58 protein-coding genes (2 of these 58 cut by a window edge) are annotated in these 57671 nt (G+C 31.6%); 49 read left to right on the top strand and 9 right to left on the bottom strand.

Going from position 1 to position 57671, the window contains the following annotated elements; all coding sequences use genetic code 11:
* The 14 genes from Q385_RS0101615 to Q385_RS0101550 all read left to right on the top strand — a co-directional run.
* On the top strand, positions 1–211 hold the 3' portion of the coding sequence (locus tag Q385_RS0101615) for a cbb3-type cytochrome c oxidase subunit II (RefSeq protein WP_028949988.1). It extends 464 nt beyond the left edge of the window; the window shows 211 of its 675 coding nt (coding positions 465–675); its start codon lies beyond the left edge, outside the window; its stop codon occupies positions 209–211.
* A 59-nt stretch (positions 212–270) separates the two neighbouring features.
* Complete coding sequence (locus tag Q385_RS0101610) at positions 271–558, top strand: hypothetical protein (RefSeq protein WP_028949987.1); 288 nt, start codon at positions 271–273, stop codon at positions 556–558.
* Positions 559–561: 3 nt separating this feature from the next.
* Complete coding sequence (locus Q385_RS0101605; RefSeq protein ID WP_028949986.1) at positions 562–786, top strand: hypothetical protein; 225 nt, start codon at positions 562–564, stop codon at positions 784–786.
* 158 nt (positions 787–944) lie between these two features.
* Entirely contained in the window at positions 945–2156 is a 1212-nt protein-coding gene (locus tag Q385_RS0101600) for a M16 family metallopeptidase (RefSeq protein ID WP_245596345.1), read from the top strand.
* Between the two features lie 14 nt (positions 2157–2170).
* Positions 2171–3001, top strand: coding sequence for a polyamine aminopropyltransferase (speE, locus tag Q385_RS0101595; RefSeq protein ID WP_028949984.1), 831 nt, complete (start codon positions 2171–2173; stop codon positions 2999–3001).
* Between the two features lie 16 nt (positions 3002–3017).
* Entirely contained in the window at positions 3018–4097 is a 1080-nt protein-coding gene (locus Q385_RS0101590; protein WP_028949983.1) for a bis-aminopropyl spermidine synthase family protein, read from the top strand.
* 81 nt (positions 4098–4178) lie between these two features.
* Positions 4179–4520, top strand: coding sequence for a hypothetical protein (locus Q385_RS0101585; RefSeq protein ID WP_028949982.1), 342 nt, complete (start codon positions 4179–4181; stop codon positions 4518–4520).
* Position 4521: 1 nt separating this feature from the next.
* Positions 4522–5760, top strand: coding sequence for a bifunctional 3,4-dihydroxy-2-butanone-4-phosphate synthase/GTP cyclohydrolase II (locus Q385_RS0101580; RefSeq protein WP_028949981.1), 1239 nt, complete (start codon positions 4522–4524; stop codon positions 5758–5760).
* Positions 5748–6656, top strand: coding sequence for a multiheme c-type cytochrome (locus tag Q385_RS0101575; protein WP_028949980.1), 909 nt, complete (start codon positions 5748–5750; stop codon positions 6654–6656). The genes Q385_RS0101580 and Q385_RS0101575 overlap by 13 nt, the downstream gene beginning before the upstream one ends.
* Positions 6646–7065 carry a ribosomal protein S18-alanine N-acetyltransferase gene (gene rimI, locus Q385_RS0101570; protein WP_028949979.1) on the top strand — a complete coding sequence of 140 codons (420 nt, stop codon included), beginning with the start codon at positions 6646–6648 and terminating at the stop codon, positions 7063–7065. Before Q385_RS0101575 ends, rimI begins: the two co-directional genes overlap by 11 nt.
* A 3-nt stretch (positions 7066–7068) precedes the next feature.
* Positions 7069–7596, top strand: coding sequence for a hypoxanthine phosphoribosyltransferase (gene hpt / locus Q385_RS0101565; protein WP_028949978.1), 528 nt, complete (start codon positions 7069–7071; stop codon positions 7594–7596).
* Positions 7597–7608: 12 nt separating this feature from the next.
* Positions 7609–8523: a bifunctional molybdenum cofactor biosynthesis protein MoaC/MoaB gene (moaCB, locus tag Q385_RS0101560; protein WP_028949977.1), complete on the top strand. Its 915-nt coding sequence runs from the start codon at positions 7609–7611 to the stop codon at positions 8521–8523.
* A complete protein-coding gene (locus tag Q385_RS0101555; protein WP_028949976.1) occupies positions 8520–9035 on the top strand; it encodes a DUF4416 family protein in 516 nt (171 codons plus the stop codon). The genes moaCB and Q385_RS0101555 overlap by 4 nt, the downstream gene beginning before the upstream one ends.
* On the top strand, positions 9028–9843 hold the full coding sequence (locus Q385_RS0101550; RefSeq protein WP_028949975.1) for an RluA family pseudouridine synthase: 816 nt from the start codon (positions 9028–9030) through the stop codon (positions 9841–9843). The genes Q385_RS0101555 and Q385_RS0101550 overlap by 8 nt, the downstream gene beginning before the upstream one ends.
* Before the next feature lie 8 nt (positions 9844–9851).
* Here Q385_RS0101550 and Q385_RS0101545 read toward each other — a convergent pair whose 3' ends face one another.
* The 3 genes from Q385_RS0101545 to Q385_RS0101535 are packed head-to-tail and all read right to left on the bottom strand — an operon-like array spanning position 9852 to position 12817.
* The gene (locus Q385_RS0101545; RefSeq protein WP_037919396.1) at positions 9852–11012 is read right to left on the bottom strand and encodes an anthranilate synthase component I family protein; all 1161 of its coding nucleotides are present in this window, start codon (positions 11010–11012) and stop codon (positions 9852–9854) included.
* Between the two features lie 53 nt (positions 11013–11065).
* Positions 11066–11557 (bottom strand): SCP2 sterol-binding domain-containing protein, encoded by a 492-nt coding sequence (locus Q385_RS0101540; RefSeq protein WP_028949973.1) that lies wholly within the window; start codon positions 11555–11557, stop codon positions 11066–11068.
* A gap of 18 nt (positions 11558–11575) precedes the next feature.
* A complete protein-coding gene (locus Q385_RS0101535) occupies positions 11576–12817 on the bottom strand; it encodes an OmpP1/FadL family transporter (protein ID WP_028949972.1) in 1242 nt (413 codons plus the stop codon).
* A gap of 148 nt (positions 12818–12965) precedes the next feature.
* Here Q385_RS0101535 and Q385_RS0101530 point away from each other — a divergent pair, with 148 nt between their 5' ends.
* Entirely contained in the window at positions 12966–14981 is a 2016-nt protein-coding gene (locus tag Q385_RS0101530; protein WP_028949971.1) for an LPS-assembly protein LptD, read from the top strand.
* Here the strand turns inward: Q385_RS0101530 and Q385_RS0101525 are convergent.
* Positions 14978–15409 carry a DUF2203 domain-containing protein gene (locus tag Q385_RS0101525; protein ID WP_028949970.1) on the bottom strand — a complete coding sequence of 144 codons (432 nt, stop codon included), beginning with the start codon at positions 15407–15409 and terminating at the stop codon, positions 14978–14980. The genes Q385_RS0101530 and Q385_RS0101525 overlap by 4 nt on opposite strands.
* A gap of 108 nt (positions 15410–15517) precedes the next feature.
* Here Q385_RS0101525 and dnaN point away from each other — a divergent pair, with 108 nt between their 5' ends.
* From dnaN to murJ, 5 genes are read left to right on the top strand one after another with little or no spacing between them, the layout of a single operon-like run.
* Positions 15518–16606, top strand: coding sequence for a DNA polymerase III subunit beta (gene dnaN / locus Q385_RS0101520; protein WP_028949969.1), 1089 nt, complete (start codon positions 15518–15520; stop codon positions 16604–16606).
* Between the two features lie 15 nt (positions 16607–16621).
* A complete protein-coding gene (gene gyrB, locus Q385_RS0101515) occupies positions 16622–19051 on the top strand; it encodes a DNA topoisomerase (ATP-hydrolyzing) subunit B (protein ID WP_028949968.1) in 2430 nt (809 codons plus the stop codon).
* Positions 19052–19065: 14 nt separating this feature from the next.
* On the top strand, positions 19066–19815 hold the full coding sequence (locus Q385_RS0101510) for a L,D-transpeptidase (protein WP_028949967.1): 750 nt from the start codon (positions 19066–19068) through the stop codon (positions 19813–19815).
* Between the two features lie 15 nt (positions 19816–19830).
* The gene (locus tag Q385_RS0101505) at positions 19831–20295 is read left to right on the top strand and encodes a hypothetical protein (protein ID WP_028949966.1); all 465 of its coding nucleotides are present in this window, start codon (positions 19831–19833) and stop codon (positions 20293–20295) included.
* Positions 20296–21810, top strand: coding sequence for a murein biosynthesis integral membrane protein MurJ (murJ, locus tag Q385_RS0101500; protein WP_028949965.1), 1515 nt, complete (start codon positions 20296–20298; stop codon positions 21808–21810).
* A gap of 2 nt (positions 21811–21812) precedes the next feature.
* Here murJ and Q385_RS0101495 read toward each other — a convergent pair whose 3' ends face one another.
* From Q385_RS0101495 to Q385_RS0101485, 3 genes are read right to left on the bottom strand one after another with little or no spacing between them, the layout of a single operon-like run.
* Positions 21813–24839: an efflux RND transporter permease subunit gene (locus tag Q385_RS0101495; protein WP_028949964.1), complete on the bottom strand. Its 3027-nt coding sequence runs from the start codon at positions 24837–24839 to the stop codon at positions 21813–21815.
* The gene (locus tag Q385_RS0101490) at positions 24839–25879 is read right to left on the bottom strand and encodes an efflux RND transporter periplasmic adaptor subunit (RefSeq protein WP_028949963.1); all 1041 of its coding nucleotides are present in this window, start codon (positions 25877–25879) and stop codon (positions 24839–24841) included. Before Q385_RS0101490 ends, Q385_RS0101495 begins: the two co-directional genes overlap by 1 nt.
* Entirely contained in the window at positions 25879–27078 is a 1200-nt protein-coding gene (locus tag Q385_RS0101485) for a TolC family protein (protein WP_028949962.1), read from the bottom strand. The genes Q385_RS0101490 and Q385_RS0101485 overlap by 1 nt, the downstream gene beginning before the upstream one ends.
* Before the next feature lie 90 nt (positions 27079–27168).
* On the opposite strand from Q385_RS0101485, the gene Q385_RS0101480 reads away from it, so the two are divergent.
* The 29 genes from Q385_RS0101480 (at position 27169) to hypF (ending at position 57094) form a co-directional block, all read left to right on the top strand.
* The gene (locus Q385_RS0101480; protein ID WP_028949961.1) at positions 27169–27837 is read left to right on the top strand and encodes a response regulator transcription factor; all 669 of its coding nucleotides are present in this window, start codon (positions 27169–27171) and stop codon (positions 27835–27837) included.
* Positions 27827–29146 (top strand): sensor histidine kinase, encoded by a 1320-nt coding sequence (locus Q385_RS0101475; protein ID WP_028949960.1) that lies wholly within the window; start codon positions 27827–27829, stop codon positions 29144–29146. Before Q385_RS0101480 ends, Q385_RS0101475 begins: the two co-directional genes overlap by 11 nt.
* A 68-nt stretch (positions 29147–29214) precedes the next feature.
* Positions 29215–29883: an MtnX-like HAD-IB family phosphatase gene (locus Q385_RS0101470; protein ID WP_051524373.1), complete on the top strand. Its 669-nt coding sequence runs from the start codon at positions 29215–29217 to the stop codon at positions 29881–29883.
* Positions 29855–31228: an aspartate aminotransferase family protein gene (locus Q385_RS0101465; RefSeq protein ID WP_028949958.1), complete on the top strand. Its 1374-nt coding sequence runs from the start codon at positions 29855–29857 to the stop codon at positions 31226–31228. The genes Q385_RS0101470 and Q385_RS0101465 overlap by 29 nt, the downstream gene beginning before the upstream one ends.
* Positions 31218–32051, top strand: a complete 834-nt coding sequence (locus Q385_RS08800; RefSeq protein ID WP_051524372.1) for an alpha/beta hydrolase — start codon at positions 31218–31220, stop codon at positions 32049–32051. The genes Q385_RS0101465 and Q385_RS08800 overlap by 11 nt, the downstream gene beginning before the upstream one ends.
* A complete protein-coding gene (locus Q385_RS0101455; protein ID WP_028949957.1) occupies positions 32035–33264 on the top strand; it encodes a TolC family protein in 1230 nt (409 codons plus the stop codon). The genes Q385_RS08800 and Q385_RS0101455 overlap by 17 nt, the downstream gene beginning before the upstream one ends.
* Positions 33261–34268: an efflux RND transporter periplasmic adaptor subunit gene (locus tag Q385_RS0101450; RefSeq protein ID WP_028949956.1), complete on the top strand. Its 1008-nt coding sequence runs from the start codon at positions 33261–33263 to the stop codon at positions 34266–34268. Before Q385_RS0101455 ends, Q385_RS0101450 begins: the two co-directional genes overlap by 4 nt.
* Positions 34265–37303, top strand: a complete 3039-nt coding sequence (locus Q385_RS0101445; RefSeq protein ID WP_028949955.1) for an efflux RND transporter permease subunit — start codon at positions 34265–34267, stop codon at positions 37301–37303. Before Q385_RS0101450 ends, Q385_RS0101445 begins: the two co-directional genes overlap by 4 nt.
* Positions 37304–37469: 166 nt before the next feature.
* Positions 37470–38147 carry a DUF4198 domain-containing protein gene (locus tag Q385_RS0101440; RefSeq protein WP_028949954.1) on the top strand — a complete coding sequence of 226 codons (678 nt, stop codon included), beginning with the start codon at positions 37470–37472 and terminating at the stop codon, positions 38145–38147.
* 1 nt (position 38148) lies between these two features.
* A complete protein-coding gene (locus Q385_RS0101435) occupies positions 38149–38577 on the top strand; it encodes a hypothetical protein (RefSeq protein ID WP_028949953.1) in 429 nt (142 codons plus the stop codon).
* Positions 38574–39611, top strand: coding sequence for a transporter (locus tag Q385_RS0101430; protein WP_028949952.1), 1038 nt, complete (start codon positions 38574–38576; stop codon positions 39609–39611). The genes Q385_RS0101435 and Q385_RS0101430 overlap by 4 nt, the downstream gene beginning before the upstream one ends.
* Before the next feature lie 10 nt (positions 39612–39621).
* Positions 39622–40269, top strand: coding sequence for an energy-coupling factor ABC transporter permease (locus tag Q385_RS0101425; RefSeq protein WP_028949951.1), 648 nt, complete (start codon positions 39622–39624; stop codon positions 40267–40269).
* On the top strand, positions 40262–40813 hold the full coding sequence (locus Q385_RS0101420) for a hypothetical protein (protein ID WP_051524371.1): 552 nt from the start codon (positions 40262–40264) through the stop codon (positions 40811–40813). Before Q385_RS0101425 ends, Q385_RS0101420 begins: the two co-directional genes overlap by 8 nt.
* Positions 40806–41579 (top strand): energy-coupling factor ABC transporter ATP-binding protein, encoded by a 774-nt coding sequence (locus Q385_RS0101415; RefSeq protein ID WP_028949949.1) that lies wholly within the window; start codon positions 40806–40808, stop codon positions 41577–41579. Before Q385_RS0101420 ends, Q385_RS0101415 begins: the two co-directional genes overlap by 8 nt.
* 12 nt (positions 41580–41591) lie before the next feature.
* Positions 41592–42008, top strand: a complete 417-nt coding sequence (gene nikR / locus Q385_RS0101410; protein WP_028949948.1) for a nickel-responsive transcriptional regulator NikR — start codon at positions 41592–41594, stop codon at positions 42006–42008.
* A gap of 16 nt (positions 42009–42024) precedes the next feature.
* Positions 42025–42774 (top strand): hydrogenase nickel incorporation protein HypB, encoded by a 750-nt coding sequence (hypB, locus tag Q385_RS0101405; RefSeq protein WP_028949947.1) that lies wholly within the window; start codon positions 42025–42027, stop codon positions 42772–42774.
* Positions 42775–43374, top strand: coding sequence for a TetR/AcrR family transcriptional regulator (locus Q385_RS0101400; protein ID WP_425427184.1), 600 nt, complete (start codon positions 42775–42777; stop codon positions 43372–43374).
* Positions 43350–44288, top strand: coding sequence for an NADH-quinone oxidoreductase subunit B family protein (locus Q385_RS0101395; protein ID WP_156925192.1), 939 nt, complete (start codon positions 43350–43352; stop codon positions 44286–44288). Before Q385_RS0101400 ends, Q385_RS0101395 begins: the two co-directional genes overlap by 25 nt.
* Before the next feature lies 1 nt (position 44289).
* Complete coding sequence (locus Q385_RS0101390; protein ID WP_028949944.1) at positions 44290–45642, top strand: nickel-dependent hydrogenase large subunit; 1353 nt, start codon at positions 44290–44292, stop codon at positions 45640–45642.
* 64 nt (positions 45643–45706) lie between these two features.
* A complete protein-coding gene (locus Q385_RS0101385) occupies positions 45707–45952 on the top strand; it encodes a HypC/HybG/HupF family hydrogenase formation chaperone (RefSeq protein WP_028949943.1) in 246 nt (81 codons plus the stop codon).
* A gap of 2 nt (positions 45953–45954) precedes the next feature.
* Positions 45955–47073, top strand: a complete 1119-nt coding sequence (gene hypD / locus Q385_RS0101380) for a hydrogenase formation protein HypD (RefSeq protein ID WP_028949942.1) — start codon at positions 45955–45957, stop codon at positions 47071–47073.
* The gene (gene hypE, locus Q385_RS0101375; protein WP_028949941.1) at positions 47070–48068 is read left to right on the top strand and encodes a hydrogenase expression/formation protein HypE; all 999 of its coding nucleotides are present in this window, start codon (positions 47070–47072) and stop codon (positions 48066–48068) included. Before hypD ends, hypE begins: the two co-directional genes overlap by 4 nt.
* Position 48069: 1 nt before the next feature.
* Positions 48070–48414 carry a hydrogenase maturation nickel metallochaperone HypA gene (gene hypA / locus Q385_RS0101370; protein WP_028949940.1) on the top strand — a complete coding sequence of 115 codons (345 nt, stop codon included), beginning with the start codon at positions 48070–48072 and terminating at the stop codon, positions 48412–48414.
* A 171-nt stretch (positions 48415–48585) separates the two neighbouring features.
* Complete coding sequence (locus Q385_RS0101365; protein ID WP_028949939.1) at positions 48586–49836, top strand: hydrogenase small subunit; 1251 nt, start codon at positions 48586–48588, stop codon at positions 49834–49836.
* A gap of 1 nt (position 49837) precedes the next feature.
* Positions 49838–51574, top strand: coding sequence for a nickel-dependent hydrogenase large subunit (locus tag Q385_RS0101360; protein WP_028949938.1), 1737 nt, complete (start codon positions 49838–49840; stop codon positions 51572–51574).
* A complete protein-coding gene (locus Q385_RS0101355) occupies positions 51567–52268 on the top strand; it encodes a cytochrome b/b6 domain-containing protein (RefSeq protein ID WP_028949937.1) in 702 nt (233 codons plus the stop codon). The genes Q385_RS0101360 and Q385_RS0101355 overlap by 8 nt, the downstream gene beginning before the upstream one ends.
* Positions 52269–52335: 67 nt before the next feature.
* Entirely contained in the window at positions 52336–52878 is a 543-nt protein-coding gene (locus tag Q385_RS0101350) for a HyaD/HybD family hydrogenase maturation endopeptidase (protein ID WP_028949936.1), read from the top strand.
* Positions 52879–54852, top strand: coding sequence for an acylphosphatase (locus tag Q385_RS0101345; protein ID WP_028949935.1), 1974 nt, complete (start codon positions 52879–52881; stop codon positions 54850–54852).
* Positions 54845–57094 carry a carbamoyltransferase HypF gene (gene hypF / locus Q385_RS0101340; RefSeq protein ID WP_028949934.1) on the top strand — a complete coding sequence of 750 codons (2250 nt, stop codon included), beginning with the start codon at positions 54845–54847 and terminating at the stop codon, positions 57092–57094. Before Q385_RS0101345 ends, hypF begins: the two co-directional genes overlap by 8 nt.
* On the opposite strand, the gene Q385_RS0101335 is transcribed toward hypF, so the two are convergent.
* Positions 57082–57525, bottom strand: a complete 444-nt coding sequence (locus tag Q385_RS0101335; RefSeq protein WP_028949933.1) for a CvpA family protein — start codon at positions 57523–57525, stop codon at positions 57082–57084. The two genes, hypF and Q385_RS0101335, sit on opposite strands and share 13 nt — an antisense overlap.
* A 15-nt stretch (positions 57526–57540) precedes the next feature.
* Positions 57541–57671 carry the end of a GatB/YqeY domain-containing protein gene (locus tag Q385_RS0101330; RefSeq protein WP_028949932.1) on the bottom strand. 316 nt of this gene lie beyond the right edge of the window, so the window shows 131 of its 447 coding nt (coding positions 317–447); the start codon falls outside the window, past its right edge; it ends in the stop codon at positions 57541–57543.

Raw genomic sequence — 57671 nt, 5'->3', positions numbered from 1 at the left:
TGCAGTACATAACATAGACTGGCAAGTAGCTCACCTATATAACCCACTAACTACTTCACCAGGGTCTAACATGCCTGGATATCCTTGGTACTTTGAAAAGGATAAAAACGGTAATATCGTTCCTAACGAAAGAGGTATCGGACTTCTTACTTATGTTATGTGGCTAGGTTCTTGGGAAGTTAAACCTACAAAAGAATGGGCCTTAAAGTAATGAATTTATCAAAAGTTTGGGGCTTTTGCCCCATTTTAACACCACCGGAGGTGGATTAAATGAAGATAACACAACGAACAGTTTCTTTGATGGTTCTGTTTATATTCCTTTTTGTTGTAGGTTCAATTATTGCTGTAAGAACAGTTGCATACTTAGAAGCTGGATTTGAGCTTAAAGGATTCTTAGTAGAAGTAATAAGCTACATAGTAGCTCTAACAGGATGGTTAACTCTTTTTATTTACTCTTATCTAAAGGGAGATTTTAAAGATATTGAAGGTCCAAAATACGAATTATTAGAAAGAGAAGAAAAATTAATAGAAGCTGAGAAAAAATCAGGGAGGTATTAAAATATGGCTGGACATTTAGAAAATACAAGAGCAATAGACAAAATAACCTATGTTACTGATGCAGTTCCAACTTGGTGGATGATGTTCTGGATAGGGTATATCTTGTTTACTGTATCCTACATTGTTTTTGATTGGATTCCAGATTTTCTTGGATGGATGTCAGTAGTAGGACAAGGTACCGAAGCTGCAGATAAGTATATCTGGTTAAGAGAGTTAATGAGAAATTAAATTTTTCCAATTATTTTCATATTACAAGCCCCCTTTTAGGGGGCTTTTTCTTTTTATGGTATAATCTTCTTATTTAAATCATGAGGTTAGTTATGGTAATCAGATTAATAATTGTATTAAATATTTGTTTATTTTACCTTTCTTTTGGAGGAGAGAATTTGGTTAAAAATATTTATCCTAATGGTATTACACTAATATATAAAGAGACAGAAGGCAGAGGGATAATTGGTGGGTCGATTTTTATAAAAGGTGGAAGTTTTGAAGATACAAAAGAAAAGGCAGGATTAACTAATTTAACTTTAAAACTTTTACTTCAAGGTTCAAAAAATTATTCTCAGTATGAAATTAGTAAATTTTTTGAAGATAGTGGTGGTTTTATATCTACTTCTACATCTGAAGACTTTTCAGAGATAGATTTTGCGGTAAAAGTAGAAGATTTTCCGAAAGCTCTATCTATTATCCAAGACATACTGAATAATCCTAAATTTCCTGAAGATAAATTAGAACAAGAAAAAAAGAATGTAGTAGCTCAAATAAAAGCTAAAAAAGAAGAAGGTTTTGCGTATGGATTTGATGAGTTAAGAAAAGAGATTTTTAAAGGGACAAACTATGAGTACTCTCCTTTAGGATTGGAGGAAACTATTCCTAATATAACTATCCAAGATGTATTCAGCAGATGGAAACAGTTAAACAATGGTAATAGAATGGTTGTATCTATTGTAGGAGATTTAGAATATAAAAAAGCTTACGAGTATTTAAAAGTATTTAACAGTATTCCAAAAGGTGAGTCTTTTAACTTTGCTAAAATAGATAAAAAAATAGAAAATCTTCCATGTAAAGAAATAAAAAGAGAAGGTGCTCAATCTACAATTATGATAGCTTATAACGCTCCTACAATTAAAGATAAAGATTACATATCTTTTAGAGTTTTAAACTCAATACTTGGAAGTGGCTTTACTTCGAGATTATTCCAAGAACTTAGAGAAAAAAGAGGGCTTGCCTATGCAGTTGGGTCTTTCTTTCCAACAAGAATAAATATAGGAACTGTTGTAGCTTACATAGGTACTGACCCAAAAAAAACAGAAGAAGCTGTATCAGGAATTAAAAGAGTTGTTGAAAGTTTAAAAGAGGGAATTAAAGAAGAAGAAATAAACACTGCTAAAGAAAAAATCATAGGTGGATTTTTAATGGATCATCAGACAAGAGTAAAACAGGCGTACTACTTAGGCTGGTTTGAAACGGTTGGACTTGGTTATCAAATGGATAAAATGTATACAGATTTAATAAAAAATGTTAAATTAAAAGATTTAGAGTCTCTATACGATAAGTACTTTAATCAAGGCTCTACATGTATCATAATAAAACCGTAAAAGGAGGAAAAGAAGTGATCTGGTTTACAGAGTATCAAACTAAAAATACAGGTTTAACTGTAAAAGTAAAAGAAGCTAAATACCTCCAATCAAATTATCAAGAGATACTTTTACTTGACACTTACGAGTATGGAAAGATGCTGGTACTTGATGGAGCTGTTCAAACAACAGAAAGAGATGAGTTTATATATCATGAAATGCTTGCACATCCTGCTTTAATAAAGCATCAAAACCCTGAGAGAGTATTGGTTATAGGTGGTGGAGATGGAGGAACTGTAAGAGAAGTGTTAAAACACCCTTCTGTAAAGGAAGTTCACTTATGTGAAATAGATGAAGATGTTATAAACGTATCAAAGCAGTATCTACCTACTATTTCGTGTGAGTTAAACAATCCGAAAGTGTCTATCTTTGTTCAAGACGGAAATAAATTTTTAGATGAGAGAAAAGAGTACTATGATGTAATTTTACTTGATTTATCAGACCCCGTTGGACCTGCAGAAGCATTATTTAAAAGATCTTTTTACGAAAAGGTAAAAGGTGCATTAAGAAAAGGCGGTATAATGACGGCACAAACAGAATCTCCTTTTTTACAGGAGGAGTACTTTAAAACAGCTGTAAAAGAGATACAAAAAGTTTTTAAAAACTATGGAACTTATCTTGCTTTTATACCTACCTATCCTGCAGGAATGTGGAGCTTTACTATGGCTTCTGATGATGTAAAAATATTTGATAACAGCGATAAAGATTATGAAAAAATCAATAATTTGAACACAAGATACTTTTGTGATAAAATATATACTTCTCTTTTCGCATTACCTAAATTTGTATCAGATTTAATAAAATAACTAAAGAGGTGAGAAATTGGCAAGAGAAGTTTTAAACGTTATTGCACAGAGAGCTTCAGAAAAGACAGGTATCAAGCTTTACGGCAGAAGTGTTGAGAGAGTTTTAGCAGGACTTTTAACAACATCTGACTTTTGGAAAGTGGTAGACCTTGCAGACCAACCAGTTCCAGCAACCTCACAGATAGTAAAAGAACTTGTTGCAGAAGGATTAGCTAAAATTGAAAATGATGAAATCCTTTTAACAGAAAAAGGATTACAACTTGTAAAAGACTTAAAAATTCCTCCTGCTGTTGATTACTCTTGTAAAGCTTGTGAAGGAAGAGGAATACCTTTCTATGCAAATTTAGAGTGGTATCATACATTTTTACAAGTTACAAAAGACAGGCCAAAAGCAATTCAAGAGTACGACCAAGGTAGCGTAACTCCAGAAACAACAGTTTCAAGAGTTTTATTCCTTGACTCAAGAGAAGATTTGAGAGACAGAGATATACTTGTTATGGGAGCTGAAGACGACCTTACAGGTTTAGCAGTAGCATTAACAAGATTGCCAAGAAGAGTTTTAATCCTTGATATAGACGAAAGGTCTATAGATTTTGATAACAGAATATTTAAAGAACTTGGAATAGATAACGCAGAGGCTATAAGATTTGACCTTAGAAATCCATTCCCTGAAGAGTGGCTAAAATCTTTTGACGTATTTATTACTGACCCACCAGAAACATTGAAAGCATTTAAAGCATTCATAGCGAGAGGAATAGCTGCTTTAAGACAAGAAGGTAGTGTAGGATACTTTGGACTTACTTTAAGAGATTCATCTATAACAAGATGGCATCAATTCCAAAAAGCTCTTATAAATGATTATGGAATGGTTATTACTGATATAATACAGGACTTTAACGCTTATATGAACTGGGATTACCACGCAGAAACAAAAGCTCAAGAAGTTGCTCCTGTAAATAAAGTACCAACTGATATATGGTACAGGTCTGCATGGGTAAGAATGGAAGCACTCCCAGGATTTAAAGGGGAAAATGTCCAAATAACAGACGAAGTATTCAGAGAGTTGTATTTAGACGAAGAAGGTTCAACAACTTAATATGTTCTTTAAGGGGGAGTCTCTCCCCCTTCTCAAAATTTTTATTGCAAAACAATCTGATTTATTCTATACTTATATATTATGAGAAAAATTATTTATATTCTAATAATTATAATCGGGGCTTACTATTTATACCAATATTTTCCTTTTAAATCTTGGGAAGATTTTAACAATTATATCTATTCAGGTAAACACTCAGAAAGTCAGGTAGAAAATCAAAAAGAAGAAGATAAGAAAATAGATTTATCTCAACAGGAAAAGCAAAAAAAGATTAATGAAATATTAGGAATAGAGGAAAACGAAAAACCAAAAACATTTAAAGACAGGGTAAAGGAAAAGTACGAAGAAATAAAGGAAAAAATTGAAAATTTTATAAATAGTGCTAAAATGTTTTTTACTAATAAAGAAAAAAAAGAGGAATAAGATGGAATTTAAATTTAATACTATAGAAGAAGCAATTAAAGATATCCAAGAAGGAAAGATGGTAATAGTTGTAGATGACCCTGATAGGGAAAACGAAGGGGATTTAGTTGCAGCTGCTGAAAAAATAACACCAGAGATAATAAACTTTATGGCAAAAGAAGGAAGGGGATTAATCTGCTTATCATTACTTCCCGATAGATTAAAAGAGCTTGATATACCCCTTATGACAACTTATAACACAGACCCAAAAGGAACTGCGTTTTGTATTTCTATAGACGCCCATCCAAATTTTGGGACGACAACTGGAATATCTGCTTTTGATAGAGCTTTAACCATAAAGCTTGCAGTAAGTCCTGATGCTAAGCCAGAAGACTTTGTAAGACCAGGACACATTTTTCCTTTAATGGCAAAAAAAGGAGGAGTATTAGAAAGAACAGGACATACAGAAGCTTCTGTTGATTTGGCAAAACTGGCAGGATTGTACCCAGCAGGGGTTATATGTGAGATAATGAAAGATGATGGAACGATGGCAAGACTTCCAGATTTGATGGAGTTTGCAAAAAAACATAACTTAAAAATAATAACTATTGCAGATTTAGTCCAGCATAGGTTAAAAAGAGAAAAACTTATATCAAGGGAAGCAGAGGCATTCTTACCAACAAAATATGGAGTATTTAAAATATATGGTTATAAAAGTCTTGTTGATGGAAATGAGCACGTTGCACTAGTTATGGGGGATATAAATCCAGATGAACCTACTTTAGTCAGAGTTCACTCAGAATGTTTAACAGGAGATATATTTGGATCTTTAAGGTGTGATTGTCAAAATCAACTCCACCAAGCACTTAAAAAGATAGCGGAAAAAGGAAAAGGTGTATTGGTTTACATGAGAGGTCATGAAGGGAGAGGTATAGGTATTATAAATAAATTAAAAGCTTACAAATTACAAGATGAAGGGTACGACACTGTAGAAGCTAACCACAAATTAGGATTTCAATCTGATTTGAGAGACTTTGGAACAGGAGCTCAGATACTGTTAGACCTTGGCGTTAGAAAGATGAAACTTATGACTAACAATCCCAGAAAGATAGTAGCATTAGAAGGTTTTGGATTAGAGGTTGTAGAGAGAGTACCTATATTTACAGGTACAAACCCTCATAATGAAAAGTATATTCTTACTAAGAAAAATAAGTTAGGCCATTTAATAGAAGATTTTGAGGGAGAAAAATGCGATTTATAATTATCCTCTTAGGAGGGTTTTTACTTTTTTCCTGTGATAAAGTAAAAGATGTTTTTCAAGAAAAAGACCTTTTACAAAGACCTGTTGCTCAAAGATGTTCAGATTGTCATCAAAATATATACAAGCAGTGGAAAGATTCAAGGCACGCTGTAGCTTGGACAAGTCCAGAATTTAAAAGGGCCTCGGAAAACTACACTAAAACAAAATGTCTATCTTGTCATGCAGCTTATGAGATAACAGTCAACGATAAACCGAATTTAAGAGATTTTCACAAGGAAGACGGTGTTAACTGTGCAGCATGCCATTTTAGAGACTCTACTAAATCTATGCACGGACCATACGATGTATTTTCGCCACCCCATCCATCAACTCAGGACTTACAGTATACAAAAGCAGAAATATGTTCTGGATGCCATCAAGAAACTTACAAACAGTGGAAAACAGTTGCAACAGATAAAAACTGTCAGCAGTGTCATATGCCTGCTGAAAAGGGAAAGCTTATTCAAAAGTTTCCTTTTGACCTATTTCATGCATCTAAGGAAATCCATCATCACGGTTTTATGGTTCCAAAGTCTAAAAAGGATTTCTTTGACGTAAAAGTATCTAAAGATAGCTCAGCTCTTGTTGTAAAGATAACTAACTTAAAAGTTCCACATAACGTTCCAACAGCAGACCACGGAAATCCTAAGTATTACGTTGATATTGTAATTTACAAAGATGGAAAAGAAGTTTACTCTGATTCCCAGATGATAACCCCAAAAGAAGCATTTTTACCAAAACAGGAGAAAGTTATAAACATTTCTTACTCTGAAGATTATGATAAAGTTAAAGTTATCTTAAGTAGAAAATTATCTTGGCAGAAAGAGGCTGAAAAAATAGCATCTTATGACTTTTAGAGAAGCTAAAATTGAGGATTATTCCTATGTTGAATCTATCTTAAAAGATTTATTCGGAGAAAATTTTATCCTCGAGAAAAAATCTGATTTTTTCAAAACTTTTATATTGGAAGATAAAAAAATCATAGGCATTATTCAATTTTGGCATCTGTTTGATGAAGCTGAGATAACAATATTAGCCGTAAAAAAGGAGTTTCAAAGACAAGGATATGGTAAAATTTTACTTGAGAAAACTTTTGAGTATTTAAAAACAAAAAATGTTAGATTTGTTTACCTTGAGGTTGCGTTAGACAACCAACCTGCAAAAAAACTCTATGAAAAGTTAGGATTTAAATTTTTGGCAATAAGACAAAAATATTACGCTGATGGAAAAGATGCTATAGTTATGAAAAAAGATTTAAAGGAGTAAATTATGGAGATAAGAGGAAGAAAGTTAGAACTTTTGATAGGTGAAGATGAAATTAAAAAGAAAGTTATAGAAATTGCTGAAAAAATAAATCAAGATTTCCAAGGAGAAGAAATTTACGCGGTAGGAATACTTAAAGGCTCTTTTATGTTTTTTGCAGATTTAGTTAGGAATTTAAAAGGTAAAGTTTACATTGATTTTATGCAGGTTTCATCTTATCAAACATCTATGGAAAGTATGGGAGAAGTTGTATTTATAAAAGATATGTCCGTTGATATAAAAGATAAAAACGTTTTGATTATAGACGATATTATAGATACAGGAAGGACTTTAAAGGCTTTAGTTGAAGCTTTAAGTTTAAGAAGTCCTAAAAAATTAAAAACTGTGGTACTCCTTGATAAAAAAGAAAGAAGGGAAGTAGATTATGACGCTGATTATACTGGATTTGTTATACCAGATAAATTTGTTGTAGGATACGGACTTGATTGGGCAGAAGAAGGAAGAAACTTAAAAGAGATTTACGCAGTTGTGTAGGAGGGTTTTTAGATGAAAATGGCAGATGTATCAATGAAATTTGAAACTATCAGGGAAGCTTTAGCAGAAGGTAAAATATATCTTTCAAAAGAAACAATAGAAATGATAAAAAACAAACAGATTCCAAAGGGAGATGTAATAACTGCAACCCAGATGGCAGGACTCCTTGGTGCTAAAAAGACTCCAGAAGTTTTACCTTTCTGCCATCCTATCCTTATAGACCAAGCTTTTGTAGAAGTAGAGCTTCAAGAAGACGGGATATACGTTAAATCTTTTGTAAGATGTATAGGAAGAACAGGAGTGGAAATGGAAGCTCTAACGGCAGTTTCAGCTGCCCTTTTAAATGTTTACGATATGTGTAAAGCATTTGATAAAAATATGGTTATATCTGATATTAAACTTGTATCTAAAAAAGGTGGCAAATCTGATTATGAAGAAGATTTATCAGGAATAACCTGTGCAGTAATTACTTTAAGCGATAGCTGTTATAAAAAAGAAGCTGAAGATAAAAGTGGAAAAGTAGCAATTGATATTATAGAAAACGAATTTGGAGGAAAAGTAATTCACTACGACATACTTCCAGATGACAAAGAGATGATAGTAGAAAAATTAAAAGAGTTGACTAACAAAGTAGACATAATCTTCACAACAGGAGGGACTGGATTTAGTAAAAGAGATAACACTCCCGAGGCTACAAAAGAAGTAATAGAAAAAGAAATGATAGGATTTGAAGAAGCTATGAGAGTAATTGGAGTAAAATTTACACCTAAATCTCTTCTATCAAGAGCTGTTTGCGGTGTAGCAGGAGACCACACTCTTATAATAAACTTACCAGGAAGTTCCTCAGGAGTTAAAGACAATCTTAGAATGATAGCACCACTTTTAAAACACGCAATAAGAATGGCAAAAGGTGAGAAAAAGCATTGATAAACAAAAAAGCATTACTATTATTTGCAATAATGTGGAATAAAGAAAAGTCAGAAAATTTAGACAAAGTGTTAAAAATAATCGAAAACAAGTTTGGAAAGGTATTGAAAAAAACTCAAGCTTTTACACTCTCTTATTCAAGCTACTACGAAAAAGAGATGGGAGAAGGCTTGTTAAAAAACTTTTTTGTGTTAGATTGTTTAATAGACAGAGAAGAAAGTGTAAGTTTAAAACATTTCTGTATGAATTTAGAAGATGAATTTAGAGAAAACGGTGGTAGAACGGTAAATATAGACCCTGTTTATCTTGATGAATATCAAGTAATAGCTCTAAGCCACAAATATAAAGGTTCAAGGGTTTACATAGGAAAAGGTGTTTATGGGGAGATAGAGCTTCTTTACCACCACGGGAGCTTCCAGCCTTTGATATGGACGTACTTAGATTATAAAGAAAACATTCCTTTTTTTAATGAAGTAAGAAAATACTATTTAGAATGGATAGATAATGATTAAAAAATTTTACGTAAAAACAGCTGTAAACTTGAAAGATTTTATAGCAGACAGTTTAAAAATCTCAAAAAACCAAGCAAAAGATATAATAGACAGTAGAAATGTTTTAGTTAATAATAAAAGAGTTTGGATAGCATCTCACACTTTGAAAGAAGGAGATGTAGTTGAGATATTACAAGCCCAACATATAGATACAAAGAATCTAAAAATAATATACGAAGATGAGTATATAGTAGCTGTAAACAAGCCGCCAACACTGGTGAGTGATAGAGAAAAAGACTCTGTAGAGTTTATATTAAGAGAAAAACTAAAAAATCCAAAAATAAAAGCAATTCACAGACTTGACAAAGAAACATCAGGAATACTGCTACTTGCAAAAAATTTTAAAATTTTTGAAAGATTTAAAGAGTTATGGGAAGATAAAAACGTATTCAAACTTTATCTTGCTATATCTCACAACGAGGCAAACTTTAATCATTTAACAGTAAATTTACCAATAGATGACAAACCAGCTGTAAGCCACATAAAACTTATAAAAAAAGGCAATGGATTTTCTTACTTTCAGGTAAGGATAGAAACAGGAAGAAAACATCAAATAAGAAAACATCTTGCAAGTATAAGACATCCAATAGTAGGAGATAAAATTTACGGAGTTAAAAAGTTAGAGCATAATCTACTTAAAAGAGTAAGTCGTCAGATGCTTCATTCTTATAAACTTTCTTTTTTCCATCCTTATAAAAACAAAAAGATAGATTTAACTGCAGAAATTCCAACTGATTTTAAAAATGTTCTTAATTACTTGAATCTATAAACTTTTGGCTACAAATCTCCTATGCCAATTGCCTTGAGGTTAGCTTTAGCCTTTAACAATGTTTCTTCCCACTCTTTTACTGGGTTTGAATCAGACACTATTCCACTACCTACGTATATATAAGCTTTATCTTTTTTAAAAAGAATCTGTCTAATGGCTACACTCATAACAAAGTCAAGGTTTGGTTTGATTAAAACTGTAGCACCACAGTAAACAGACCTTCTTTTATCTTCAAGTTCTTCTATAATTTCCATAGATCTCTTTTTTGGAGCTCCTGTTATTGACCCTGGAGGGAATGTGTTTTTTATTATTTCATCAATAGATAAGCCCTCTTTTAAGATACCACTTACAGTAGAGCTCATCTGGTAGAGTGTTGAGTACTCTGTTATCTCAAATAAATTTTCTACTTTTATATTATTGGCTACTTTACCTAAATCATTTCTCATAAGGTCTGTTATCATAAGGTTTTCTGCTTGTTCCTTTTGACTTGTTCTTAACTCTTCCTTTAATTTTTTGTCTAACTCAGGATTTCCTGTTTTCTTTACAGTTCCTTTAATTGGTTTTGTTTTTATTAAATTCCCATTTTTTTCTAAAAAAAGCTCCATAGAAGCTGATATTAGAGAAAACTCTGGATTTTTAATAAGCATCATATAATCGGTTGGTTGAATGTTTATTAGGTTAAAAAATATTGCATCTTTGTTAAAATAACCGTTTATATCTATTCTGTGGGATAGGTTGATTTGATAAAAGTCTCCATTTTCTATGTATTTTTTTGCAATGTTTACTTTTTTTATAAATTCATCTTTCTCTGTGTTATAGGTTATATCTTTTATCTTTGATACAAAGCTATTTTTAAAATTCCTTTCAATCTCAGTATACTTTTTATGAAATTCTAAGTAAATAAGAGGAAAATCAGTATCGTCTTTTTTTGGGATTTTTTTAGATAATATAAAATCGTTGTAGTCATAGGATATAAATCCTACTGCAAAGAGTTTTTGTTTTTTTATTATACTTTCTGCAATTTTTAAAGGTTTTTTTGTTTTTATTAAGAAGTTGTTTAGATATGTGCGACTTTTGTATACTTTTAGTGTGAATATAGGTTTATTAAACAAAAATAGACCTTGTTTACCTAACCATCCGTCAGAAGAATTACTGTAGAGAAAAATCATAAGAATATTATATAACAGACCCCCTCCCTCCACGGGAGAGGAAGATTTATAGATTAAGGACAGCTGTCAGAGTAAGGAACTTTCCCAAGTCCTATTAAAAAGGCTTTAAAAGGTTCCATAAATTTCATAGCTTCAACTTTTGAGCCTTGGAAAGTCATTTTTGACATAATCCCCATTCCCATAAAGCCAAACTCGCCTTTCGCTAAAGATTTCCAGTTTTGGTCTGTTGCGTACATTACAAACTCAGGATTAGGGTCTTTAGCTTCTCCGCCATAAATACAAACAGATTTTCCATTTTCGTATTTAATTCTAACTTCTACTTTTTTATGAGGATTACAGTCTTGTCTGTAAAACTGTATAGTTTTATAACCTTTTTCTTTTTTTACGTTATACTCAGCCCACTCTGCCATAGTAGTTTGAAGATGTTGATTCCAATAATCACAAAACTTTTTAGTCCACTCTGGACTCATCCAAGGGTCAGCTGCATAAGACAAACTCATAAAAGAAAGGGACAAAACCGTCCCTAAAATAGCCTTTTTATACATAACTCCCTACCTCCAACCTTAGAAAGACCATCTTAAAGCTATACCAACTTCATTTTGTGCGTTTTTAGCTCCAGCTAAAACCATACCATTCATTGCTGTAGATTCTACTTTTTTCTCAAATGCATGAACGTAAGCTAAATCAACTGCAAAATTCTTTGTAAATTGATAACTTCCACCTAGTGAAATGTGATGCTCTGTTATAGCAGGGAAACCTATAAGATTAAACCATTGAACGTTGTAATCTGGGAATGGTTGCGTAAAGTTAGGAATAGAATTTAAATGACAAGGGGTAGGATCTCCAGGCATACAAGTAGCTAAATTACTATAGCTTCTTATTGGAGATTTACCATAGTTATATCCAGCTCTTAATTTTAAAGATGGATTTACTTGATACTCTCCACCTACTGCTATTACGGTTTGGTCTTTCCATTTAAACTGTTTGTATCCGTCTGCATCAGACCAGTTAATCCATCTTAGATCTAAACCTACTTTTAAGTTAGGCATTACTTTATAACCTATACCAACTGCCACTTCTTGAGGTTGTTGTAATTTTAAGTCTTCAAAAGACCCATCTCCATTTGAATCAAATACATGTTTATATTTCATACTTACAGGAGACTGATAGTTAAAACCAACTGTTAAATCTCCAATTTTATAACCAATACCAATCTGTGCTCCTATTCCATAAGAGGAAGATTGACCACCACCTCGGTTATTAGGCATAGATGCTCCCAAATCAAGAGAACCCCATGCTAAATCTAATCCTACACCTACAGAAAGGTTAGGATTAATCTGATAAGAGACTGCAGGTATGATTCTCATAAACTGAAGTGTTGTATGCATATTAGCAAGTCTTTGGTCTTTATTTCTGTAGTCTACGCCCATACCAGACACACCGTAAGCTGCAATACCTAATACAACTTGGTCGTTAATTCTGTTTGTAATACCAATTTCTGGGACTGTAAAAAAGTTTGATCTTGAAGATACGTATCCACTATCACCATTCATTGGGTCTTTTGCTCTAGCCTTTACGTCAGGCATAAAGAGGATTCCACCAAAGCTTACTGTAAATCCTTTTTCACTGTTCATCCATGCTGGGTTTCTGAAAATTGAGTCAATAGAACCTATAGGCATACCAACACCTATACCACCCATTGCCTCAGAAGCTGGAGTAACACCTATCATGTTATCTCCGTTTGTTGCAAAGGCTGACCCTGCTGCCACTGCCAAGATTGCCGATGCTGCAAGCACTTTTCTCATAATACTAACCTCCTGTATTTTAATAAAGTTTTATTTACGGTAAACATTGAATACAAAAATTATGAGGTTGTCAAACACTAACCAAATATACTGTTTTGATATGCTATAATTGTTTTGCCTTAAAAAGATTAAACTTTGAGAGCAGTTAATGAGATTTGTATTTTTTCTTTTAATAAATTTTTTTGTCTTTATACTTGCATACGGACAGGTTAATAATGTTTTAATAGAATCAGATAGTATAGAGAGAGATAAAGATGATGTTATTTCAGCTAAAGGTAACGTTGTAATCACATACTTTGATAAAGTCTTAAAGTCTGATGAAGTTATATACGATACTAAAAACAAAAAAATTACACTTCCACAAAAATTTTACATCAAAACAAAAACCTTTGAAGGAACAGGTGGTAAAGGTTGGTTTAGTATAGAAGAAGATGAAGGGGAGATTTTTGATTATGAAGGAAAAGTTGATGGAGTATACTCAGTAAGAGGAAAGTATTTAAAAAAAGTTAAAGACACTTATTACTTTACTGACGGAGAGTTTTCTTCTTGTCCTTTTAATCAGTATGACTGGAATATAAAAGCTAAATCTGGAAAGTTAAAAGAAAAAGATGAACTTAAAGCATACAATATGACTTTTAGATTTTGTAAAATTCCAATTTTTTATACTCCTTACTTTTCTTATCCTACAATCGATAGAAAATCAGGGCTTTTACAACCAATTATAGGTCAAGATACTTACAACACTTTTGTTTATAAACAACCTTTATTTTTAGTTATAAACAACAGCTCCGATATTACCATTACGACAGATTACAGGAACAAACAAGGTTTTGGATTATCTACAGAGTACAGAAGATTGTTTGATAAAGGAGTTTATTTAAATTCACAGATAGACTTATTTAAAGAAAAATCCAATGGGTCTTGGTGGCAAAACAGGGATAAAACACCTATAACAAACAGATGGCGAATAAAGTTAGACAGTAATTACTCACCTTTTAACAACTGGCAAATTTATACAAAAATTGACATTCCAAGTGATAAGTACTTCTTTGAAGATTTTTATAACTTCTCATTTTTAAAGTATACAGCTTTTACTCAATCTTACATCACAGCAAGAACAGGGACTAAAGATTACCTTTTAGAAACTAACCTTAACTATTTTTACGACCTTACAGCTCCAAACAATAAACAAACATTACAGAGGCTTCCAGAAATTAGATTTTACTGGAAAGAAAGACAACTTTTTAATCTGCCTGTATTCTACGACTTTTTATCAGAATCAACCTACTTTTACAGACAAGAGGGAACATCTGGATTAAGGTTTGATAACACTTTAAGATTATCTAACTACACTTACTTTGGCAGTATTCTAAATAACTTTGAACTTTCTCCAAGGCTAACTCTATATTTAAACACAAAAGACGGAAACACGATAGATACAAGATTTTTAATTCCTCTGAAAAATACAACACAAACAACCTTTATTAAAAATTACTCAGACTTTAACCATATAATAATTCCTCAAATCTCTTTTGAATACATATCTAAAGTAAATCAGTCAAACCTACCTATCTATGACAGGAGCGACCGTATAAATGAAAAAGAAGATATAGACCTTACACTTTACAACATCTTAAACTTTAAAAACGATTACTTTCTCCGATGGAAGTTATCTCAAGGTTATTCCTTTTTAAATTACTACTACATTGGAGAAACTAAGTATAACTCTAAAACAAAACCGTTAGAAAGTAGCATTTTCTTAAATATTAAAGGTTATAGCCTTGACAGTATTTTGTACTACGACTGGGATAAAAAGAACATCTCAAGAACGGTTTCTACAGCTTCTATACCTATTTATAAGTACGCTACCTATTCTGTATCTTACATAGAAGACAAAGGAGAAACACAACAAAATAAACAGATTTCTAACGCTTTATCTATTAACTATCTAAACTACAGTTTTAATGGATACATTCTCACAAATTTACAACAAAAGTACACCCAGAGAAAGATGTTTACATTTAACTGGAACAGAGGTTGCTGGAGCTTATCCTTTGGCTATTTAGATGATTACAACATTACCACTCAAAAACATTACAAAACTATCTATGTAATGATTAACATATTAGATATACATTATAAATTTCCTTTTGTAAGGAATTAAAAATTATAAAAACTTCTTTTTGGAGGATTTTTTAGCAGTGATATTGGTTTTCTTCCTTTAAACCCTTCATTTATTCCGTGCCAGTACATTATTTCTTCTTCATCTTCTTTCCAGCATAAAAATATATCTTCATCTTCGTTTTTTGAAGGGAAATCAACTAAAACTGGGTCTATACCTTTAACTAAAACCCCAAAGTTTTGTATAGTATCTATAATCTCTTTTATTTCTGACTCTAACATCATCACCATACTTTTTGCGTACATCATCTCAAGGTCTTCTTTGTCTGACTTTTCTTCTAAATCAGCTAACTCTTCATACCTAGCTATATTGTAGTAAATCTCATCTCTTTTTTCTGCTATTTCTTCTACAAGTACTTTTATTTGAGGTAGGATTGCATTTGCTTCTTTCACTGTAAAAAATTTAAACATGTCAAACCTCCACTAATTTTGACATCTATAATATCACAAAACTTTTCAAATTTTTCTATGATAAAAATGGTAAAATAGTATATATAAAATTCTCACGGGGTGTTTTCAATGGATATCGTTGTTGATAAAAAAAGTTTTCAAGATGCTGTTAAAAAGGTTATTTCAGAGAAAAAAGCAGCTCTGCCTGTACTTACAAATTTTCTTTTAAAAGCAGAAGATGGAAAGTTAATAATTCAAGGAACAGATTTAGAAGTTTTTACAACTTACTGGATAAACGCTGACGTAAAAGAAGAAGGTTCTGTATGTGTTAATGCCAAAAAACTTACTGATATATCAAAAGTTTTACCTGCAGCTTCTGTAAGTTTATATTTAGATAAAAATAATTTAAAAATAGTTTCTGGAAAGACAAAATACTCTATTCCTACAACAGATCCAGATGATTTTCCAGTATTTGAAGAGTTCCCTTTCGACCTTGCTGTAAGGATATCAGGAGATACATTGTTAAAAGGAATTACGAAAACTGTTTATGCAGCATCTAAAGATGAAAGTAGGTTTGCTTTAAATGGGGTTTGTTTTTCTTTTATAGAAAAGTATTTGGATTTTGTAGCAACTGACGGACATAGATTAGCTCTTTATAAAGGTGAGGTATCTGGTAGTAATATAGAAGGAAAGTATATAGTTCCTCAAAAGGCACTAGGTGAGATTAAAAAACTTGTTTCAGAGTATGAAGACGTTGAAGTTGCTATATCTGGAAGTAGCATATTTTTTAAAGGTTCTGACTGGATACTTTCAGCGAGGCTTTTAGAGGGAGCGTTCCCTGATTACACTCAAGTTATTCCAAACTCCTTTAATATAGAAATAGAAGTTTCAAAGGGAGAGATTTTAGATGCCGTTAAAAGGGTTGTGGTTGCAGAAGAAAGCGATGCAAAACCTATAAAGTTAATACTTAAAGAAAATAAGCTCATAATATCAACACCTACAACTGAAGATACATTTGCGGAAGATGAGATAGATATAGAATACGAACAAGAAGAGTTTGAGATAGGATTTAACGGTAAATACATCATAGATGCAATAAATGAGATAGAAGATATTAGAGTTGTTATAAAATTTATAAACAAAGACAGTCAAACAGTTATCATACCAAAAGATGAAAATGAACCATATTTATCAGTTGTAATGCCAATGAATATTTAAAGGAGGTTTTTTAGTTTGGAAGAAATTAAAAATGAAAATATAGAGTATTCTGCAGAAGCAATTCAAGCGGTAACAGGTCTTGACCACGTAAGAGCAAGACCTGCAATGTACATAGGAGACATAGGAGAGAGAGGACTTCACCATCTTATCTGGGAGATTCTTGATAACGCCGTTGACGAAGCAATGGCAGGTTATGCCAAAAACATTACAGTAATTATACATCAAGATGGTTCTGTTACAGTTGAAGATGACGGAAGAGGTATTCCAGTAGATATTCATCCTGAGTTTAAAATACCTGCAGTTGAAATGGTATTTACAATTTTAGGAGCAGGTGGAAAGTTCTCAAAAAAAGCTTATCAGTACTCAGGAGGTCTTCACGGAGTAGGAGCTTCTGTAGTTAATGCACTTTCAAGTTGGCTTGTAGTAGAAGTTTACAGAAATGGGAAGATTTACAGACAAGAGTACTCTTACGGAAAACCTGTTTACCCATTAAAAGTCGTAGGAGATACAACAAAAAGAGGGACAAAAGTCACTTTTAAACCAGATGACTCTATATTTGAAACTACAACCATAAAGTTTGATATAGTCCAAAAAAGAGTCAGAGAACTTGCCTTTTTAAATCCAGCTGTTAGATTTGTCTTAATAGATGAAAGAAAAGATATAAAAGAAGAGTTTTACTTTGAACATGGTATAGTTGATTTTGTAAAAGTTCTAAATCAAGCAAAAGAGCCTTTATTTGATGAAGTTATTTACGTAAAGGGAGAAAAAGAAGGTGTTTTAGTCGAAGTAGCTTTTCAGTACACTAAAAGTTATAACGAAGTTATTGAAAGCTTTGTAAACAACATTAAAACAGTAGAAGGTGGAACTCACGTATCGGGCTTTAGATCTGCACTTACAAGGTCTATGAACAAGACTTTATCAGGAATGAAACTTCCAAAAGAGCTAAAATCTGGAGTAAGTGGAGATGACCTTAGAGAAGGACTAACAGCTGTTATATCAGTAAAAGTACCAGAACCACAGTTTGAAGGACAAACAAAAACAAAGTTAGGAAACCAAGACGTTAAAAGGATTGTTGAATCTGTTGTAGGAGATTACCTGCTTGAATACTTTGAGAAAAATAAAGATATTGCATTAAAAATAGCAGAAAAAGCTATAGAAGCTGCAATAGCAAGAGAAGCTGCAAGAAAAGCAAAAGAGATATCAAGGAGAAAATCATTCCTTGAAGACAGCTCTTTACCGGGTAAACTTGCAGACTGTTCAGAAAGCGACCCACAACTTTGCGAGCTGTTTATAGTTGAGGGAGAGTCTGCAGGAGGTTCTGCAAAGCAAGGAAGAGACAGAAGAACCCAAGCAATACTGCCACTAAAAGGTAAAATTTTAAACGTAGAAAAAGCAAGAATAGATAAAATCCTATCAAATGAAGAGATAAGGGCTATAGTAAATGCAATAGGAACTGGAATAGGACTACCTATAAAATCAGAAGATGAAGAGAAAAAAGATGATGAAGGTTTTGACCTATCTAAGTTAAGATACCACAAAATCATTCTGATGGCTGATGCTGACGTTGATGGGTCTCACATTACAACCCTACTTTTAACTCTCTTTTACAGATTTTTCCCACAGATTATAGAAAATGGATATCTTTACATTGCTCAACCACCACTTTACAAACTAAAAAAAGGAAGGTCAGAGATTTACGTCAAAGATGATGAGGAACTCAGCAAAATAGTTATAGACTTTGCTACGGATGAGATAGCCGTAGAAGGTAAAAATCTCAGCAAATCTCAGCTTAAAGAAATTGCAAAGCTTGCAAAAGAGTATAAAAACCTAAAAGAAAGTCTTTACAAGAAGAAAGATAAAGTTGTGATAGATATTCTTCTTAGTTTAAATCTTACAGAAGACGATATAAGGAATGAAGATAAGGTTAAAGAAGTTGTAGAGACTTTAAGACAAAAACTACCTTCTTACGAGATTTATTATAAGTTCAATCCAGAAGAATCAGATTACGAGATATTTATAGAAAGATCAGAAAGATTTTCTAAAGTTGTAAACAAAGTAGATATAGACTTTTTATCTTCTTACGCATACTTAAAGGTAAAAGAAATTGAAAACCAGCTGAAAAATATGTTAGGAGAACTTCCTGTAGAGATATCTTACAAGCAAAAAAGTGTGAAAGTAGAAGATTTAGATAACTTGTACGATGTAATATTTGAAGCAGGAATGTCTGGATGTGAAATCCAAAGATACAAAGGGCTTGGAGAAATGAACCCAGAACAGCTCTGGGAAACTACGATGAACCCTAAAACAAGAAGATTATTGCAAGTATCTATAGAAGATGCAGCGTTAGCAGATGAAGTATTTTCCATACTTATGGGAGAAAAGGTAGAACCAAGAAGAGAGTTTATTATGAAGTATGCAAAAGAGGTAAGGAATTTAGACATTTAATCCGAAAAGACAGTATGAAAAAGTTAATTTTTATTTTTATAGTTTTTTTGATAGGTTTTGCCAAAGCTGAAAGATTAGAGGTTTACGGTTTTGACCAAGAAGTTGTAAAAATAAAAGATGTTTACTTTATCAAAAACTTAGAACTTTTTGAGTTAGAAGGAAACAGTTTTGGAAAAGATTACAAATACAGGGTAGAAAAGGATACAACTTTTGTAGATTTGGCATACCAGCTTAAAGTAAGCTATTATGAATTGAAACAGGCAAATCCAGATATAAACCCTTTTAAAGTTCTAAAGAATACTTACATAAAAGTACCTTTAAAAAAACAACTTCCCGAAGATTTCAAACTAAACACTGTATATGTATCAACTCAAGACCATAGACTTTACTACCCATTTGAGATAGAAGGTAAAAATTATGTTATAACTTTTCCAGTAGGACTTGGTGGAGATGACTTTCCAACACCTAAAGGAGAGTTTAAAATAACTGAAAAAAAAGTCAATCCAGATTGGGTAGTTCCACCAAGTGCAAAAATAAATAATCCTAATCTTCCACCAGTTGTACCTTACGGAAGTCCAGAAAATGGCCTTGGAACAAGGGCGTTAAGGCTCAATGGCTCTTCTTATATGATACACGGAACAAGTAAAAGAAGTGAAAAAGGAGTGGGAATGAACATAAGCTACGGCTGTATAGTTTTAAGAAATGAAGATATAGAAAGGCTTTATAATTTTGTAAATTTAAACGCTAACGTTGTAATATACTAAGAAAGAGGTTGATAGATGAGAATTTTATTGCTTTTAGCTCTAATAACCCTAAATTTTTCTCTGGCTATGTCCCAAAAACAGGATAAAGAAGTGATAAAAGTGATAGAAACTAAACAACAGGTTAAACAGGAAGAAGAAAATATAGAAAGCGTGAAATTTTACTCAGAAAAACCATTATATAAAAAAGGGGGAAATGTATGTTTTGTTTTAGAAAATAACTCAAATAATGATATTTTACTTCCATCTACAGCTCCTTACGCTATCTTTGAAAAAGAAAAACCAGAAGTTGCGATATTTTCTCCTGTAAGTGCCCAGATTATAACTGTTATAAAACCTAAAGAGAAGAAACAATGGTGTTGGAATCAAAAAGATATAGAAGGAAAAGAAGTTCCTTCAGGAGATTACTTTGTAAGATTAACTATCTTTGACAAATCAGGAAAAAAATACTTTTTAAAGTCAGAGTTTAGCATAAAACTGTAGATGAACTTTTTAAAAAACACAATAATATTTTCAGTTGCTACATTTATAAGCCGTATACTTGGATACATTAGAGATGCAGTTGTAGCCTTTTACTTTGGGTCAAATCAGATAACAGATGCTTTTTATGTAGCTTGGAGACTTCCTAACACTCTAAGACAACTTGTTGCAGAAGGTAGTTTCAACGCTGCGTTTATACCTATCTATACTCAGGAAAGACAAAAGTCCTATGAAAATGCAAAAGAGTATGTATCTTCTTTATTTAGCTACTATACAATCGTTTTATCTGTTATAACTGTTTTTGTTCTCTTATTTGCAGAAGGGTTCGTAAAAGTATTAGCTCCCGGATTTTCAGAAAAGGGAAATCTACAGCTTACAGCTGACCTTGTAAGACTGGTTTTTCCGTATCTTATTCTTATAGGCTGGACTTCTTTCTTTATGGCTTTACTTAATACAAAAGATAGATTTTTTATTCCCGGTATTGCTCCAGCACTCTTAAATCTATCTTTTATATTTAGTTCTGTATTTCTTTCCAGTTATTTAGGTATATATGCTCTGGTTGTGGGAGCTCTACTTGGAGGACTGCTACAGTTTTTAATTCAGATGCCTCAAGTATATAAAGTAGGATTACTTTTTAAACCATCTTTAAAAAAACATCCTGCTATAAAGACAACCTTAAAAAAGATGGTTCCAGCTTTTGCATCTTTTGGAGTAAGCCAGTTTTCTTTTGTTATAGATACCTTTCTTGCATCTTTTTTATACGCTGGAGCTATAACTTACCTCTACTATGGAAACAGAATATTTCAGCTACCTCTGGGACTTTTTATAATTGGTCTTGGGAATGCCCTTTTAGTATCTCTGTCTAAGTATTATGCGGAAGGTAATATTCAAGCTTTCAAAAAAGACCTTACTTTAAGTTTTAAGGTATCTATATTTATATCTCTTCCTGCTATGGCTGGTATGATTTTTTTAGGAAAGGAAATTATAGACCTTCTTCTACTAAGGGGAGCCTTTACAGAAAAAGATGCTGTTTTGACTTATTACGCGTTGGCTGGTTATGCTACTGGGCTTTTAGGATACGCTTTTACAAGACCTTTTAAGAGTGCTTTTTTTGCAGTTGGAGATACAAAAACACCCCTTGTTTCAACTATAATCGGTTTACTGTCTAGTATGTTTTTTGCTGTTTTCTTTACTTTTGTGTTAAAGTGGGAAGTTTTTGGACTTGCTTTAGCATCGTCAATCGGTGCGTATGTTAACTCTATCTACCTATACTTTAAGTATGAGTATGAGCTGGAGTTAAAAAGTATTTTTGTATCTTTTATAAAAGTTTTTATTTCAACTTGTGGTATGGTTTTGGTTTTAGAGTTTTTAAAAACTCTTCATTTAAAACTTTCAATTCTTATCTTTGGAGGCATACTTTTAGGTGGTTTGATTTATGTAGCTTTAAACCTTCTACTTAAAGAAGATTCTGCTATGTTATTTTTTAATATCTTAAAAAGAAAACTTATACGTAAGTAAAATCAACTTTCTTTAACCTCTGTAAATTTTAGTAGTTTTGGGAAAAATAGTAGAAGTAAGATAGTTCCTAAAAACATACCACCAACTACTACGACAGCCAAAGGTTTTTGTACCTGACTACCTACACCTTGAGATAAAGATGCAGGAAGAAGCCCTACAGATGCAGTTAAACCTGTTATCAGAATAGACCTAAATTTTTCTTTTACTGTCATTTTAATAGCTTCTTCTTCCTTTATACCAGACCTTACAAAATTAGAGTAAGTAGACAACATTATATTTGCATTTAATACCGCAATTCCTAAGATAGATATAAATCCTACAGAAGCTGAAACGCTGATAGGTTCTTTCCATATAAGTAAGAATAATAACCCACCAAAAACAGCGTAAAGAGGAGACATTAAAATAATAAACGTGTTTTTAATGGAGCTGTTTATGATAAATAAAACAATTACAATTATAAATAGAGTAAAACCGATAGATATTTTCAATCTTTCAAAAGCTTTTTCCATCTGTTCAAACTGACCAGACCAAGATATGAAGTATCCTTCTGGAAGTTTTATGTCTTTTACTGCTTCTTGAGCTTTTGCCACTGTTCCAGCTAAATCTTTTGATTCTACAGAAAATTTTATAGGTATGTACCTTCTATAGCTTTCTCGGTATATAAACGAAGCTCCAGTATCGTAGTAAATGTTTGCAACTTTAGAAATAGGTATAAGAGAGCCATCTTGTAATATTATAGGGATGTTTTTTATATCTTCTATGCTATCTCTGTACTTGTCTGGAAACTTTATAACTAAATCAAAAAATTTATCCTCTTCCATAACTTGAGTTATAAATCTTCCATTTAAAGAAGATTGGATTACGTCTAATACGTCTTCTACAGTAAGGTTATATAAAGAAGCCTTTTCTCTGTCAACTTGAATGATTAAGTTAGGTTGTCCTAATTCTTCAAATATGCCCACATCTACTATTCCAGGAACTTTCTTTATTCTATCTGCTACTTCGTGGGCTTTTTCTGTAAGTATTTTCAAATCAGAACCGAATATTTTAACAGAGTTTTCCCCTTTTACCCCAGACATAGCCTCATCTAAGTTATCTTGAATATACTGAGATAGGTTTATATCAAAATTTGGAAACTTCTGCCTAATTTTTTCTCTTATCTCTTTCTCTAACTCTTCTTTCGTTATGTTTCTTGTCCATTTATCATAATCCTTTAGTTTCACAAAATACTCACTGTTAAAAGGTCCAGAAGGGTCTGTTCCGTCCTCAGGTCTTCCTACTTGAAACTCTACCTGCTCTACTTCTGGAAAAGATAGAAATATGTCCCTTACTTCTTTAGCATTTTCATAAGATTTTTTCAGTGATATTGTGTAAGGGAATATTATTCTTGCGTAAATGTTTCCTTCGTCCATCTTAGGTAAAAATTGGGCACCTAAAGATTTAAATAAAATAACAGAAATTATAAATACAGCTACTGTTGATAAAATTGCTACCTTCACGTTTATTTTTTCCATCAACGATAGATAAAAATTTTCTAAGTAAGTGAAAAATTTAAACTTTCTTTCATGGCTATTTTTAAGAATGAGATAACTTCCTGCAAGTAGGTATGTAAAGGTTAAAACAAGTGCAAAAAGTAGAGCGTATATGTAAGTTTTTGCCATAGGCATAAATATTTGAGATTCTGAACCTTTCATAGTAAGCAGTGGAATAAATGCTAAAAGTATGATAATCATAGAAAATAAAATAGGTTTAAAGATTTGATTTATGTTTTCATGTAAAGCTTGGATGTGATTTTTCCTTTCTTCCTTCAATCTAAAGTAGTTTTCAATAAATATAAGTGGTATATCTACGATAATACCAAAGTCTATAGCACCTATAGAAAGTAAGTTTGCTGACTCTTTATTTATTGCCATTACTGATAGAGTATAAAGTAGCGAAATTGGAATTATAGAAGCTACAATAATGGCAGACCTTACTTCTCCTAAAAATATTAGTATAACGACTAAAACCAGTATAATACCTGTTATTGCTGTTTCTGTTATCTTATGGATAACCTTGTCTATTAAATCTTGTTTATCGTAAAATGGTATAACTTTTACGTCTTTTGGTAGGATTACTTTATTTAGATAATCTATCTTTTCGTGAAGTGCTTTTAAAGCTGGAATACTTTTTTCATTTTTTCTTAGAACGACAACGCCCATTACTATATCGTCGTTTCTGTTTAAACCTACGTATGCAGTCCTTGGAAGGTGTGATATTTGAACATCAGCAATGTTTTTAACAAGTATAGGAATATTGTTTTTATAACCTACCACTGTATTTTCAATGTCTGATATGTTTTTTATTAAACCTATTCCACGGATGTTGTAAAACTGGTCTCCAAATTCTAAAACTCTTCCTCCAACGTTAATATTGCTTTTTGAAAGCTGGTCTATAACCTGAGATAAAGGTATTTTGTACTCTATCAGTTTTTCTGGATGAACTATTACAGAGTAAGCTTTTATATAACCTCCGTAGCTTGAAACAGTCGCAACTCCTGGTACTGTTTGAAGATTCCTTGCAACAATCCAATCTTGTATAGTCCTTAAATCCACTAAACTTCTGTTTCCTTTTACTCTGTATCTCATAACTTCGCCAATTGGACTTGGATTGATAGATGGTGAAACGTTTGGTGGAAGATTTACCTGAGAAACTCTGTTTAAAACTTCCTGCCTTGCCTCTTTATAGCTTACGTCAAAAGAAAATCTACACTTTATGTCAGAAAGTCCGTAAAGAGATATACTGTAGATGTTTTCAAGCCCTGGCATACCTGCCAGAGCAACTTCTAAAGGTATTGTTATCTGTTTTTCAACCTCTTCTGCCGACCTTCCTTCGTAAACTGTAACTATTTCTACAATAGGAGGAGAAGGGTCTGGAAAAACTTCTATATTCAGCTGTCTTACTATAAAAATAGCAGACACTATTAAGATAAAGTTTATTAAAAGAATGGCAACAGCATTTTCTATAACAAATCTAAAGACTTTGTGCATTACTCACCCTCAACGTTGATAGCATTAAGAATAACTCTATCATCTTTATTTAGCCCATCTACTATTGCAAATTTTTCATTTTCTGCATCTCCAATCAGCTGAACTTCTTTTTTAACAACTTGACCATCTTTAAGTAAATAGACATAGAAGTGATTATCTTTAAAGATGATTGCGTTTTTAGGTATGGATAGATAGTTGTTTAACTCTTTTTGAACTTTTATACTAACAAACATATTCGCTTTTAAATTGTCTGTTTTTGACGGTTTTATGTAAACTTTTACAGTTTTTGTGTCTTGGTCTAAAACGTCTGATATGTAGTAAACCTCACCTGATATTTTTGATTTGTCATCAAATATAATATCTACTTTATCTCCTTTAGAGAAAAATTTAATATCTTTTTCATACACGTTTGCTACTACTATAAACTGATTTTTGTTAGCAATTTTAATCAGTGGTTGAGATGAGTCAGGTTGAACTCTTGCACCTACGGTAGTATCTATTTCGTAAACAACACCATCGATTGGAGAGTTTACGTAAAAATCTGTAAAGTTTTTAACGTTTAACAGTTTTTCCTTTTCTTCTAAACCTTTTAATGTGTATTCAAGTTGTTTTACGTTTGTTTCTGAAGCAATAAGGTCATTTTTTGAAATTGCACCTATCTCATAGAGACTTTTGTTAAGCTGGTATATTCTCTTTGCTTTTTCAAGTTGAGCCTTTACAGAAAGATAGTTGCTTTTTATATCAGAAACGTCTAAAGCTTTTATCTTTACAAGTTTCTCTCCTTTTTTAACGTTATCTCCAACCTTTATAAAGATACTCTCTACCTGACCACTTATAGGCGGATTAATACTTACTACTCCTTCTGGCGTAAAAGATACCGTAGCTGGAAAAACTCTAATAACTTTTGAATTTTCGGTAGAAGGTAAAGTAGTTTGATAACTTACTTTTGGAGTTTGACTTTCTTTTGCTTTTTCTTTGTCTTCACCACAAGAAAATGTTAGCGTAAAAGCTGTTAAAGTAAAAGCTATAATTTTTCTCATCAGTAATCTCCGATAGCAAGTTTTAATTGATATAAAGCTGTGTAGTAATCAATCTTTGCTTGAGTATAATTTTTTTGAAACTCTCTGTATAGCTTATAAGTATCAAGTAAAGTCAAGACGTTTATACCTCTAAGACTAAATGCCTTTTCTGTATTTTCTTTAAGTTTTTTTATCTCTTCATACTTTTCTTGGTACTCTTTAAGTATAGTTTCTTTTGACTTTAATGAGTAGTAAAGCTGTCTAACCTCTGTTTTAACCTGCTGTATACTTTTTTCATACTGAAGTTCTGCCTGCATTAAGTTTATTTTTGATTTTATTATCTCTCCTTGATTTCTGTCAAAAATCGGAATAGGAACGCTAAATCCAACTCCAAAAAATTTATACTTTTCTCCGTATCCATCTATCTCAAAACCAACTGTAATGTTTGGTATTGCCATAGCTTTGTTTAAATTTAACTGAGCTTGGGAGGCCTCTATGTTTGCTTTACTGCTTTTTATGTCGTACCTTTTTTCTAAAGCTGTTTTTATTAAATCATCTAAGTTATTTAAGTTTGTGTCTTTTATTTCTATCAAAGCTACGTCGTCAAAATCTGTTTGAGTTAAAAATTTTAAAAACTCTTTATCTTTTTCATAATTTTCTAAGTTTGAGTAGTAGTCTTTCTGATAGTCTATCAGGTTTAGCTTTAATTTCTCGTAGTCAAGTTGGGATAAAAATCCTTTTTCGTATTGTAATTTAGCTACTTCAAGTATCTTTTGATAATCTTGTAGATTACTTTTTGAATTTTCAAGCTGTAGTTTATCAGAAAGTAGCTGAGTGTAAGAAGAAAGATAGGTATTTAAGTAATCTTTTAAAGATGACTTAAAGTTAAGATGTGTATATTCTAACATCTTTTCTGCAAGTTTTATCCTTAAACCTCTTTTGTTTGCAGTTTCTATCTCTTGGTCTATTCTAAAGGAGTTTTGTGCGTTTGATCTATCTTGAAAATTTTGTAAGTTATAAAATGTAAAGTTTGATGAGAAAGTTGGATTAGGACGCAGTTTAGCTGTTATAATGTCTGCCTTTGATTTTTCAATCTCATTTTTTTGGATAAGTATGTCGTAATTTTTATTTATAAAATTGTTTAAACCTTCTTCAAATGTTAGAGTTTGCCCAAAAGAAACAGTACATACAGTTAAAACACCTACTAAATACTTTTTCATACACTCCTCTAATCTATTGTCCTTTGTAAATAATTTACATAAATTAGATTACAAAAAAATTACAAGTTTCATTGTGATAAAATTTTGACTATGAAAGTTTTAATCATTGAAGATGAAAAAAAGTTAGGCAAACTTATAAAAAAAGGTCTTGAAGAAGAAAGCTTTATAGTGGATTTAGTCTATACAGGAAAAGAAGCTCTGGATTTTATTACAACCCAGTCTTACGATGTTATCATTCTTGATTTAATGCTTCCTGACATAAGTGGAAAAGATGTATTAATAAAGATAAGAAACAGTGGTATAAAAACACCTGTTATAGTCTTGACTGCAAAAGATGAAGTTAAAGATAAAATAGAGCTGTTAGATGCAGGAGCTGACGATTACATAACAAAGCCTTTTGACTTTGATGAGCTTTTAGCAAGGATAAGAGCGGTTGTAAGAAGAGATAAAGACATAAAATCTTCTGTTATACGTATAGGAGATTTGGAGATAGACTTATCTAAATCTACAGTAAAAAAATCAGGGGAGCTTATAAAACTCTCTTCTAAAGAGTATCTACTTTTAAGATATTTTATTTTTAATAAAGGAAAAATCTTAACAAAAGACAATTTAATCAATGCTGTTTATGACCTATCATTTGAGTTAAACAGTAATGCCCTTGAAGTTTTAATATCAAGACTGAGAACTAAAATAGAAGACGAAAACCATAAGTACATAAAATCTATAAGAGGTTTAGGATACATCTTTGATGAAGAGTAATAGTTTAAAATTTAAGCTTACAATTCAACTTTTAGCCATTTCAATAATTTTACTATCTTTATTTAGCTTTACTTCATACTTTATGCTTGAAAGTTTAGTATACGATAACATAGACTCAGAGATTGAAAAAAGAAAACACATAATAGAAAGACTGATTCAGCAAAAAGACTTAATGGACGATATAGACGTGTTTAAAGATTATGACATAGAAATCATAATTTACGATAAGGATGGAAAACTTATTTACAAAACTATTCACGACCTAGACACCACAGAAAAACTTTATGAAATTACGAAAAAGTTAAAAGAAAATACGATAGAAAATGTAAAAATTGGGAAAAATACTTACAGATTAATGCACTTTACAATGGATAACTATCACGTGATAATATTTAAAAACATGAATAGAGCTATTAAAATTTTAGATACCTATAACGATATTTTAATACTTCTTTACTTTTTAACGTTAATCTTTACCAACGGCTTTATCTACTTTGTAGTAGATAAAAATCTGAAAAATATAAATAAGCTTTACAATGATATAAAAGAAATATCAATTTTAGACCTAAAACCAATAGACAGTAATAAATACTCAAAAGAGTTTAAAGAAATCATAGAAATTTTCAACAGACTACTAAACCACATAAAAGAAAGTTATAAGAAAGAAAAAGATTTTGTAATGATTCTGTCCCACGAGATTAAAACACCTATAACAACCATTCTAACAGACATAGATATAACTCTAAGAAAAGACAGAGAAAAAAAAGATTACGTTGAAGCTTTAAAAAACATAAGAGAGTTAGCCATTTATATGTTAAACATTTTTAACGTTTTGAAAAACCTATACTTAACAAAAGAGAATTTTTACCCAGATTACAAAACTGTAAATCTAAATCAAGTAATAGACAGAGTTTTAAAAATGTTTGAAAATCAAATAAAAGAAAAAAACTTATCAGTTTTTGTAGATGTTGAAGAAGATTTAACGATACAGATAGACGAAGTGATGTTTCAAGAGATACTTCAAAATTTAATAAGTAATGCTATAAAGTTTAACAAGCCTTCAGGTAAGTTAGTTATAAAAGCAAAAAAAGAAGAAAACAAGATTAAAATCACTATATCAGATACAGGCATAGGAATAAAGGAAGAAGACCTAAAAAATATTTTTGACGAGTTTTATAAATCCTATAACTCAGAAGGTTTAGGTTTAGGACTTTCAATAGTTAAAATTTACTCAGACCTTTTAGACATAAAGGTAAACATTCAAAGTCAAGAAGGATTAGGAACTTCCGTAGAGCTGATACTTTCTTAATTTTGTAATTTTTTTGTAATATTTCAGAAATAAAATAAAGCAGTGATTAAATTTTTAGGAGTAAGATTTTGATTTTTTTCTGTGATTTTGACGGAACTATTACAGAAGTTGACGTAGTAGACACATTTTTAGAAAAGTTTGCTGATAAAGAGTATTTAGAAATTGAAGAAAGATGGTTAAAAGGAGAAATATCTTCTTTAGAGTGTTTACAAAAACAGATATCCCTTGTTAGAAACGTAGATAAAAATACCATTGATGAATTTTTAAACACAGTTAAGATAGACCCTTTCTTCAAGGATTTTGTAAATTTCATAAAAAAGTATAACGGGAAAGTAGTTATATTAAGCGACGGATTTAGATACTTCATAGAAAAAATTTTAAATAACTACGGAGTAAAAGTTGATGCTATTTTATCTAATGAATTTGTTATAAATGATAAAACATTGGAAGTTATTTTTCCTTACCAAAATCCTTTTTGTCAAGCAGGTATGGGAAACTGTAAGTGTAAACATTACGAGAAACAAAGCTATAAAGATAAAACTTTTTATGTTGGAGATGGAAGGTCTGATTTTTGTGTTGCTTCTACAGTAGAAAATGTTTTTGCAAAAGAAAAACTTTATCAGTATCTTAAATCAATAGGACGCAGTCCTATTAAGATAGAAAATTTTAAAGACGTTATCAATTACTTAAAATCGGAGGAATTTTTAAATGGAAGAAAAAGAGTTGCTTCAGCTTGAATCTGAGTATTGTTCCTTTGGAGATACTGTTCATTACTTAAATCCACCAAAAATATTTGCAAAATCAGAAGGAAGCTATCTTTACGACCTTGAAGGAAAACAGTACCTTGACTTGCAGATGTGGTACTCAGCTTGTAATTTTGGTTATAACAATAAAAGGATAAACGATGGAATTAAAAATCAGATGGATACTTTAGGACAGCTTGCTTCCCAGTTTTTAACAAAAGAAAAGATACTTTTATCTTACAAGATAGCAAAGTCTGTAGAAGACAGGTTTAAAGTAAAAGGTAGAGTTCACTTTAACGTTGGAGGTTCTCAGGCTATTGAAGATTCCCTTAAAATAGTAAGAAACTACACCAAAAAAAATCTTAACTTTGCCTTTATGGGAGGTTATCACGGTAGGACGATAGGAGCTACCAATATTACTTCAAGTTATAGATACAGAGAAAGATATGGACACTTTTCTGATAGAGCTTTTTTTATTCCTTTTCCTTACTGTTTTAGATGTCCTTACGGAAAGGATAAAGAAACTTGCGACCTATACTGTGCAAAAGAGTTTGAAAAACTATTTGAAAGTGAATACTACACAGTTTGTAATCCAAAAACGAAAAATTGTGAATTTGGAGCGTTTTATATAGAACCTATACAAGGGACAGGAGGATACATAATCCCACCTAAAGATTATTTTAAAAAGATAAAACCTGTCCTTGATGAGTATAAAGTTTTACTCGTAAGTGATGAGATACAGATGGGATTTTATAGGACTGGTAAACTTTGGAGTATTGAGCATTTTGGTGTTGTACCAGACATAATAGTTTTTGGAAAGTCATTAACTAACGGAATGAATCCACTATCAGGCTTATGGGCTAAAGAGGAACTTATAAATCCAGAAATTTTCCCACCAGGAAGTACCCATTCTACTTTTTCGTCTAATCCTATAGGCGTTAGAGCTGGTTTAGAGGTATTTAAAATAATTGAAGAGAAAGATTACGAGAAAATTGTAAAAGAAAAAGGAGAAAAATTCTTAAATTATTTAAAAGATTTAAAGAAAAAGTATCCGTTTATAGGGGATGTTGATGGTTTAGGACTTGCATTAAGAGTGGAGATATGTGAAAAAGATGGATACACACCATCAAAAAAACTAACAGATAAAATAGTAGAAGAAGGACTTAAAGCAAACTTAAACTTAAATGAAAAGACTTACGGCTTAGTGTTAGACGTAGGAGGATACTACAAAAATGTTTTAACTTTAGCACCTTCACTTGATATCACAGATGAAGAGATAAACCTTGCAGTAGAGTTTCTTGATATACAATTTTCAAGGATAGCAAAAGATGAATTATAAAGATGGTTTTATGTTAAAAGGCGAAGGTAAAAAAGCCTTAATATTACTTCACGGACTTACTGGAAGTCCTTTTGAGCTTAGATGGATAGGAGGAAAGTTTAACCAAGAAGGTTATGACGTCTACTGTCCTATCCTTCCTGGGCACTGCAGTACGATAAAAGATTTAGAAAAAACTAAATGGCAGGACTGGTTAGAAGCTGGTCAAACACTGTTAAAAACTATAGAAAAAGACTATGAAGAAATATACTTGGCAGGTCTGTGTGTAGGAGGAATGATAGCTTTACTTTTATCTGAAAAAAGTGAAAAGGTTAAAGCGGTAGCCAGCTGGTCGCCTCTTGTTTACCTTGATGGCTGGACAATACCTAAAACAGTAATATTTCTTCCGTTAGTTCTATCAACACCTTTAAAACATATCTTTTACTTTAAAGAAAAGTATCCTTACGGCATAAAAAACGATAAAGTTAGAAAAAAAGTTTTAAGTCTTGCAGAGAAACCCTCTTTTGTTTACGATAGATTTACAGGTATTGTTTTAAAGGAGCTTTTAGATTTCTCTAAGTATTTTATAAAACAATTACCAACTATAACAAAACCTGTGATAATTATCCATTCAAAGTATGATGATGTCTCAAGTGTAAAAAGTGCCTACACAGTTTACCAAAATATCTCTTCCAAGAAGAAAAAACTTTTAATATTAGAAAATAGTTATCACATGATAACCATAGATAACGATAAAGAGACAGTTTTTGAACAAACGAAAGAGTTTTTTGAGATAGATACAGAAAAAAGTTTAGAAACTAACTCTTGCCATGAAGTCAAGGTTTAGTTTAAAAATACTTATTATACTTTCCCTATATCATTTTTCTTTCTGTGATGAAATTTATGAGTTATTTTCAAAAGCAAAACAAAACAATCTTATAGAAAAAGCTGAAAGTACTACAGAAAAAGTTTACAACTTTGATTTAGACTCGCTAAAGGCAAGCCGTTATGTTAACTTTAACTTAAACTCTTCTTTCTCAAGAGTAAAAACCCAACTTACACAACCATACAACATAACCACAATCAACATTAGTAATGCTGTAGATGTATTTAATAAAACTAAATATCAAGCTAATGTTGTTTTGGCTGAAAAACAAAGACAGCTAACCTTGACAAAAAAAGAAAAAGAAAATCTTTTTTACAGAATACTTACACTTTACACCCAGATACATACTATCCAAGAACTTATAAAACTCCAGCAGGAAAAAATAAGTATTGTTGAAGAAATTAAAAAAAGCGTAGAAGAAGCCGTAAAAAGTGATATAATGCCAAAGATAGAGCTTAACAACTGGGAGTATCAGCTTACAACTGAAAAGATACTTCTATTAAAGTACCAAGAAGAGTTAAATCTATTTACTTTAAATCTAAAAAATCTCTGTGGTGAGAATGTAAACTTAAACTCAAATTTAGACTTTCCCAAAAAGGAAGAGGTAGATAATCTTTACAGTGAAAGAGATAAACTTATAACAAACAGTCCTGATTTTCAGACCTTAAAATATGAAAGCACTATATTAAAGTACCAATTTGAAAAAGAGAAGATGTACTGGCTACCTGATTTAAATCTATTTGTAGAGCATCAATGGAACAAAGACCCTACGGGAAATGGAAATCAGTTTATTTACGGACTTTCTTTAAATATGAACCTATTTAACCCATCTGTTAAGTACAGACTTTTAAGTTTAGAAAACAGGAAAAATATAGTAGAAATAACCAAAAATCAAAAAGTTATAGATTTAACAGAATATATAAATACAACATTTAGCAAGTTATACACTAATCTTGAAGTAATTCAAATGCTTAAAGAGAAAATAAACATTGCAAAAGATAACTTCAACAGATATGTAACTGCTTATAAGATGAAGATGGCAGACTTTATTACTTTAAACAAATACTACAACGACTACTCAGCTTCTTCCCAAGAGTACATAAAAACTAAGTATGAAATACTTTTTAACTATAATCTTTTAAAACATCAGATTACAGGGGATATATATCAATGATGAGAAAAATTCTGTTGTTTTTTATGGTTATTACTTTAAAAACGTACAGTTTAGATAATACTATAAAAGTTGAAGTTAAGTATCCAAAAAAGGTAGAAACAGAACTTACAGTAGAAACATTTGGAAAAATTGAAGCAAATAAGTACTGTAGTATAACTTCCCAAACTGAAGGTTATTTTACTTCAAACGTAGCCAATGGTGATTTTGTAAAACAAGGTCAAATAGTAGGTAAAACTACAAACAACTTTACTGATTTAAAAATTACCAGCCTATTAAAAGAAAAAGAAGCTACGGTTTTACAGATGCAAAATTTAGAAGAAAAGATAAAAAGTTATGAAAAACTTTACCAACTTGGTTTAAAGTCAAAAAGTGATTTGATAGACTTAAAAAACAGCTATTTAACAGCAAAAGGACAGGTAGAAAGTTTAGATGCTCAAATTAAGCTGTTAAAATTACAGAAAAGCAAAAGTAATGTTGTATCTAACTGTCAAGGCTACATACTAAACATTGTCCCAGATAATACTTACATTGGACTTGGGACAGAAGTAGCAAGAGTTTATAACCCAAATGATAACGTTTTAACACTTATGCTAAATTATCCTTATGTTAACTACTTAAACAAAAAACTTGTAAATATAAAAATACAAGATAGATGGACAAAAGCGACTGTTTTACAAATAATTCCTGTATCCTCTTCAAATCTTATAAAAATAAAGTTAAAGTTAGAAGATAATTTTAACTATCCTTTAAACTACACTTTACCTGTCTCTATCTCATTAAATAAGATATCAGCCTATCAGCTACCAAAAAAATCTGTGTTTATTAAAGATGGAGAGACTTACATCCTTACTGTAAAAAACAACCTTACAAAAAGAGTAAAAGTAAAAGTTATAAAAGATTTAACTGACGAAGTTGTTTTAAGTGGCGATTTTGACGAAAGTTCGCCCGTTGTCGTGTCTATGCCTTACACTTTAGATGACGATGTAAGAGTACAAGTGAAATGATTAATGAAAAATTTTTTCATTACTTAATTAAGAGAAAGATTTTTATAATTCTACTTCTCTTTTTAACGTCAGCTGTAGGGTACTACCTTTCTTTAAATATACCAAAAGATGTTTTTCCAAATGTCTTTTTCCCAAGAGTAGAAGTTTCAATTGAAAATGGTTATACACCTACAAAACAGATGCTTATAGAAATAACAAAACCAGTGGAAGAGTCATTAAAAAGTGTCCAGTACGTTGAAAAGGTAGTGTCTAAAACCTCAGTAGGTTCTACAGAGATAAATCTCTACTTTAGCTGGAATGTTGACCCATATGTAGCTCTTCAACTTGTTCAAGCAAAAATGGCTGATATAAGAAGTAATCTACCACCTAATGCAAAAGTTTTTGTAAGACAGGCAACTCCAAGTGCTTATCCAATAGCTATATACGCCATAACTTCCGACGTCCTTCCAAGAGAAAAACTAACAGAAATCCTTTACTACAATTTAAAACCAGTTATGCTTTCTATTAATGGTGTTTACGATATAGATTTAAGAGCACCTTTATGGAGAGAGTACCACATTGTAATTGATTATAACAAACTTGTAGAAAATCAAATAGACCCCAATATCCTTTTACAAGTTTTAAGAGAACAGTCTCAGATAAACTTTATAGGTAAGTTTGATACAGCGGATAAACAGTTTATTCTCTCTTTAAATCAAAAACCAGAAGACATCTATAAACTACTTGACGTTAGAATACCAACAAAGTCTGGAAACTACCTAAATCTCTCAGACATAGCTATGATAGTAGAATCTACAAATCCTTCAAGGGCTACGTCTGCTTTTTCAGGAAGCAAAAATGCAGTTGTGTTTAACCTGTTAAAACAACCTAATGCTAATTCTATATCTATCGTAAATGAGTTTGACGCTTTAATTGAAAGTTTAAATAAAAAGTTAGCAAAAGATGGAGTAAAAATAGTTAAATCTTACGACTCTACCATATTTGTTGACCAGTCAATTAAAAGTGTAAGAGATGCTATTGTACTTGGTAGTTTAATATCTGTAATAATATTTTTTATCTTCCTAAGAAAAGTAAAAATCTCCATAGTTACCCTATTTATCATACCTGTTGTTTTTTTCACGACAATTATAGGAATTAAACTTATTGGAATAGACTTTAACCTATTTTCCCTTGGAGGTATGGCAGCTGCTATAGGGGGTTTAGTTGACCACATAATTATCGTTATAGAGAATTTAGAAAGACATCAAAAAATGGGAAAGCCTAAGTATAAAGCTGTCATAGATGGGTCTATAGAAATACTACCAATAATGACTATTGCAACCTTAGTATCTGTCCTAATATTCATTCCTCTAATACTCGTATCTGGTATAGTAGGAGTTTTCTTTAAACAGCTAGCTATTGTTATGGTAATCACTTATTTAATATCTCAAATTTTAGCAATATTTTTCGTTCCTATTATGGCCTACTTGCTTCTTCCAGAAGAGTCTAAACAAGAAAATGACTTTATAGAGAAGATTAAGTTAAAATACTTAAACTTTTTCAAAAAAGCCATAAAGTTTGATTACCTATCAATACCTGTAATTATAATCCTTTTTCTTTTAACTTACTTTTTATATACAAAAATCCCTTCTACGTTCTTACCTAAATGGGATGAAGGTAATTTGGTGGTAGACTTTACTTTTACACCTGGAACATCTTTAGAAGATAGTTATAAAGAAGCTCTGGAAATAGGTAAGATAATCAGCAGTATTCCTGAGGTTGAAAACTGGACTTTAAGGATAGGAACGTCTTTAGGTCATTTATCAGAGTCTTCTAACGTAGGAGACTTTTTAGTTATTTTAAAAAAAGATAGGGATAGGTCTATCTTTCAGATTCAAGATGAAATCAGAGAAAAAGTTGAGACAAGGTTTAAAAATTTACAAGAGTTTGACTTACCACAGGTAATAGAAGACCGTCTTGCAGATATTATGGGAGAAGAAGCTCCTATCTCTGTTATTCTTTACGGAAAAGACCCAGACAAGCTAATAACCTACGGAGAAAAACTTAGAGATAAGCTACGAGAAAAAAGCATATTAGAAGAAGTCAACTTAAAAACAAACTACACAGCTCCTGAAATAACTATAAAAGTAAAGCCTTCATCTTACGAAATATACGGATTAACCGTAGATGATATATATAACCAGTTAAACACAATTTACTGGGGGCAAGTTTTTGGAAGTATAATATCAGGAGAGCAGATTATAAACTTAAGGCTCATTTATTTAAAAAACACATCTTTATACGACTTAGAAAAAACACTTATTTACTCGCCAAAATCTGATAGTTTTGTACCCTTAAATCAAATTGCATATTTGCAACTAAAAAATAACGTACCAGAAATAACTCATTACAACCTTTCTCCAGTTGCGGTTATAACAAGCAGGTTTAAAGGAGATAACATGTCTGAAGCTATAAAAGTTATAAATGCTACTATAAGTGAGATGAACTTACCCTCTGACATTACCCCAGTTTTATCTGGATTTTACAAACAACAAAAAAAATCATTTAAAGAAATGAGTATAGCCATAACGTTAGCTATATTAATTATATTTATATCTTTGTCTTTAGTCTTTGCCGATGTTATAATAAGTTTATCTATACTATTTGCTGTAATCCTACCTCTCTTTGGAATATTTGCTTTATTACTTATATTAGGTAAACCGTTAGACATCACAGCACTAATGGGAATACTTATAGTCTTAAGTATAACAATAAACAACAACATTCTAATATTTGATTTTTACAAAAACAGTACTGAAACAAACGAAATAAAGAGAGTTTTAGAAGCAGTTTCATCAAGATTTAGACCTATTACAATGACTATGCTATCAAACTCCTTAGCAATGCTACCTATAGCTTTATCAATCGGTAGTGGAACTCAAATTATACAAAATCTTGCTATAAGTATACTTGGTGGTCTATCCTTTGCGATAGTTGTTAACTTACTGATTATTCCACTTTTTTTCTTGTTTGTAAAAAGAAATTTCGGAAATTAACTTTAGTTTTAAGTTAATAACAATTTTAATTTTTATTTTCATAATAGCAATCTACCTTTATATTGATATAACTCTAATTTACTTAATTCTTATTCGCTTATTGACAAGCGAATAAATATTCATTAATATAGTATTAAAAATTTTAAATTTTTAATATGGAGGAGATATGAAAAAGTTATTAATTCCTCTCTTGTTTTCAGTTGGGATAGCTTTTTCTCACGATCTATGGTTAGAAAAAAAAGATAATTTCTACATCCTTTTTTATGGACATTTAAATCCATTAGACAATGAACAAAGAAGTATTGAGTACAATCCTGATGCTGTCTTTGAAGTAAAATGTTTTTCTCAAGATGGAAAAGAAAAAAGTATAAAAGTTGAAAAGTCTTATCCTTTAAAAATTTTTGGAAAATGCGATGCTGTTTTTGTAGGGTTTTCTTCAGGATATTGGACAAAAACGCCCTACGGATTAAAAAATTTACCTAAAAATCAAGTACAAATACCTTTAGAAAGTTGGAAGTCTGTAGAGTATGTTAAAAGATTGGATTCTGATATAAATAAACCTTTAACAGCTAATTTAGAAATTACTCCTTTAAATAATATAAAAAACGTAAAAATCGGTGATAAAATTACATTTTTGGTTACTTTAAACGGAAAGCCCGTTAGAGATACTGTTGTTGCTTACGATGAAAAACCTATAGGAACAACCGAAGAAGAAGGTAAAATAAATATTAGAATAAAACACGGTGGCATTCAAAACATTTCAACATCTTTAAAGTTAAAAGAAGAATCAGAAAAAGCTGATTTTACAATTTATACTTCAACTTTGAACTTTGAGGTTAAGTAAAATGCTCAATCTTATCCTCTCTTTATTACTTTTTCTGACAGTATCTGTCTTTGCTCACGATTTACAGCATTCTGTTAAAAAAGTTGATGATACTGTAGTGATTTCATTCTACTTTCCAGATGGAACAAAATTTTCTTATGAAAACTTTGAAATTTATAGAGATGGTGAAAAGATCCCTTTTCAAGTAGGAAGGACAGATGCTCTTGGAAGAGTTGTTTTTGTTCCGGATAAAGAAGGTAATTGGTCAGTCAAAATTTTTTCAGAAGATGGACACGGCTCTACTGTAAAAGTATCAGTAGAAAAAGCAGGTTATGTGTCCTTAGATGAGGGTGTGTTTAAAAGATATGAAAAAGTATTTGTAGGAATTGGACTAATTTTGGGAATATTTGGTTTTATATCAATTTTTAAATGTGGGAGGAGTGTAAGATGACGAAAAAAGTTTTAGTAGGAATTTTTTCTCTGATTCCTATTTCTGCATTTGCACATCACGGAGTTGCATCTTTAGGAGCAGCAGGTTTAGAAGGTCCGGGAGCTCCCTTAGAGACCTCAAGTAGTGCAACTCTACCAGAAGGAAGTTGGTTGTTTTACGGGAAACTTGATTATGTAAAATGGAAAAAATACAGTTGGTCTGAATTTCCTGATCAAAAAGATGAGTATTACTTTTGGACTTATGGAATTGGTTATGGTATAAAGCCGTATCTATCTGCTTATATGTTCATTCCTTATTACACAAAGAAAGAGATAAAAGAAAATCCGTCGGGAGGGCAGTATAACTTTACTTCTTCTGGTTTTGCTGATATATCTTTTATGGCTGTGTTAGGCTATAAGTATGACAAAGGTTTTAAACTCGTTCCTAAAAAAGAAAGTCTTGACGATATGATGGATTGGCATTTTACAACTTACTTTGGTTTTTCAATCCCTACGGGAGATTACAATGGGTCTACAGTAGATAAAGTTAGAAACGATTTTGAAGCGGATATGGCTACAGGTTTTGGAAAACCCTACATAATGATAGGTCAAACTGCTACAAAACAGCTTGTGAGTAATCCCAGATTTACAATCCTTTTTGACACAAATTATATAAAATTTTTTGAAAAAACTTACAATTACAAAAATTTAGATGGAAGTAATAAAAGGTATAAATACGGAGACGAATTTAGATTTAATACGGCTTTAACCTATAGAGTTTTAACTGTTCCCGAAAAGAAGTTAAGATTAGATACTTCCTTAGAGGCGACGTATCAATACAATCAAAGAGATAAAGAAGATGGGATAAAAGCTGAAGGTTCTGGAGGAAAGATACTTTACGGCGTTTTAGGCGGAAGATTATATTATAAAAGCACGAGTTTAGGAATAGGGGTTAAGCTACCTGTATGGAAACGTTTAAACGAAGAAAGTACCCAACAAGGAGGAGAAGGGAAGGAAAAGTACAGATTAATAATAACATTCTCCGCACTTTTTTAAGGAGTCAGTGATGCATATACCAGATGGTTTTATTCCTCCTATAGTTTACGTTCCAGCTTATATAGTAGATTTAGGACTTTTAGTTTACGGGTTTAAAAAGATCAAACAAAATCTTAATGAAGATACTCTTCCAACCTTATCTGTTTTATCTGCCCTATCTTTCATTCTTATGTCTATATCGTTTCCTGTATTTGGAGGAACTTCTGTTCACATTACAGGAGTTGCTATACTTTCGATAGTTTTTGGATACTGGATTAGTTTTTTTTCAACATCTTTGATTTTGTTTTTGCAAGCTGTTTTATTTGGGGAAGGAGGGATTACCTCTTTCCCTGTAAATAGTCTATCTATATCCTTTTTTGGAAGTCTTAGCGCATACTTAATTTTTAAGTTTTTGAAAAACTTCTTAAAGGAAGAGATTTCTTGTTTTATATCTGGTTGGGTTTCTATAAATTTATCTGCTCTGATAGTTGCTCTTGTCCTTGGGCTTATTCCGTTAATAGCTCACGATAACAGTGGAAATCCTCTTTATTTCCCTTTCTCTTGGAATGTTACAATTCCAGCTTTGTTGATACCTCACTTTTTGGCGGGTATAGTTGAAGGGTTATATACAGCTTCAGTCTATAAAATTTTAAAATCAAAAGGACTTGTTAATGTATGAAAAACTGCTTTTTTTGGTGTATGTAATCACTATGATTTTTATATCTTCAATTTCTAATAAAGTTTTGCTTGTATCCACTATCTTATTTTTGATAGCTATTAGTTTTAAAGATGCTTTAAAAATAACAAAAAAAGTTATTGTTTCTACTATACTTTTTACAGGGTCTGTATCTATTCTTTATTTTACAGTCGGATTTTTTAGAAACAACATTAATGCAGATTACCTAACAGTTATAAATCTTAGAGTCTTTGCACTTACTTATCTTACGATTTATACATTTTCCAAGTTAAACTTATTTAAAGTATTTTCCTTTTCAAAGGATTTAGGTTATGTTTTAATATTGACTTACAGTCAAATACTAAATTATAAAAAACTTTTTAAGGAATTTAAGATGGTTATAAAAAGTCGAACTGTTAAAAATTTATCATTTGATAATTATTTAAAATTATACGGATACTTGACTTTGTTTTTCTTTGATAAATCTTTAAAATCTAATAAAGAAATATCTCAGGCAATGAAATCAAGAGGATTTTTTAATGATTGAGTTAAAGAGGATAACATATAGAAGTGAAACAGACGTTATTTTAAGTGATATAACATTTTCTGTTAATGAAAAAGAAAAAGTAGTTTTACTGGGAATAAATGGAGTAGGAAAATCAAGCTTATTAAAAATTTTAAACGGACTTATCTTTCCACAGAAAGGTATCTATCTTTACAAAGGAGAAAAGTTAGATGAAAACAAATTAAAAAATAAATCTTTTAACAAAAAGTTTAGAAAAGAGGTTGTTATGCTTTTTCAAAATCCTGATGTTATGCTGTTTAACCCAACAGTTTATGATGAGATTGCTTTTGGTCTTAGGCAATTTGATTTTAGTGATATAGATGACAGAGTTAAATACTGGGCTGATATTTTTGGTATTACTAAATATCTTGATAAATCCCCTATTGACCTAAGTGGTGGTGAAAAACAGAAAGTTTGTCTCGCATCTATCTTAGCCATAGAACCAGAAGTTTTACTCCTTGATGAGCCTACTTCAAACCTTGATCCTAAGACAACAGGCTGGTTTATAGACTTTTTAAACGATTTGAACCTTACTATGATAGTAACAACCCATAATCTCAGTATCGCTGGAGAATTAGCAGAAAGAACTATTGTATTGGGAGAAAATCATAAAATTTTATACGATGGTAAAGTTGAAACATTTTTAAAGGATAAAAATTTGCTTATTAAAGCAAATCTGGTACATATTCACAAACACAGACATAACAATATTATCCATACACACTATCATATTCACGACTGGGATTGAGGAGGTTTTTTTATGGAAAAGGAGCTGGTAAGAATATCTATTTCAATACCAAAAGACCTTGCAGATTTTTTAGACGATTTAGTTATTAAAAATAAATACTCTTCAAGATCAGAATTTATCAGAGATATGATTAGAGAGTTTGCTGTAGAAGAAAGCTGGAATAAACCAAAAGAAGAGGTAATAGGTGTCCTTACAATTATTTACGATCATCATAAAAGAGAATTATCTCAAAAGATGATAGATATACAACATAACCATTATATAAATATTTTATGTTCTACACATATTCACTTAGACCATCATAACTGTTTAGAAGTGATAATTATAAAAGGAAAAGCAGATGAGATTTTAAACGTGGTAAACAGTATATCTGGATTAAATGGAGTTAAATTTGCAAAGTTAACAAAAACAGCTAATATTAAACTGTAATAAGGAGGTTTTAAAAATGTGTAAAGACTGTGGATGCTCTATAACTACACATGAACATCAGGAAGGTCATCACCATCATCATGTTCATACTAATCATATTACAGAGGATAAAAAGACTGTAGAGGTTTTGACAAAGATACTCGATGCCAACGATAAACAGGCTCAAAGCAATAGAGAACATTTTCAAGAGTATGGAATTTTATCTTTTAACCTTATGAGCTCTCCGGGTTCTGGTAAAACAACTTTACTTGAAAAAACGATAGATCTTTTAAAAGATGAGTACAGAATAGGAGTTATAGAAGGAGATTTAGAAACAAATAAAGATGCAGAAAGAATAAAGGCAAAAGGAGTTCCAACTTATCAAATTACAACCGGTCAAGCTTGCCATTTAGATGCTTTTATGGTTCACGAAGGCATTCATCATTTACCTTTACAGGATTTAGACATAGTGTTTGTTGAAAACGTAGGAAATCTTGTATGTCCTGCATCTTACGATATAGGAACTCATGTAAACGTAGTTTTACTCTCCGTTCCGGAAGGAGATGATAAACCTGCAAAATATCCTGTTATGTTTAGATCTGCCGATATCGTCTTAATAACAAAATCTGATTTAATACCTTACTTTGATTTTAATGTTGAAAATGTAAAAAGAGAGGTAAGGCGATTGAATCCAAAAGCAGACATTCTGATAGTATCTTCAAAAAGTGGAGAAGGAATGGATAAATGGATAAAATATATAAAGTTTAAAAAAGAAATGATGGAGTAGATGTTGATTAGAAAACGTTTAAAGGAGAAAAAGAAAGAAGAAATTGTAAATGTTGCTTTAAAGTTGTTTGCAGAAAAAGGCTTTTACAACACTACTATTCCTGATATAGCTGAAGCTTTGGGAATGAGCGTTGGAAACTTCTACAACTACTTTGAATCTAAAGAAGAGCTTGCAAAGTATATAATGCAATACTCTTCCAATATTTTAGGTGAAGAGATAAGAAAGATTTCTGAAATGGATATATCTACACGAGAAAAAATATTACTTTTAGTAAGAAGGTTTATAGAGATAGCAGAAGAAAAGCCAGAGCTTATTGATTACTTTTTAAGAGTTTTTCTCTCAAACAGGGAAGTTTTTAAGGAAGGATGTGAAGGATTTTTATGTGTGAGTAGTGTTGTAACTGAATTGATGTTGTTTTTGGAAGAAGGTGCAAAGAAAGGAGATTTAAGACAGCAGGATTTTTTCCCTGCATTTGTTACTGTGATGGGACCCTTGGGTGGTATTGTATTTTTAAAAGGAGAGAATGTACTACCTAAAAGACCTATAGAGTATGCAGAAGATATAGGAGAAAACATTTGGAGAGCATTAAAAAAGGATTGAAAAATCTTGTATGGATACAAGGTCTAACTTGCAATGGAAACTCACATTCTTTTTTGTCTATAAACGATACATTGTTAGATACATTTTTAAGTAATATTAACATTCTTTACCACCCTATACTTACTTCGGAAATAGAGTTTAAAGATGTATATAAACGAATACTTTCCGGAAAAGAGAGTTTGAATTTTTTAGTAGTTGAAGGTGCAGTCAGCAATAAAAAGAATGAAGTGTTTTTCCAAGGGTTTGATGTATTTGAGATTTTAAATAATTTAAAAGATAAGTCAGATTACATTTTGGCAGTTGGAAACTGTGCCTGTTATGGAAATTTTCCTGCTTTGTATAACGAAAACGTAAATGGTTTACAGTACAGATTTAAAGATAAAGGAGGTTTTTTAGGGGAGAGTTTTAAAACAAAATCTGGATACCAAATTATAAATATAACAGGTTGTCCGGCTCACCCTGAATGGATAGTAAGAACTATTTTAAGTCTCGATTTTGGATACGATATTAATCTTGATAATTTTAACAGACCTAAAGATTTTTACATGTACTTAGCCCATGATGGATGCATTAGAAATGAGTATTTTGAATGGAAAGTTGAGGCTCATGAGTTTGGAACTAAAGAAGGATGTTTATTTTACGAGTTAGGATGTAGGGGACCTTTAACACACTCTCCATGCAATAAAATACTTTGGAATGAAAAGTCTTCAAAAACAAGAAGTGGTATGCCGTGTATCGGTTGCACAGAGTTTGATTTTCCTCTAAGATCAAAGTACTTTGAGACGAAAACTAACATAGGGATTCCTGAAGAAGTTCCACTGGGTGTAACAAAAAGAGCTTATATAATGCTAACAGGTGTAGCAAAAACATTTACAAATCAAAGATTAAATAAAAAGTTGGAAGATACTGATTAATATGAGAGTTCAAAAAATTGTTTTAAATAGAGTTGAAGGTGATGTTAACCTTAAACTTTGCTGGGATCAAAATGGAAGAATATCTGATGCTTACATTGTTGCTTACAACTATAGAGGTTTTGAGCATATTTTACAAGGAAGGGATTTGTTAGATGCTTTGGTTATAAATCCAAGAATATGTGGTATCTGTGGTCATGCTCATCTTATGGCAACTGTAAACGCTATAGAAAACCTTTACAAAAATAATTCAATAGATGTAGAGATTACTGAAAAAGCAAAGCTTATAAGACAAATAACCCTCTGTAGTGAAATTGTTCAAAATCATCTGAAATGGTTTTATCTTTTTGTTATGCCTGATTTCTTAAAGTTATTTCCTTCTTTGGAAAATGAAAAATTCAAACCTTTTGTAGGGGAAAAATGGAAAAAGGCTGTAAAGTATTCTTCTGAAATAGTAAAAATCATTGCTATTTTTGGAGGACAATGGCCTCATACATCCTATGCTATTCCTGGTGGCGTAACAAGCGAGCCTTTAAAAACCGATATAGTAGATGCTTTATCTATAGTAGATAGGCTAATTAAGTATACAGAAGAAGAGATTTTTGGAATGAGTTATGAAGATTATTTAAACGTTAAAAACTTAGAAGAATTTTTATCAAAATCAAAAGGTGGAGATTTAACTACATTTATAGATTTTTGTATAAAATCTGGTCTTGATAAAGAAGGACAATCTTATGAACATTTTATTACAGTGTCAACTGTGTATCCTTGTATAAATAAAGGTGTTATAAAAAAGAAAAAATGTAAACTTAATCTAAAAAAGATAAAAGAGGTTAAAGATTTTAATATTTTGCATAATAAAGAAACAGGATATACTTATGCAAACGGTGTTAGGTACGATGGATTACCTATGCAAACTGGACCTTTGGCAAGAAGGTTAACATCGGAAATAGAATTATTTTTTAATCTTTATCGTACCTATAAAGATAGCTATTTAGTTAGAGTATGGGCAAGAGTTGATGAAATTTTGAGAATACTAATAAACATGAAAGATTGGCTTTTAAAGATAAATGTAAATGAAAAATCTTACATTAAACCAAATGATTACAAAAAACTTTACGGTGAAGCTTTTGGTTATGTGGAAGCATCGAGAGGTTCTTTGATACATAAAGTAAAAGTAGAAAAAGGGGTTATAAAAAGCTACAGCATAATTACGCCAACAATGTGGAACTTAGGATCAAGATGTAATAAATTTAAATCTCCGGCCGAAAAAGCAATTGTAGGTTTAGAAGATCCTTTGAAAGCACAGATGGTTTTAAGAAGTTTTGATGTTTGTTCGGTATGTTTAACCCATTAGGTTGACAATTTTTAAAAATTTAATTAATATAATTAATGAATAATCATTCATTTGAGGTATGAAAATGTGTTTATCAATTCCATCAAGAGTAGAGGAAATTTTTCCAGACGAAACAGCGATAGTAGATACAATGGGTGTAAAAAGAAAAGTTTCTCTCCATCTCCTTCCAGAATCTGTTAACGTCGGAGATTATGTTCTTATTCATGTTGGGTACGCTATAACTAAAATGAACGAGGAAGATGCTTTGGAAAGTTTAAAGATATATGAAGAAATTGTAAAACATTTGGAAGAAGAAGGAGAATTAAGTTAACAATGGGAAAAGTAGATTTTTTAAAAGATTTTAGAGATGGAAAAAAGATTATTGCAATTTCTAAACTAATAGAGAAAGAAATAGATAGACCTATTAATATAATGGAAGTTTGCGGTGGCCATACACACACTATTATGAAGTATGGTTTAAAGCAAATTCTTCCGAAAGAGATAGAATTTATCCATGGTCCAGGATGTCCCGTCTGTGTAATGCCAAAAGAAAGGATAGACCACGGGATAGCTTTATGTCAAAATGAAAAGAATATTCTCGTTACACTTGGAGATATGATAAGAGTTCCGGGTTCTGAGAGTTCTCTTGCAAAGGAGAGGTCAAAGGGGAAGAACGTAAAAATGGTTTACTCTCCATTTGATGTTTTAAAGATAGCACAGGAGAACCCTGATAAAAATGTTATATACTTTGCAATAGGCTTTGAAACAACTACTCCTATGACTGCATCTGTGATGGAAAAAGTTTTAGAGAATAAAATAAAAAACGTTTTTTTTCATGTAAATCACGTTTTAGTGCCTCCTCCTATAAAAGCAATTATGGAAAGTAAAGAAGCAAGGATAGATGCATTTATAGGACCTTCTCACGTTTCGGTTATTACCGGAGCCAAAATATACAAAGAAATAGTTGATTCTTACAAAACACCTATAGTTGTAGCTGGATTTGAACCAGTTGATATTATGGAAAGTGTTTTGAAAATAATTAGACAGTTTAAAGAAAACAAAAGAGAGGTTGAAATACAATACACACGAGCTGTTAACTGGGAAGGAAATATAAAAGCTCAAAAGTTAATAGAAAAGTATTTTGAAATTAGAGATACGTTCCGGTGGAGAGGTTTAGGAGATATTCCATTTTCAGCTTTAAAAATTAAAGATAAATTTTCTTTCTTAGATGCTGAAGTTGTATTTAAAGATATTCTTCCAAATAAACCAGTAGATGACCATAAACTGTGTATATGTGGAGATATTCTTAAAGGTATTGCAAAGCCCTATGAGTGTAAAGTTTTTGGAAAAGCTTGTACACCTGAAAATCCTTTAGGTTCGTGTATGGTATCATCAGAAGGTGCCTGCGCGGCTTACTATAAGTATGGAAATCCGGAGGTTTTTAAACAATGAAACAAATTATGCTTGCTCACGGTGGAGGCGGAGAAGAAACTCAAAAATTGATAAAAGAACTTTTTTTTAAATATTTTAACAATGAGATTCTTTCAAGTATGGAAGATTCTGCCATTTTAAACATAAATTCAAAAATTGCATTTACAACAGATTCTTTTACCATATCTCCAATATTTTTCAATGGTGGAGATATTGGAAAGTTAGCAGTGGCTGGAACTGTAAACGATCTTTCTGTAATGGGAGCAAAACCATTGTATTTAAGCTGTAGTTTTATTATAGAAGAAGGTTTTCCTTTTGAAGATTTAGAAAGGATAGTAAAATCTATGGCAGAAGAGCTGAAAAAAACAGGTGCTTTAATTGTGACAGGGGACACAAAAGTAGTTCCAAAAGGTTTTGTTGATAAAATTTTTATAAATACATCTGGATTAGGGAAAGTAGTTTACGAAGGAATATCTGCTCATAATTTATCAGAAGAAGATATTATAATTGTATCGGGAACTGTTGGAGATCACGGAGCTTGTATTATGGCTCAAAGAGAAGGTATAGATTTGCAGACAGACCTGACTTCAGACTGTGCTTCCGTATGGAGTTTAGTAGAAGACTTAATAAAAGTAAACGTAAAAATAAAGGCTATGAGAGACCCTACCAGAGGCGGATTGTCTGCTGTTTTAAATGAATGGGCTGAAAGTTCAAGTGTGGAAATAGAAGTCTTGGAAGAGAAAATACCTGTTAAACCACAGGTTCAAGGATTATGTGAACTGCTAGGTTTAGAACCGTATATTTTAGCAAACGAAGGTAGGATAGTATTAGCAGTATCAAAAGAAGATACGGAAAAAACTTTAGAAACATTAAGGAAAAACCCCCTTGGAAAAGATGCGCAACTTATAGGAAAAGTAAAATCCAAAGGGAAGAAAAGAGTTATACTGAAAGCTTCTTATGGATCTTCAAGAATTATGGAGCCACCAGCTGGTGAGATACTTCCGAGGATATGTTAAGATGCATGAGTTTTCAATAGTGCAAAGTTTGTTAGACCTTATAGAAGAAAACGCTAGAAAAAATAATGCAAAATCTGTTTCAAAAGTAGTAGTGAAAATAGGAAAAATGTCCGGAGTAGAGCCACATCTTTTAGAGGTGGCTTTCAATACTTTTAAAGAAAAAACTATAGCAGAAAATGCAGAGTTTGTCATTGAAATTCAAAGTGTAATTTGTAGATGTAATGACTGTAATCAGGATTTTACCATTGAAGATTACAACTTTGTCTGTCAATTTTGCCAAAGTTTTAATATAGATGTTATAGACGGAACGGATATGATTTTAAAAAGTATAGAATTGGAAGTCTAAGGTTAGTAAACATTTACGTTGACAAAAAATTTTTTGCTTTTATCATTATATGAATGAATAACTATTCAGGGATGTAGAAATGAAAACTTTAAAAAGAGAAAGATCACCACCACTACGTAAGAGGTAAAAAATTTCTACCGAATAAAAAAATCTTTATCTGGAGGTTTAGCTATGGAATTTTTTAGAAGAGATTTTTTAAGAGAGATGTTTATAAAACCAACAAACCTTATAGATACGAATAAAGGGAAAGAGTATTACGATCAACTTTACAAAAAGGCAGAAGAGAGGTTAAACTGGCTTAAATCACAAAAGCCTGTTAGAGAAGATGATATAAAGTTTGATGAATACCTTTCAATGTGGGATATTTCAAGGAGAGACTTTTTTAAATGGGTTTCAATGATGACCGCAACTTTAATGCTCCCACCGTCTTTTGAGCCGTTGGTTGCTCAAGCTGCAGAAGTTATGAATAGAGTCCCTGTTATATGGATAAACATTCAAGACTGTGATGGAAATACAGAAGCTCTTATAAGATCTTCTGCTCCTACAGTTGATGAGCTAATATTAGATTATCTCTCCATAGAATATCAAGAAACACTCATGGCTGCTGCAGGGGATCAAGCAGAAAAGTGTCTTGAAGATGCTGTTAAAACATTCAAGGGTCAGTATTTACTTTTTGTAGAAGGGTCAATTCCAGTAAAAATGGAGTATGCATTTACAACTGGAAGACATCCTGAAACTGGTGTTCAAAGAGTAAGAAGATTAGCTAAAGATGCTAAAGCTGTTATAGCAGTTGGTGCATGTGCATCTTTTGGAGGAGTTCCAGCTGCCTATCCTAATCCTACCGGAGCAGTAGGAGTAATGGATGTTGTTAGTGGTGTTCCTGTTGTAAACATTCCGGCTTGTCCGGCAAATCCAGTGAATATTGTTGGAGTTATTATGCATTACGTTCTTACAGGTTCATTACCTGAACTTGATTCTCTAAAGAGACCTAAATTTGCTTTTGGGTACAGAATTCACGATAACTGTGAAAGAAGGGCTCACTTTGATGCCGGAGAATTTGTTGAAGAATGGGGAGACGAAGGTGCAAAAAATAACTTCTGTTTATATAAGATGGGATGTAAAGGACCATTTACCTTCAACAACTGTTCTATAGTTAGATATAACGATGGAACTAACTGGCCTATAGGTGTTGGTAGAGGTTGTATAGGTTGTTCAGAACCAAACTTCTGGGATAAATATGCTACAGAAAGACCTGTTGCTGCAAGTGATATAAGACCTCCTGCTATTGGTGGGGTTGAATCTACAGTAGATAGAGTAGGGTTAACGATTTTAACAGCTACAGCCATAGGAATAGGTGCTCATGCTGTTATGAGCGCTTTGGCAGGAAAAAAAGAAACAATAACTTCAAACAAGGAGGAGTAAGATGTCTAAAAGATTAGTAGTAGACCCAATTACAAGGATTGAAGGACATCTTAGAATAGAAGTAGTTTTAGATGAAAATAATAGAATTGTCGATGCTTACAGTTCTTCAACTATGTGGAGAGGAATAGAAACCATCCTTAAAGGTAGAGATGCGAGAGATTGTGGACTTATAGCTATGAGAATATGTGGTGTTTGTACAGGTGTACATTACTGGACAAGTATAAAAGCTGTTGAACACGCATTGGGCATAACACCTCCAACAAACGCAAGATTGGTGAGGAATCTGATAGAAGGCTCATTGTATATTCACGATCACGTTGTTCATTTTTATCATTTACATGCCCTTGATTGGGTAGATATCGTTTCAGCTTTAAAAGCAGACCCTTACAAAGCTGCAAAAGAAGCAGAAAATTATTCAGAAAATCCTTGGTATAACTCACCAACTCAGTATAAAGCAATACAGGAGAGACTTAAAAAGTTTGTAGAATCTGGAAGATTAGGACCTTTTGCAAATGCGTACTGGGGAAACAAATCTTATAAATTTACTCCTGAACAGAACCTGATAGCAACTGCACACTATCTTGAAGCTTTGGAAGCTCAAAGATGGATGGCTCAAATGATGGCGATATATGGTGGTAAAAACCCTCATCCACAATCAATAGTAGTAGGTGGTGTAACGTGTGTTCAAGATATTAAAAACCCTGCAAGAGCAGCATTATTTAAAGAACTTCTTTTAAAGTCAAGAGACTTTGTTTTGAGAGCTTATATACCTGATATTATAATGGCTGGACAAGTTTATAAAGATGAGGCTTTAAACGGTGTGGGAGCTGGTCTTGGAAACTACCTTGTTTACGGAGATTTTCCATTAGATGATAATCCTCACTATAAAGCTAAACTTCTATTTTCCTCAGGAATTGTAGTCAATAAAGATTTAACAAAAGTCATTCCTTTTGATCAATCTAAGGTTACAGAAGATGTTACACACAGTTGGTACAAATATGAAAATACAGATAAACCATTACATCCTTTTGATGGTCAAACAAATCCTAATTACACAGGGTTTGATGAAAATGGCTTATTAAAAGTCAATGAAAAGTATTCATGGATAAAATCTCCTATATACGATGATATAAGAGTAGAGGTTGGACCACTTGCAAGAATGATTGTTGGATACGCATCAGGAAATGAAAGAATTAAAAACTATGTAGATAAAGCTTTAAAAGTTGCTGGATTACCTCTTCAAGCGCTCTTTTCAACTGTAGGAAGAACCGCTGCACGAGCTATAGAAACATGGATGATATCCGATGTAATGATAGAATGGATAGATCAGCTTGCATCTAATGCAGCGAAAGGAAACCTTGATACATGGACTAAATTTGATTATGACAAATTAACTAAAGGAAAAGAGTTAAAAGGTTATGGACTTACAGAAGCTCCAAGAGGTGCTTTGGGACACTGGGTGAGAATTGTTGATGGAAAAGTTGCAAATTATCAAGCGGTTGTCCCTTCCACTTGGAATGCAGGACCAAGAGATTACAAAGGAAGAATGGGTGCATATGAAAGTTCTTTAGTTTCAAACATAACACTCTCTAATCCAGATCAGCCGTTAGAAATATTGAGAACAGTACACTCATTTGACCCTTGTATAGCCTGTGCTGTACATGTATTAGATACAAAAGGCAGAGAAATTGCACAGTATAAAATAGATCCAATATCCGGAGGTATGTGTTATGTCTGAAAAGTTAATTCCCGTAAAAAGAATGACTGTTACGATGAGAATAATACACTGGACTAATGTTTTTTGTATTATTACAGCTGTAATAACAGGTCTTTACATAGCTAATCCATACTATCAGGCTTTAATATCTGAACCAGCAGCTTACAAGTTTGTTATGGCTTATAACAGATTTCTCCATTTTATGGCTGCTCTTTTATTGGATATTGTCTCTGTAGTTATAGCATACTTATACTTTAGAAGTAACTTTGAAAGGTATGCTTATAAGTTAATACCAACTAAACAAAATATTAACGAATTTAAAGAAGTTTTCCTAAATCTTATAACTCTAAACAGAAGAAAAAATTTTGATAGCTCTCATGCTGACAGCTTCAATATCGTTTGGTTTACAGTTTTACATCTAATGTTAGTGTTAATGTTATTTACAGGATTTCAGATGTACGTTGCCGGTTTAGGAAGTGGTCTTTCTTCTATAGGTAGTTGGTGGCCATGGCTTCTTCACATTACAACTGACTGGACTTTGTGGGTATTTGGTGGGCTTGCTGGAGTTAGATTGGTTCACCATTTTACAATGTATTTAATCCTTGCTTGGGTAATGTTTCATATCTACTATCAAGTGTGGAGAACTATATTCTGGAAAGAAGGAGATATTGCTATAGTCTTTGGTGGTTACAAATTTAAAAGAGTTAAGGAATAAAAAATGTTAAAAGAGGAAAGTAAGGCTTAATAGCAGCCGGCTTTCCTTTTTTATTTTGAGGTGGGCTATGAAGATAGCAGTTTTAGGAGTAGGAAATATACTTTTTAAAGATGAAGGTTTTGGCGTTTTTGCCGTTAAATATTTACAACAAAACTACAGATTCAATCCTGAAATATCACTAATAGATGGAGGAACTGGAGGCTTTAAACTTATTGAGTACTTTCAAGATTATGACTATGTAATCTTACTTGATGTTATCTCTGTTAATGATAGGGCAGGTTCTATCTATAGAATAGAGGGAGAAAATCTTGCAGGATTATCATATTATCACCAAACAGCTCATGAGGTTGAAGTACTTCAGATGATTGATCTTGCAGCATTGGGAGGTAAGTCTGCAAAAGTAATCGTTTTAGGAGTAGTTCCAGAAGACATAACAAAAACAGAAATAGGATTAACATTAACTTTAGAAAATGTATTTCATCCTTTTATAAATCTTGTACTTAAAGAACTCGAAAATTTAGGAGTTAATTATGAGAAAATAAACGATAAATCTATTCAAGATGTTGTCATTGATTTTATAGGGTCATACAACAATTTAAGGAGTTTTTAGATGGATGAGATTACATTGGAAATTAAAATACCATATCCATATCAAAATGATATATTTTTACCTTTGGTAAAAAGAATTGGACAGAAAGAAAATGTAAAAGGTTATGTTGAAAGAACTTCAGAAGGAATAAAGATTGTAGTATCATCAAATGAGGATAAAATAAAGACATTTATGGAGACATTAGGTTCAAAACTGCCTCTATCTTTTTTTATGAATGATGCTTCCGTAAATGTTTTAGAGGAAGAAATCCTAATTGAAGATTTTTACATAAAAAACAAAACTTTAAATATTCTTCCAGTAAATTATGGTCTTTGTCCCTCTTGTACTCAGGAGCTCTTAGATCCAAACAGTAGAAGATACCTGTATCCTTTTATATCCTGTAATTTTTGTGGTTTTCAGTACAGTTATCTGTTTCATTATCCATTTGATAGAAACAATACGATTTTTAAATACTTTCAAATGTGTGAAAATTGTCAACAAGAGTATAACTCAAAAGATAGTTTTAGATATAAGTATCCTCTTACATCTTGTTATGAATGTTTTGTACCTATATCATTTTATGAAGGCAATGAAGAAATCTTATCTTTAAATTCTCAAGCAAATATAAACATACTTTTAAAGTTAGCAGAGTATATAAAAAACGGCAAAGATGTTGTGGTAAAAACTTTAAACGGGTATAAATCTATCTGTAAACAATTTAGAGCAGATTCGTATATCTTAATAACAAATATGGAAAATATAAACAATATTGCGTACTTATCAAACAAAGAAATAAAGCTACTTGCTTCAATAGAAAAACCTCTGGTAAAACTACAACTTAAAGAAGAATTCTCTAGAAAAGAGAATATTAACTTAAATTTTTGGTATGCTAAACTTCCTGATGATCCCATACTAGTATCATTATCTGACTTTTTAAAGAAAAAAGGAATAGATTATGTGTTTGTAAATGAAAAAAATTATTCTTATGAAGCTCCCAGATTAGATTTTGATGTAAAAATAGAAAATCCTCAAAAAGAGCTTAAAGTGGCTGTCGTTCAAGGTATAACTTTAATTTTAGAAGGAGAGAGAGGTTTATTCCCTGCTGTTTTAAAATTAAATAAAGATGTAGAAAAAACCGTTAAATATATAGATTTGGGATGTACAAAAATAGGTAAGAATGAATATCTTATAGATAAGATAGATAAAATTAAAGAGTTAGGAAAGAATGAAATTATAGAGTTGGATAATTACAATCCATATAAACTAGCCATACTGTCTGTTATAGCAGAACATAACCTTTTTGATGAATCAGTTGTCTGTATATATCTCTCAAAGAAATTTGAAAGTGTGATAGCAATAAAAAAATCAGATATAAAACCTCTTATAAAAGTACTTCCTTTAAAGTACTTTAAAAATGAGAATCAAATAATATCTTCAGTGTTAAATGAAATATCAAATCTTTCACCGGAGTACGACAGATTAGTAAAAAGGTACATAGAAAAATTCAATCCTAATGTAGAGAATAAAGATTTGAATGAGAGTTTAGGATTTACCAATGGATTAAAATCTATTTTTAATATTATGGGAAAAATCCTTAATATAGGGGATGTGGATACAATAGAAAGCTTTGCCTTAGATTTTAAAACTTCAAGAGGGCTTATGGTAGATTTTGTAATTAGAGAAGATAAGGGATCTTTTTACATAGATTGGCAAAAGGCGTTGGCTAGTTTGATGTCTTATAGATTAGCTGGAGATGATGAAAAAATAATCTCTTTTTCAATGATAGAAGGATTTTCAGAGTTTATAGAAAACCAAGTAAGTAAAATATCCACAAAGTTTGATACTAAAAACGTAATTATTACGGGAGACTTTTTAAGTAATACAGTCTTAACAGGTAGAATTTTAAAACATCTTAGCAGATATAACTTATTTACAAATAAACTACTTTCTGTTAGTCAAGAAAATTTTGTCTTGGGTGGAATGTTTATTGATTAAGAGAGCTATAATAAAGCTTACTGGAGCTGTTCAAGGAGTTGGCTTTAGACCTTTTGTATACAATCTGGCTAGGAGATATAGACTGAATGGATTTGTGTTAAATGACGGTAAAGGCGTATTTATAGAGGTGGAAGGAGAGGAAAAAGTTATAAAAGATTTTATCCTTTCTATACATAATGAAAAACCAAGACTTGCTAACATATTTTCTCAATCTGTAGAATTTTCTGAAGAATTAAAAAATTACGAAGATTTTAAAATTTTAGAAAGTAATTCTAATACTGAAAAAAACGTTTTTATACTTCCAGATATATCCACGTGTGATGAATGTTTAAGAGAGTTGTACGACCCATCAGATAGAAGATACATGTATCCTTTTATAAACTGTACAAACTGTGGTCCCAGATTTTCAATTATAGAAAAGCTCCCTTATGATAGAGAAAACACCACAATGAAAAAGTTTAAAATGTGTCCTGAATGTAAAAGAGAATATACAGACCCATCAAACAGAAGATTTCATGCTCAACCAAATGCCTGTCCTGTGTGCGGTCCTGAAATTTTTCTTTATACAAAGGATAAGCAACTTATAGCAAAGTCGTTAGAGGCTATAGAAATACTAAAAAGTTTAATTCTTAAAGGAAAAATAGTCGCAGTTAAAGGTATAGGCGGATTCCATCTCGTGTGTGATGCTACAAATGACACATCTGTCTCTACATTAAGAGAGAGAAAGAAAAGATTTGAGAAGCCTTTTGCAGTAATGTTTAAAGATTTAGAAACTATAAAAAAATATGGAGAACCCTCTGATTTTGATGAAATTTTAATAACTTCTGCAGAAAAACCGATAGTCTTAATAAAAAAGAGAGAAAATACTGATTTATCAGATAAAATAGCCCCTGATATAGATAAAATAGGTGTTTTTTTACCTTACTCACCTATACACCATTTACTTTTGACAATTACAGGAAAACCTCTTGTAATGACTTCTGCAAACCTTTCTGATGAGCCAATTGTAAAAGATAACGATGAAGCCTTTGAGAAACTTTCAAACTTTACAGATTACATTCTTGTACATAACAGAGATATAAAAAACAGAGTAGATGATTCTGTAGTTTTTTCTGTTAAAGATAAGATGTTCTTTATACGTAAAAGTAGAGGATATGCACCACTTCCAGTTAAATTACCTTTTAAACTCAAAAATAAAGTTTTAGCAGTAGGAGGACACCAAAAAGTAACTATAGCCTTAGGAATAGATGATAAAGCTTTTATTTCTCAACATATAGGAGACCTAGAAACAGTATCTTCTCGGCAAAATTTTGAAGAAATTATAAATACTTTCTTTGAATTATATAATTTTTTCCCTGACGTGGTAGTATCAGACTTACATCCTTTTTATTATTCAACAAAATGGGCAAAAGAATTTACATCTAACTTTGATATAAAATTAATTCAAGTTCAACACCATTACGCCCATGCTTTATCTTTAATGGCTGATAACCAGATTCAAAACGAAAAAATACTTGCTGTTTGTTGGGATGGAACAGGATACGGAGCTGACGGCAACCTCTGGGGAGGGGAGTTCTTGGTCTGTGATTACACAGGGTTTAATAGAGTATTTCATTTTGATTATTTTAAACTGCTTGGAGGAGAAAAAGCGGTAAAAGAGCCAAAAAGAGTAGCTCTGTCAATCTTGTTTAAAATTTTCGGAAAAGATGTTTTAAATTTAAACCCGACACCGGTAAGAGAGGTTTCTGAAAAACAAATAGAAAGCTTTTATACTATATGGGAAAAAGGATTAAAAAGCCCATTGTCTTCCTCCGTTGGAAGACTTTTTGATGCTGTAGCGTCATTGTTAAATATACGCCAGACTTTGTCTTACGAAGGGCAGTCTGGTATGATAATGGAAAAGTTTTACGATCATACTGTAAAAGACCATTACTCATATGAAATAAAAAATGGACTAATAAAATACGATAATACTTTTATAGATTTGATATTTGACAAAAGTGAAGTATCAGTAAAAGTTTCAAGATTTATAAATACGCTTGTTAGAATTATTTTAGACGTTTCAAAAGAGTTTGACCTGCCAGTAGGGTTTTCAGGAGGAGTTTTCCAAAACAGAGTTCTATTAAATCTTTTGATCGAAAAAGGTAATAAGAAGAAATTTCTATATCATAAAAACGTACCTCCTAACGATGGAGGAATATCTTTAGGTCAAGTTCAAGTTGTATATAATCAGTTTTTATAATTGCTTTTGGAAATAAATGATACGATTTGAGATTTGGATAGTAGAGTGTTTGCAATTTCATTCTTTTCTTTTAAATTAACCAAAAACAAGACACAGGCAACAAAGACAAAAATTCCTAAAACTCCGCCCAAGATTCTATCTCCTAACTTTATGTATTTTTTAGTGTAGATAAATCTTTTTAATACTTTTTCCAGTATTAGACTAAAACCCATTACAGCAAGAATAATAAGTAGAAATGATAAAAAGTTTATTACTGAGGGACTTGCAGAGAAGACATTAGAAAGTATGCTACTAAAGGGTTTATAAAAAGCGATACCTACAAAGATACCGCTAAAAAAACCCAAAAATTTAAAAACAAGATTTAAAAAACCTCTATAAATACCAAGTAGTAAAAAGTATAAAAAAGCCAAGACAAGTATAAAATCAAGCATAATTACTTTTCGTAATTAACTTAACTTTTCTTTAACTATTTTACTTACAACAGACCCTTCAGCTCTTCCTTTAACTTTTTCCATTACTGCCTTAACAACTTTTCCCATATCTTTAACAGAGGTTGCACCAACTTCTTTAATTGTCT

It is taken from the genome of Sulfurihydrogenibium subterraneum DSM 15120, from assembly GCF_000619805.1.
GTDB classification, from domain to species: domain Bacteria; phylum Aquificota; class Aquificia; order Aquificales; family Hydrogenothermaceae; genus Sulfurihydrogenibium; species Sulfurihydrogenibium subterraneum.
Note: the sequence above shows the minus strand (reverse complement) of the source record. Positions and strands in the feature narration are given on the sequence as shown.

Bases quoted from the DNA above. Each gene is read 5' to 3' on its own strand.
- Q385_RS0101610 (WP_028949987.1), top strand. From the start codon at position 271: ATGAAGATAACACAACGAACAGTTTCTTTGATGGTTCTGTTTATATTC.
- Q385_RS0101605 (WP_028949986.1), top strand. From the start codon at position 562: ATGGCTGGACATTTAGAAAATACAAGAGCAATAGACAAAATAACCTAT.
- Q385_RS0101585 (WP_028949982.1), top strand. From the start codon at position 4,179: ATGAGAAAAATTATTTATATTCTAATAATTATAATCGGGGCTTACTAT.
- Q385_RS0101580 (WP_028949981.1), top strand. From the start codon at position 4,522: ATGGAATTTAAATTTAATACTATAGAAGAAGCAATTAAAGATATCCAA.
- Q385_RS0101575 (WP_028949980.1), top strand. From the start codon at position 5,748: ATGCGATTTATAATTATCCTCTTAGGAGGGTTTTTACTTTTTTCCTGT.
- rimI (WP_028949979.1), top strand. From the start codon at position 6,646: ATGACTTTTAGAGAAGCTAAAATTGAGGATTATTCCTATGTTGAATCT.
- hpt (WP_028949978.1), top strand. From the start codon at position 7,069: ATGGAGATAAGAGGAAGAAAGTTAGAACTTTTGATAGGTGAAGATGAA.
- moaCB (WP_028949977.1), top strand. From the start codon at position 7,609: ATGAAAATGGCAGATGTATCAATGAAATTTGAAACTATCAGGGAAGCT.
- Q385_RS0101550 (WP_028949975.1), top strand. From the start codon at position 9,028: ATGATTAAAAAATTTTACGTAAAAACAGCTGTAAACTTGAAAGATTTT.
- Q385_RS0101545 (WP_037919396.1), bottom strand. From the start codon at position 11,012: ATGATTTTTCTCTACAGTAATTCTTCTGACGGATGGTTAGGTAAACAA.
- Q385_RS0101540 (WP_028949973.1), bottom strand. From the start codon at position 11,557: ATGTATAAAAAGGCTATTTTAGGGACGGTTTTGTCCCTTTCTTTTATG.
- Q385_RS0101535 (WP_028949972.1), bottom strand. From the start codon at position 12,817: ATGAGAAAAGTGCTTGCAGCATCGGCAATCTTGGCAGTGGCAGCAGGG.
- Q385_RS0101530 (WP_028949971.1), top strand. From the start codon at position 12,966: ATGAGATTTGTATTTTTTCTTTTAATAAATTTTTTTGTCTTTATACTT.
- Q385_RS0101525 (WP_028949970.1), bottom strand. From the start codon at position 15,409: ATGTTTAAATTTTTTACAGTGAAAGAAGCAAATGCAATCCTACCTCAA.
- dnaN (WP_028949969.1), top strand. From the start codon at position 15,518: ATGGATATCGTTGTTGATAAAAAAAGTTTTCAAGATGCTGTTAAAAAG.
- Q385_RS0101510 (WP_028949967.1), top strand. From the start codon at position 19,066: ATGAAAAAGTTAATTTTTATTTTTATAGTTTTTTTGATAGGTTTTGCC.
- Q385_RS0101505 (WP_028949966.1), top strand. From the start codon at position 19,831: ATGAGAATTTTATTGCTTTTAGCTCTAATAACCCTAAATTTTTCTCTG.
- murJ (WP_028949965.1), top strand. From the start codon at position 20,296: ATGAACTTTTTAAAAAACACAATAATATTTTCAGTTGCTACATTTATA.
- Q385_RS0101495 (WP_028949964.1), bottom strand. From the start codon at position 24,839: ATGCACAAAGTCTTTAGATTTGTTATAGAAAATGCTGTTGCCATTCTT.
- Q385_RS0101490 (WP_028949963.1), bottom strand. From the start codon at position 25,879: ATGAGAAAAATTATAGCTTTTACTTTAACAGCTTTTACGCTAACATTT.
- Q385_RS0101485 (WP_028949962.1), bottom strand. From the start codon at position 27,078: ATGAAAAAGTATTTAGTAGGTGTTTTAACTGTATGTACTGTTTCTTTT.
- Q385_RS0101480 (WP_028949961.1), top strand. From the start codon at position 27,169: ATGAAAGTTTTAATCATTGAAGATGAAAAAAAGTTAGGCAAACTTATA.
- Q385_RS0101475 (WP_028949960.1), top strand. From the start codon at position 27,827: ATGAAGAGTAATAGTTTAAAATTTAAGCTTACAATTCAACTTTTAGCC.
- Q385_RS0101465 (WP_028949958.1), top strand. From the start codon at position 29,855: ATGGAAGAAAAAGAGTTGCTTCAGCTTGAATCTGAGTATTGTTCCTTT.
- Q385_RS08800 (WP_051524372.1), top strand. From the start codon at position 31,218: ATGAATTATAAAGATGGTTTTATGTTAAAAGGCGAAGGTAAAAAAGCC.
- Q385_RS0101455 (WP_028949957.1), top strand. From the start codon at position 32,035: ATGAAGTCAAGGTTTAGTTTAAAAATACTTATTATACTTTCCCTATAT.
- Q385_RS0101450 (WP_028949956.1), top strand. From the start codon at position 33,261: ATGATGAGAAAAATTCTGTTGTTTTTTATGGTTATTACTTTAAAAACG.
- Q385_RS0101445 (WP_028949955.1), top strand. From the start codon at position 34,265: ATGATTAATGAAAAATTTTTTCATTACTTAATTAAGAGAAAGATTTTT.
- Q385_RS0101440 (WP_028949954.1), top strand. From the start codon at position 37,470: ATGAAAAAGTTATTAATTCCTCTCTTGTTTTCAGTTGGGATAGCTTTT.
- Q385_RS0101435 (WP_028949953.1), top strand. From the start codon at position 38,149: ATGCTCAATCTTATCCTCTCTTTATTACTTTTTCTGACAGTATCTGTC.
- Q385_RS0101430 (WP_028949952.1), top strand. From the start codon at position 38,574: ATGACGAAAAAAGTTTTAGTAGGAATTTTTTCTCTGATTCCTATTTCT.
- Q385_RS0101425 (WP_028949951.1), top strand. From the start codon at position 39,622: ATGCATATACCAGATGGTTTTATTCCTCCTATAGTTTACGTTCCAGCT.
- Q385_RS0101420 (WP_051524371.1), top strand. From the start codon at position 40,262: ATGTATGAAAAACTGCTTTTTTTGGTGTATGTAATCACTATGATTTTT.
- Q385_RS0101415 (WP_028949949.1), top strand. From the start codon at position 40,806: ATGATTGAGTTAAAGAGGATAACATATAGAAGTGAAACAGACGTTATT.
- nikR (WP_028949948.1), top strand. From the start codon at position 41,592: ATGGAAAAGGAGCTGGTAAGAATATCTATTTCAATACCAAAAGACCTT.
- hypB (WP_028949947.1), top strand. From the start codon at position 42,025: ATGTGTAAAGACTGTGGATGCTCTATAACTACACATGAACATCAGGAA.
- Q385_RS0101400 (WP_425427184.1), top strand. From the start codon at position 42,775: ATGTTGATTAGAAAACGTTTAAAGGAGAAAAAGAAAGAAGAAATTGTA.
- Q385_RS0101390 (WP_028949944.1), top strand. From the start codon at position 44,290: ATGAGAGTTCAAAAAATTGTTTTAAATAGAGTTGAAGGTGATGTTAAC.
- Q385_RS0101385 (WP_028949943.1), top strand. From the start codon at position 45,707: ATGTGTTTATCAATTCCATCAAGAGTAGAGGAAATTTTTCCAGACGAA.
- hypD (WP_028949942.1), top strand. From the start codon at position 45,955: ATGGGAAAAGTAGATTTTTTAAAAGATTTTAGAGATGGAAAAAAGATT.
- hypE (WP_028949941.1), top strand. From the start codon at position 47,070: ATGAAACAAATTATGCTTGCTCACGGTGGAGGCGGAGAAGAAACTCAA.
- hypA (WP_028949940.1), top strand. From the start codon at position 48,070: ATGCATGAGTTTTCAATAGTGCAAAGTTTGTTAGACCTTATAGAAGAA.
- Q385_RS0101365 (WP_028949939.1), top strand. From the start codon at position 48,586: ATGGAATTTTTTAGAAGAGATTTTTTAAGAGAGATGTTTATAAAACCA.
- Q385_RS0101360 (WP_028949938.1), top strand. From the start codon at position 49,838: ATGTCTAAAAGATTAGTAGTAGACCCAATTACAAGGATTGAAGGACAT.
- Q385_RS0101355 (WP_028949937.1), top strand. From the start codon at position 51,567: ATGTCTGAAAAGTTAATTCCCGTAAAAAGAATGACTGTTACGATGAGA.
- Q385_RS0101350 (WP_028949936.1), top strand. From the start codon at position 52,336: ATGAAGATAGCAGTTTTAGGAGTAGGAAATATACTTTTTAAAGATGAA.
- Q385_RS0101345 (WP_028949935.1), top strand. From the start codon at position 52,879: ATGGATGAGATTACATTGGAAATTAAAATACCATATCCATATCAAAAT.
- Q385_RS0101335 (WP_028949933.1), bottom strand. From the start codon at position 57,525: ATGCTTGATTTTATACTTGTCTTGGCTTTTTTATACTTTTTACTACTT.